At 73.0% G+C, this 56,017-nt stretch carries 52 protein-coding genes; 25 read left to right on the forward strand and 27 right to left on the reverse strand.

The genetic code is table 11. From position 1 onward, the window contains the following. The coding region (locus PYR91_RS27615) for an AAA family ATPase (RefSeq protein WP_279784359.1) at window positions 1–653 on the forward strand (653 nt) is incomplete at its 5' end. Window positions 654–1,035: 382 nt separating this feature from the next. After that, the gene (locus tag PYR91_RS27620) at window positions 1,036–1,980 is read left to right on the forward strand and encodes a TIM barrel protein (protein WP_279784361.1); all 945 of its coding nucleotides are present in this window, start codon (window positions 1,036–1,038) and stop codon (window positions 1,978–1,980) included. Between the two features lie 863 nt (window positions 1,981–2,843). Here the strand turns inward: PYR91_RS27620 and PYR91_RS27625 are convergent. Then, the gene (locus tag PYR91_RS27625) at window positions 2,844–3,683 is read right to left on the reverse strand and encodes an A/G-specific adenine glycosylase (RefSeq protein WP_279784449.1); all 840 of its coding nucleotides are present in this window, start codon (window positions 3,681–3,683) and stop codon (window positions 2,844–2,846) included. Between the two features lie 551 nt (window positions 3,684–4,234). Between PYR91_RS27625 and PYR91_RS27630 the strand changes: the two genes are divergently transcribed. Further along, window positions 4,235–4,936, forward strand: coding sequence for a hypothetical protein (locus PYR91_RS27630; protein WP_279784363.1), 702 nt, complete (start codon window positions 4,235–4,237; stop codon window positions 4,934–4,936). A gap of 208 nt (window positions 4,937–5,144) precedes the next feature. Here the strand turns inward: PYR91_RS27630 and disA are convergent, their stop codons facing one another. From disA to PYR91_RS27655, 5 genes are all read right to left on the reverse strand, one after another. Continuing rightward, complete coding sequence (disA, locus tag PYR91_RS27635) at window positions 5,145–6,236, reverse strand: DNA integrity scanning diadenylate cyclase DisA (protein WP_279784365.1); 1,092 nt, start codon at window positions 6,234–6,236, stop codon at window positions 5,145–5,147. A gap of 75 nt (window positions 6,237–6,311) precedes the next feature. Beyond that, window positions 6,312–7,733 carry a DNA repair protein RadA gene (gene radA / locus PYR91_RS27640; protein WP_279784366.1) on the reverse strand — a complete coding sequence of 474 codons (1,422 nt, stop codon included), beginning with the start codon at window positions 7,731–7,733 and terminating at the stop codon, window positions 6,312–6,314. Between the two features lie 81 nt (window positions 7,734–7,814). Then, entirely contained in the window at window positions 7,815–8,129 is a 315-nt protein-coding gene (gene trxA, locus PYR91_RS27645; protein WP_279784368.1) for a thioredoxin, read from the reverse strand. Next, window positions 8,126–8,506 (reverse strand): MerR family transcriptional regulator, encoded by a 381-nt coding sequence (locus PYR91_RS27650; RefSeq protein WP_279784370.1) that lies wholly within the window; start codon window positions 8,504–8,506, stop codon window positions 8,126–8,128. Before PYR91_RS27650 ends, trxA begins: the two co-directional genes overlap by 4 nt. An 84-nt stretch (window positions 8,507–8,590) precedes the next feature. After that, window positions 8,591–9,289, reverse strand: a complete 699-nt coding sequence (locus tag PYR91_RS27655; protein ID WP_279784372.1) for a class I SAM-dependent methyltransferase — start codon at window positions 9,287–9,289, stop codon at window positions 8,591–8,593. A gap of 105 nt (window positions 9,290–9,394) precedes the next feature. Here PYR91_RS27655 and PYR91_RS27660 point away from each other — a divergent pair, with 105 nt between their 5' ends. The 6 genes from PYR91_RS27660 (at window position 9,395) to PYR91_RS27685 (ending at window position 15,706) form a co-directional block, all read left to right on the forward strand. After that, complete coding sequence (locus tag PYR91_RS27660; RefSeq protein WP_279784373.1) at window positions 9,395–10,210, forward strand: sugar phosphate isomerase/epimerase; 816 nt, start codon at window positions 9,395–9,397, stop codon at window positions 10,208–10,210. Between the two features lie 40 nt (window positions 10,211–10,250). After that, entirely contained in the window at window positions 10,251–10,871 is a 621-nt protein-coding gene (locus PYR91_RS27665) for a TetR family transcriptional regulator (protein ID WP_279784374.1), read from the forward strand. Between the two features lie 201 nt (window positions 10,872–11,072). Then, a complete protein-coding gene (locus PYR91_RS27670; protein WP_279784375.1) occupies window positions 11,073–13,220 on the forward strand; it encodes a (Fe-S)-binding protein in 2,148 nt (715 codons plus the stop codon). 284 nt (window positions 13,221–13,504) lie between these two features. Continuing rightward, on the forward strand, window positions 13,505–14,323 hold the full coding sequence (locus PYR91_RS27675) for a hypothetical protein (RefSeq protein WP_279784377.1): 819 nt from the start codon (window positions 13,505–13,507) through the stop codon (window positions 14,321–14,323). Then, the gene (locus PYR91_RS27680; protein ID WP_279784378.1) at window positions 14,320–15,396 is read left to right on the forward strand and encodes a glycosyltransferase; all 1,077 of its coding nucleotides are present in this window, start codon (window positions 14,320–14,322) and stop codon (window positions 15,394–15,396) included. The genes PYR91_RS27675 and PYR91_RS27680 overlap by 4 nt, the downstream gene beginning before the upstream one ends. 28 nt (window positions 15,397–15,424) lie before the next feature. Further along, complete coding sequence (locus PYR91_RS27685) at window positions 15,425–15,706, forward strand: metal-sensitive transcriptional regulator (protein ID WP_279784380.1); 282 nt, start codon at window positions 15,425–15,427, stop codon at window positions 15,704–15,706. 557 nt (window positions 15,707–16,263) lie between these two features. Here PYR91_RS27685 and PYR91_RS27690 read toward each other — a convergent pair. Continuing rightward, the gene (locus PYR91_RS27690; RefSeq protein ID WP_279784382.1) at window positions 16,264–17,610 is read right to left on the reverse strand and encodes a hypothetical protein; all 1,347 of its coding nucleotides are present in this window, start codon (window positions 17,608–17,610) and stop codon (window positions 16,264–16,266) included. A 48-nt stretch (window positions 17,611–17,658) separates the two neighbouring features. Next, complete coding sequence (locus PYR91_RS27695) at window positions 17,659–18,222, reverse strand: gamma carbonic anhydrase family protein (protein ID WP_279784383.1); 564 nt, start codon at window positions 18,220–18,222, stop codon at window positions 17,659–17,661. A gap of 186 nt (window positions 18,223–18,408) precedes the next feature. Here PYR91_RS27695 and PYR91_RS27700 point away from each other — a divergent pair, with 186 nt between their 5' ends. Further along, complete coding sequence (locus tag PYR91_RS27700) at window positions 18,409–19,869, forward strand: hypothetical protein (protein WP_279784384.1); 1,461 nt, start codon at window positions 18,409–18,411, stop codon at window positions 19,867–19,869. 66 nt (window positions 19,870–19,935) lie between these two features. Here PYR91_RS27700 and PYR91_RS27705 read toward each other — a convergent pair whose 3' ends face one another. Together PYR91_RS27705 and PYR91_RS27710 are read right to left on the reverse strand one after the other, a co-directional pair. Further along, a complete protein-coding gene (locus PYR91_RS27705; RefSeq protein WP_279784385.1) occupies window positions 19,936–20,160 on the reverse strand; it encodes a hypothetical protein in 225 nt (74 codons plus the stop codon). Window positions 20,161–20,291: 131 nt separating this feature from the next. Then, window positions 20,292–21,041: a GntR family transcriptional regulator gene (locus tag PYR91_RS27710; RefSeq protein WP_279784387.1), complete on the reverse strand. Its 750-nt coding sequence runs from the start codon at window positions 21,039–21,041 to the stop codon at window positions 20,292–20,294. A gap of 669 nt (window positions 21,042–21,710) precedes the next feature. On the opposite strand from PYR91_RS27710, the gene PYR91_RS27715 reads away from it, so the two are divergent. Further along, window positions 21,711–22,070 (forward strand): bifunctional 3-phenylpropionate/cinnamic acid dioxygenase ferredoxin subunit, encoded by a 360-nt coding sequence (locus PYR91_RS27715; RefSeq protein ID WP_279784389.1) that lies wholly within the window; start codon window positions 21,711–21,713, stop codon window positions 22,068–22,070. Further along, on the forward strand, window positions 22,067–23,182 hold the full coding sequence (locus PYR91_RS27720) for an aromatic ring-hydroxylating dioxygenase subunit alpha (RefSeq protein ID WP_279784391.1): 1,116 nt from the start codon (window positions 22,067–22,069) through the stop codon (window positions 23,180–23,182). The genes PYR91_RS27715 and PYR91_RS27720 overlap by 4 nt, the downstream gene beginning before the upstream one ends. 57 nt (window positions 23,183–23,239) lie before the next feature. Here the strand turns inward: PYR91_RS27720 and PYR91_RS27725 are convergent, their stop codons facing one another. After that, the gene (locus PYR91_RS27725; RefSeq protein WP_279784393.1) at window positions 23,240–24,010 is read right to left on the reverse strand and encodes an IclR family transcriptional regulator; all 771 of its coding nucleotides are present in this window, start codon (window positions 24,008–24,010) and stop codon (window positions 23,240–23,242) included. Between the two features lie 138 nt (window positions 24,011–24,148). Between PYR91_RS27725 and betA the strand changes: the two genes are divergently transcribed. From betA to PYR91_RS27765, 7 genes are all read left to right on the forward strand, one after another. Continuing rightward, on the forward strand, window positions 24,149–25,798 hold the full coding sequence (betA, locus tag PYR91_RS27730; protein WP_279784395.1) for a choline dehydrogenase: 1,650 nt from the start codon (window positions 24,149–24,151) through the stop codon (window positions 25,796–25,798). Window positions 25,799–26,022: 224 nt separating this feature from the next. After that, window positions 26,023–27,084 carry a glycine betaine/L-proline ABC transporter ATP-binding protein gene (locus PYR91_RS27735; RefSeq protein ID WP_279784397.1) on the forward strand — a complete coding sequence of 354 codons (1,062 nt, stop codon included), beginning with the start codon at window positions 26,023–26,025 and terminating at the stop codon, window positions 27,082–27,084. Next, on the forward strand, window positions 27,081–29,060 hold the full coding sequence (locus PYR91_RS27740; RefSeq protein ID WP_279784399.1) for an ABC transporter permease subunit: 1,980 nt from the start codon (window positions 27,081–27,083) through the stop codon (window positions 29,058–29,060). The genes PYR91_RS27735 and PYR91_RS27740 overlap by 4 nt, the downstream gene beginning before the upstream one ends. Before the next feature lie 64 nt (window positions 29,061–29,124). Beyond that, a complete protein-coding gene (locus PYR91_RS27745) occupies window positions 29,125–30,111 on the forward strand; it encodes an ABC transporter substrate-binding protein (RefSeq protein WP_279784401.1) in 987 nt (328 codons plus the stop codon). Between the two features lie 23 nt (window positions 30,112–30,134). Then, the gene (locus PYR91_RS27750) at window positions 30,135–32,558 is read left to right on the forward strand and encodes an FAD-dependent oxidoreductase (protein ID WP_279784403.1); all 2,424 of its coding nucleotides are present in this window, start codon (window positions 30,135–30,137) and stop codon (window positions 32,556–32,558) included. Then, window positions 32,555–33,754 (forward strand): sarcosine oxidase subunit beta family protein, encoded by a 1,200-nt coding sequence (locus PYR91_RS27755; RefSeq protein WP_279784405.1) that lies wholly within the window; start codon window positions 32,555–32,557, stop codon window positions 33,752–33,754. The genes PYR91_RS27750 and PYR91_RS27755 overlap by 4 nt, the downstream gene beginning before the upstream one ends. A gap of 14 nt (window positions 33,755–33,768) precedes the next feature. After that, complete coding sequence (locus tag PYR91_RS27765; protein ID WP_347943539.1) at window positions 33,769–37,689, forward strand: sarcosine oxidase subunit delta; 3,921 nt, start codon at window positions 33,769–33,771, stop codon at window positions 37,687–37,689. Window positions 37,690–37,822: 133 nt separating this feature from the next. On the opposite strand, the gene PYR91_RS27775 is transcribed toward PYR91_RS27765, so the two are convergent. Continuing rightward, window positions 37,823–38,194: an MmcQ/YjbR family DNA-binding protein gene (locus PYR91_RS27775; RefSeq protein WP_279784407.1), complete on the reverse strand. Its 372-nt coding sequence runs from the start codon at window positions 38,192–38,194 to the stop codon at window positions 37,823–37,825. A 26-nt stretch (window positions 38,195–38,220) separates the two neighbouring features. Next, window positions 38,221–38,853 (reverse strand): hypothetical protein, encoded by a 633-nt coding sequence (locus PYR91_RS27780; RefSeq protein WP_279784409.1) that lies wholly within the window; start codon window positions 38,851–38,853, stop codon window positions 38,221–38,223. Between the two features lie 145 nt (window positions 38,854–38,998). Here PYR91_RS27780 and PYR91_RS27785 point away from each other — a divergent pair, with 145 nt between their 5' ends. From PYR91_RS27785 to PYR91_RS27795, 3 genes are all read left to right on the forward strand, one after another. After that, window positions 38,999–39,286, forward strand: coding sequence for a hypothetical protein (locus tag PYR91_RS27785; RefSeq protein ID WP_279784411.1), 288 nt, complete (start codon window positions 38,999–39,001; stop codon window positions 39,284–39,286). Window positions 39,287–39,502: 216 nt separating this feature from the next. Next, entirely contained in the window at window positions 39,503–40,576 is a 1,074-nt protein-coding gene (locus tag PYR91_RS27790) for a glycoside hydrolase family 19 protein (RefSeq protein ID WP_279784412.1), read from the forward strand. Window positions 40,577–40,766: 190 nt separating this feature from the next. Continuing rightward, window positions 40,767–41,039 carry an Atu4866 domain-containing protein gene (locus tag PYR91_RS27795; protein ID WP_279784414.1) on the forward strand — a complete coding sequence of 91 codons (273 nt, stop codon included), beginning with the start codon at window positions 40,767–40,769 and terminating at the stop codon, window positions 41,037–41,039. Between the two features lie 134 nt (window positions 41,040–41,173). On the opposite strand, the gene PYR91_RS27800 is transcribed toward PYR91_RS27795, so the two are convergent. From PYR91_RS27800 to PYR91_RS27850, 11 genes are all read right to left on the reverse strand, one after another. Further along, window positions 41,174–41,455 carry a hypothetical protein gene (locus PYR91_RS27800; protein ID WP_279784416.1) on the reverse strand — a complete coding sequence of 94 codons (282 nt, stop codon included), beginning with the start codon at window positions 41,453–41,455 and terminating at the stop codon, window positions 41,174–41,176. A gap of 291 nt (window positions 41,456–41,746) precedes the next feature. Continuing rightward, a complete protein-coding gene (locus tag PYR91_RS27805; RefSeq protein WP_279784418.1) occupies window positions 41,747–42,208 on the reverse strand; it encodes a protein tyrosine phosphatase in 462 nt (153 codons plus the stop codon). Window positions 42,209–42,252: 44 nt separating this feature from the next. Next, window positions 42,253–42,774, reverse strand: a complete 522-nt coding sequence (locus PYR91_RS27810; protein WP_279784420.1) for a cytochrome P450 — start codon at window positions 42,772–42,774, stop codon at window positions 42,253–42,255. A 161-nt stretch (window positions 42,775–42,935) separates the two neighbouring features. After that, window positions 42,936–43,373 carry a hypothetical protein gene (locus PYR91_RS27815; RefSeq protein WP_279784422.1) on the reverse strand — a complete coding sequence of 146 codons (438 nt, stop codon included), beginning with the start codon at window positions 43,371–43,373 and terminating at the stop codon, window positions 42,936–42,938. Beyond that, window positions 43,370–43,846 (reverse strand): SgcJ/EcaC family oxidoreductase, encoded by a 477-nt coding sequence (locus PYR91_RS27820; protein ID WP_279784424.1) that lies wholly within the window; start codon window positions 43,844–43,846, stop codon window positions 43,370–43,372. The genes PYR91_RS27815 and PYR91_RS27820 overlap by 4 nt, the downstream gene beginning before the upstream one ends. Window positions 43,847–44,003: 157 nt before the next feature. Continuing rightward, a complete protein-coding gene (locus PYR91_RS27825) occupies window positions 44,004–44,627 on the reverse strand; it encodes a PadR family transcriptional regulator (protein ID WP_279784426.1) in 624 nt (207 codons plus the stop codon). Window positions 44,628–44,722: 95 nt separating this feature from the next. Further along, complete coding sequence (locus PYR91_RS27830; RefSeq protein ID WP_279784428.1) at window positions 44,723–45,673, reverse strand: hypothetical protein; 951 nt, start codon at window positions 45,671–45,673, stop codon at window positions 44,723–44,725. A gap of 3 nt (window positions 45,674–45,676) precedes the next feature. Further along, entirely contained in the window at window positions 45,677–46,456 is a 780-nt protein-coding gene (locus PYR91_RS27835; protein ID WP_279784430.1) for a hypothetical protein, read from the reverse strand. Between the two features lie 429 nt (window positions 46,457–46,885). Beyond that, a complete protein-coding gene (locus tag PYR91_RS27840; RefSeq protein WP_279784431.1) occupies window positions 46,886–48,370 on the reverse strand; it encodes a tripartite tricarboxylate transporter permease in 1,485 nt (494 codons plus the stop codon). Continuing rightward, window positions 48,371–48,889 (reverse strand): tripartite tricarboxylate transporter TctB family protein, encoded by a 519-nt coding sequence (locus tag PYR91_RS27845; RefSeq protein ID WP_279784433.1) that lies wholly within the window; start codon window positions 48,887–48,889, stop codon window positions 48,371–48,373. Continuing rightward, complete coding sequence (locus PYR91_RS27850) at window positions 48,886–49,860, reverse strand: tripartite tricarboxylate transporter substrate binding protein (protein WP_279784435.1); 975 nt, start codon at window positions 49,858–49,860, stop codon at window positions 48,886–48,888. Before PYR91_RS27850 ends, PYR91_RS27845 begins: the two co-directional genes overlap by 4 nt. A 173-nt stretch (window positions 49,861–50,033) precedes the next feature. Here PYR91_RS27850 and PYR91_RS27855 point away from each other — a divergent pair, with 173 nt between their 5' ends. Beyond that, complete coding sequence (locus tag PYR91_RS27855) at window positions 50,034–51,596, forward strand: sensor histidine kinase (protein ID WP_279784437.1); 1,563 nt, start codon at window positions 50,034–50,036, stop codon at window positions 51,594–51,596. Beyond that, a complete protein-coding gene (locus tag PYR91_RS27860; RefSeq protein ID WP_279784439.1) occupies window positions 51,593–52,264 on the forward strand; it encodes a response regulator in 672 nt (223 codons plus the stop codon). Before PYR91_RS27855 ends, PYR91_RS27860 begins: the two co-directional genes overlap by 4 nt. Window positions 52,265–52,310: 46 nt before the next feature. Here the strand turns inward: PYR91_RS27860 and PYR91_RS27865 are convergent, their stop codons facing one another. From PYR91_RS27865 to PYR91_RS27875, 3 genes are all read right to left on the reverse strand, one after another. Continuing rightward, window positions 52,311–53,135, reverse strand: a complete 825-nt coding sequence (locus PYR91_RS27865) for an alpha/beta hydrolase (RefSeq protein ID WP_279784441.1) — start codon at window positions 53,133–53,135, stop codon at window positions 52,311–52,313. Between the two features lie 331 nt (window positions 53,136–53,466). Beyond that, window positions 53,467–54,777: a PHB depolymerase family esterase gene (locus PYR91_RS27870; protein WP_279784443.1), complete on the reverse strand. Its 1,311-nt coding sequence runs from the start codon at window positions 54,775–54,777 to the stop codon at window positions 53,467–53,469. Between the two features lie 312 nt (window positions 54,778–55,089). Further along, window positions 55,090–55,215 carry a hypothetical protein gene (locus PYR91_RS27875; protein WP_279784445.1) on the reverse strand — a complete coding sequence of 42 codons (126 nt, stop codon included), beginning with the start codon at window positions 55,213–55,215 and terminating at the stop codon, window positions 55,090–55,092. A gap of 32 nt (window positions 55,216–55,247) precedes the next feature. Between PYR91_RS27875 and PYR91_RS27880 the strand changes: the two genes are divergently transcribed. Beyond that, window positions 55,248–55,796, forward strand: coding sequence for an AAA family ATPase (locus PYR91_RS27880; protein WP_279784447.1), 549 nt, complete (start codon window positions 55,248–55,250; stop codon window positions 55,794–55,796). Window positions 55,797–56,017 lie beyond the last annotated feature (221 nt).

Genomic DNA, 56,017 nt, shown 5'->3' on the forward strand with positions numbered 1-56,017 from the left:
ACTCGCTGCTGCAGATCCTGGAGGACGGTCGCCTGACCGACGCCCAGGGCCGCGTGGTCGACTTCAAGAACACCGTCATCATCATGACCACCAACCTCGGCACCCGGGACATCTCCAAGGGCATCGGGGTCGGGTTCGCGAAGTCGAACGACGTCGAGGGCAACTACGACCGCATGAAGTCGAAGGTGCAGGAGGAGCTCAAGCAGCACTTCCGGCCCGAGTTCCTCAACCGCGTCGACGACACCGTGGTCTTCCACCAGCTCACGCCGGCCGAGATCATCAAGATCGTCGACCTGATGCTGGCCCAGGTGGACCAGCGCCTGAAGGACCGCGACATGGGCCTGGAGCTCACGCCGGAGGCCAAGCAGGTGCTGGCCGAGCGCGGGTACGACCCGGTGCTCGGCGCCCGCCCGCTCCGCCGCACCATCCAGCGCGAGCTGGAGGACACGCTGTCGGAGAAGATCCTCTACGGTGACCTGCGCCCCGGCCAGGTCGTCAAGGTCGCGATCGAGGGCGAGGGCGACACGGCCACGTTCACCTTCGTCGGCGAGCAGAAGGCGCAGCCGGAGATTCCGGACTCCGCGGCGGCCATCACGGAGCCCGCGAGCAGCCGCGCCGGCGCGGGCACCGCACCGGCCGACCGCCGCCCGTAGGGCGACGAAGGCCTCCGGTCACGCACGGAGATCGGCGAAAGACCCCCTGTGAGGAGACTCACGGGGGGTCTTTCTCTTTTGGTGAGATCGTTATGCGCTGATTCGCTGGACACCACCGAAGGTAGTACTACACTGCGTAGAGCGGATCGGGCCAAGTCTCGACCAGGTGGCGTGGGAGTGCACCGGTCACGGGGACGGCCGCCGAGATGCGCCGTCCGACGTAGCGGGATATGCGCTGCGGGGATGACGCGGAGGGCGGGACGCACCGGGCACACTCGGGCGGGCCGGATTCCCGGCAGGGAGGGGACCTCTGCCTCGCGCGACCCCTCGGGTCGTGCGCGGGGGAAGGTCGAACGCGTAGTACGCCTGGGAGGCACCCGATATGCGCCTGTGTCACGAGGACGGCACGCTCGTTCACCTGTCCTACAACGCGGGCGTGCATCCCGCGGAGGACCTGGAGAACCTGATCGCCCACCTGACCCGCTACGCCGTTCCCGTACGCAGGAGGCTCGGCGTCGACCGGCTCGGCATCGGCCTCTGGCTGGCGCCCGCGGTGGCCGACCACCTCATCGCCGACCGCATCGAGCTGGTCCGGCTGCGCCGGTCGCTGCTGGAGCGCGGCCTGGAGGTCTGCAGCCTCAACGGCGCGGGCGGCCGCGGCATGGGGCAGGACAGTCCGGGCCCCGACTGGGCCAAGCCCGAGCGCTACCGCTACACCATGGCGCTGGCGAAGATCCTCGCCTTCCTGCTGCCGGACGACGTCCGCTTCGGCAGCATCTCGACCATCCCCATCGGCTGGCGGCGCGACTGGCCGGCCGACCTGCACTCGATCGCCTCCCGGCGGCTCGACCGGCTCTCCCGGGAGCTGCGCGGCCTGCACAGCGCCACCGGCAAGACCATCAGGGTCGGGTTCCAGCCGTGGCCGGGCTGCGTGCTGGAGACCACCGAGCAGGCGGTGGAGCGCGTGTGCGGCATCGACTCGGAGTATCTCGGCGTCTGCCTGGACGCCTGCCACCTGACCTGCGGCGTGGAGGAGCCCGGCGCCGCCCTGGCCGGCGTCGCGGCGGCGGGCGCCTCGGTGGTCAAGCTCGGGCACGTGCACAACCACAGCGGCGAGGCGCCGGCCACCGAGTCCATCCTGGAGAACACCCTGGCGGCAATCCTGTCCGGCCCGGGCGTCGGCGGAGCCCACATCGAGGTCGAGGCCCACGGCCTGGCCCTCCCCGCCAAGGGCAAGGGCCCCGCGGCCCTGGTGGCCGCCCTCGCCGACGAGCTCGACTGGACCCGCCGCAACCTCACCGCCCTGGGCCTGAAACTCGCCGCCTGACCGAGCCCACCCTGCGCTGACCAACGCGGGGTCCTGGCCACGCCCACCGGCCCCGCGACGCGACGGCGACGGCGCCTCCCCAGCACCGGCCCGGGCGCGCGCGGAACGCCGCCCGCCCGGCCCTGAACGCCCCACCCGCCAACACGCCCCCAGCGCCTTCGCGTCATCGGCCCGGCACCCACTCGGAGTGACGCCCGCCGCCCGCCCGGCCCTTGAAAGCTCCGCTCGCCACACGCCCGCAGCACCTCCACCGCCACCCGCGCCCAACGGATCGCCTTCCCCTGAAGATCAACTAGCCGCCGCCCCGCGGAGATCGACCGGTCGCCGTCGAAGTGGTGCCTTCGGCGCATCCTTCTCAGGGCGACCCTCACCCATCCCGCACCCCCCGGTCCCGCTGGCAACCTCGCTCAGCCGCCGAAAAGACCCGACGTGGAGCAGGGCAGGGGACAACCAGGGGGCGGTCGCCCGCGCGACGCCAGGAGCGTGCTCGGCGAGGGTCGCCTTGAGCGGGCGTGCCGAAGGCGCCATTTCCGGGGCGCCGGTGCCCGGGGGGTCGCCCCAAGAGGCGAGGACGCCACAGGGCCGATCACCGGTCTTGCCCTACCGGTGTCACTGACGCGCCGGACGTGGGCGCCTCTCGTCCACACAGGAGGTGCTCGTCCCGTGTGGAGGGGAGGCCGCCCGGTTTCCGGGGGCGGCGGTGCTCGGGTGGTCGCCGAACGGGCGAGGACGCCACAAGGCCGATCACCGATCTGCCGTACGGCTCGACACCCGCGCGCCGGGGTGTGGGACCTGACTCCCGCACGGGTGCCCGCGTCTCGTGCGGGAATGCGGTGAATGCGGTGAATGCGGTGAACGGGGGCTCAGGTAGGGAGGCGGTAGGTGCCGTCGGGGAGGGGTTCGGCAAGGCCGTCGGTGATGAGGCCGTCGAGTGCGCGTTCGCGTTGCTGGTCGTCGGACCACACGACGTCGAGGGCGGCCTTGGGGACGGGGCCGTGGGCGTCCCTGAGGATCGCCAGCAGGCGCCCCCGGCACTGGCGGTCGGTGCCCGCGTACGTCTGCCCACGGCGTTCTGGGCCGTCGTAGGCGGGGCGACCGGCCAGGCGCCACGCGCACGCGTCGGCGACGGGGCAGTCGGCGCAGCGGGGGGCGCGGGCCGTGCAGACCAGCGCGCCGAGCTCCATGACCGCGACCGCCCAGCGCGGGGCGTCCACGGCGGGGATCAGGGACTCGGCCAGCCGTCGCTCCGTGGACGTGGTGGCCTTGGGCGGGTACTCCTCGGCCCGTACGGCACGCGCGAGCACCCGCCGCACGTTGGTGTCCAGCACGGCGTGGCTGTGGCCGTAGGCGAAGCTGGCGACCGCGGCGGCGGTGTAGTCGCCGATGCCCGGCAGGCCGCGCAGCTCGTCGTAGGACGAGGGGACGCGCCCGCCGTGCTCGGCGGTGATCGCGCGGGCGCACGCGTGCAGGTTGAGCGCCCGCCGCGGGTACCCGAGCCGCCCCCAGTGGCGCACGGCCTCTCCCGGCGCCTCGGCGGCGAGCGCGGCCGGGGTGGGCCAGCGCTCCATCCATTCGGCCCAGACCGGCAGCACCCGGATCACCGGGGTCTGCTGGAGCATGATCTCGCTGACCAGGATGCCCCAGGGACCGGCGTCGCTCCGCCGCCAGGGAAGGTCGCGGGCGTTCTCGGCGTACCAGTCCATGATCGGCGCATGCAGTCCCGTTCCCACCCCCCGAGCCTAGTGCCGCACCACGAACCCCTCCCCGCGTTCACCGCCGAACAACACCGCCCCTTTCCACCCGCGCTCCGTACCGGCCACCCCCTCCAGAGCGGCCAAGTCGTACCACGAGGCCCTCCCCGCGTTCGCCGCCGCGCGCCCCGTCCGCTTCGCCCCAAGGCCCCGTACCGGCCGCCCACTTCAGGGCGGGCCGGAGCCGTACCCATGAAGCACTCCTCTGCTGGTGAACGACAGCGCTGTCTCATTCCATTGCCCCACACCGTCCGTCCACCCCGTGCCGGGTCGGGCCGTACTGCGGAACCCTCCCGGCTTCGCTTGGCGAACGGCGGCGTCCGCTCCGCGCCCGCCCGGTCTGGGGGCAGGTCGCGCCGCTTCGCCCCGGCTTGGAGGACACGGGTCGTCCGGTGGTGGGGGTGGGGGATGTATGGGGATCTGTCTGGTCTGGGGGCGGCGGGGGGTGTCGGAATCGGCGGGTCGACACCTCTCCGGGGGGCACGACTCTCCATACTATGAGTATGGATCCGGACACGTTCCGTGGTGACGTGGGTGTCGAGGGGCCGGAGGTCTACTGGCGCCGCAGGGTCGCGGTGCTGACCGGCGCGCTCGTGGTGGTCGCCGTCGTGGCGTGGGCCTGCACCAGCGCCACCGGCGGGTCGGGCGACAAGCCGCCCGGCCGATCGGGGAAGGACCCCGCCGTGCGGCCGGGTGCCGCGCCGCCGCAGGCCTCCGCGAGCGCCGCCCCGTCCCCGGCTTCCCCGCGGCCCGAGGCCGGACGCGGCGCCGGCCCGAAGCCGTCACCGTCGTCGCCCGGCCGTCCCCGGCGCCCCGGCGACCCGTGCCGGCGGCCCGACCTCGTGGTCAGCCTCCAGGGCGAGGCACGGGTGTACGCCGGGAAGCGGACGCCGCGGTTCCTGCTCACCGTCGTCAACACCGGCCGGCTGCCCTGCACCGTGGACCTCGGGCCGACGGCGGTGGAGACGCGCATCACCTCCGGCGCCGACCGCGTGTGGTCGACCGCCGACTGCCTGAGCGGCGAGCGCGAGGAGATCAAACGGCTGCGGCGCGGTGTGCCGCACGTGAGCACCGTCGCCTGGGACCGCCGCCGCTCGGCGCCGCACTGCGGTGCCCCGCGCACGAAGGCCCGCAAGGGCACCTACGTCGCCATGGCGCGCCTGGGCGCCGCGAAGAGCCACAAGGTGGTCTTCCACCTGCACTGACCCTTCCGGCCGGTCAGACGCCCCAGGAGGGAGGCTTCGGCCCGGCGGGGACGGGCTCTCGCGGGCGTCGTCGGGGGGCCTCGCCGGCTGGTCGGGCCGGGTCGCTCCGGCGGTCAGACGTAGCGCTGCGGGGTGGAGACTTCGGCCTGGTGGGACGGGCCTCGTCGGGGTGTCGCGGGGCATGGTCGGGGTTGTGTCGCTCCGGGGGTTAGACGTAGCGCTCCAGGATGGAGGCCTCGGCCAGGCGGGACAGGCCCTCGCGGACGCTGCGGGCGCGGGACTCGCCTACGCCGCCCACCGACTGGAGGTCGTCGGTGCTGGCGGCCAGGAGCTTCTGCAGGCTGCCGAAGTGGTCGACCAGGCGGTCGACCACGCTGGCGGGGAGGCGCGGGACCTTCGCCAGCAGGCGGAACCCCTTGGGGCTGACCGGGCCGTCGAGGGCGTCGGAGCCGGCGTGGCCGAGGACGTCGGCGACGGCCGGGAGGTCGAGGAGATCGGCCGGGGACAGCCGGTCGAGCGCCGCGAGCGACTCGGCCACCCGGCGCGGGCGGCGCTCGGTGGCGCCGGTGGGGAGGTAGTCGCGGATGATGAGGTCGCGGTCCTCCTCGACCCCGGCGACGAGCTCGGCGAGCTGCAGCGACAGCAGGCGCCCGTCGGTGCCCAGCTCGACGACGTACCCCTCGATCTCGCCCGCGATGCGCCGCACCATCTCGAGCCGCTGCACCACCACGGCGACGTCGCGGGCGGTCACCAGGTCTTCGATCTCCAGCGCCGACAGCGTGCCCGACACCTCGTCGAGCCGCAGCTTGTAGCGTTCGAGCGTGGCGAGCGCCTGGTTGGCCTTGGAGAGGATCACCGCGGACTCCTCCAGGACGTACCGGACGCCGTCGAGGTAGAGCGCGATGATGCGCATCGACTTGCTGATCGAGATCACCGGGAAGCCGGTCTGCCGGGCCACCCGCTGGGCGGTGCGGTGGCGCGTGCCGGACTCGTTGGTGGGGATCGTGGAGTCGGGGACGAGATGGACGGCCGCCCGCACGATCTTGTTGGCGGCGCGGTCGAGCACGATCGCGCCGTCCATCTTGGCCAGCTCACGCAGGCGCGTCGCGGAGAACTCGACGTCGAGCGTGAACCCGCCGGTGCAGACGCCCTCGACCGTGGCGTCCGAGCCGAGCACGATGAGACCCCCGGTGTGCCCGCGTAGGATGCGCTCAAGGCCGTCGCGCAGATCGGTGCCCGGAGCGAGCTTCGCAAGGATGGAACGTCTGCGCTCGTCGATCCCCTTGTCGTTGTTTGCCACATGGCCCCCGCTGGTCGCTGACGCCCCCCAGTTTACCGGCGCGGGCGCGCCGTGGGCCTGTGTCGGGCGCGCCGATCAGGTGACATGCGTGAGCGCGTCCCACACGTTCTCGGCTTCTGTGACCTCGAAGCCGGGGGAGAAACCCGTCGTGCGGATCGACGGCCTGTCGACCGGGACCGGGCGCAGAGCGTCCTTGGCGGGGTCCGCGGCGTTCTGCTCCAGCGATCCGGTGGGCACCAGGGCGTGGGTGAACCCCAGGCGCGCCGCCTCGGCCACACGCCGCCGGACGTCGCGCACCGGGCGCAGCTCGCCGGCCAGGCCCACCTCGCCCAGCACGATCAGCCCGGAGGGCAGGGGACGGTCGCCGGCCGCGCTGGCCACCGCCAGCATGACGGCGAGATCGACCGCGGGGTCGTTGAGCCGGATGCCGCCCACGGTGGCGGTGAAGACGTCGCAGCCGCTCAGCCGGGCGTTCAGGCGGCGTTCGAGCACCGCGAGGATCATCGTCACGCGGAAGGGGTCGAGGCCGGAGGACGAGCGGCGCGGCTGCTGGGCGTCGGTGGGCCCCACCAGGGCCTGCACCTCGGCCGGCAGCGGGCGGGTGCCCTCGACGGTGACCGTGACGCACGTGCCGGGAACGGGCTCGGAGCGGCGGGAGACGAACAGGCCGCTGGGATCGGGCAGGCCCTGGATGCCGCGCTCGTTGAGGTCGAAGCAGCCGACCTCCTCGGTGGGGCCGAAGCGGTTCTTGATGCACCTGACCATGCGCAGCCGCGAGTTGCGGTCGCCCTCGAAGTGCAGCACGACGTCGACGAGGTGCTCCAGCGTGCGCGGGCCGGCGATCGAGCCGTCCTTGGTGACGTGGCCGACCAGCACGGTCGCCATGCCGCGCTCCTTGGCCAGGCGCACGAGGTTGCCGGTGACCTCGCGCACCTGGGTCACCCCGCCGGGAACGCCCGTGGCCGCGGCGGAGCCGATGGTCTGCACGGAGTCGACGATGAGCAGCCGCGGCTGGACCTTCTCGACGTGGCTGACCAGCGCCGCCATCTCGGTCTCCGCGGCGAGGTAGAGCTCGTCCTGGATGGCGCCGATGCGGTCGGCGCGCATGCGCACCTGGGCGGTGGACTCCTCGCCGGTGACGTAGAGCACGGTCTCGTGGCGCGCGATGCTGGCGGCGGCCTCCAGCAGCAGCGTGGACTTGCCGATGCCGGGCTCGCCGGCCAGCAGCACGACGGCCCCGGGCACCAGCCCGCCGCCGAGCACGCGGTCGAGCTCGCCTATGCCGGTGGTGCGCGCGCGGGCGAACTCGGCCTTGACCTGGCCGATCGGCAGCGCCGGAGCCGTCACCGCGCCGCCCTGGACGACGTGCACGCCCGAGCGGGCGCCCTCCTCGTCGACGGTGCCCCACGCCTGGCACTCGCCGCAGCGGCCCACCCACTTGGTGGCCCGCCACCCGCACTCGGCGCACCGGTAGCCGGGCTTCTGCGTCTTGGTCATGCGGGCACGCTATCCGCCTTCCCCGACAAACGGCGCCGCCCCGCTCCCCGGGGTCGCGGACGGCCCGGCGGGCCCGGCGGGCTAGAAGCCGCCTTCGAGCTCGGCGAGCAGGAGGCGCTTGGGCTTGGCGCCGATGATCTGCCGGGTCATCTCGCCGTTCTGGTACAGGGCCAGGGTGGGGAAGCCGAGCACGCCGTACCTCGCGGCGATCTCGGGGTGGTCCTCGGCGTTCAGCTTGGCCACGGTCAGGCGGTCGCGGTACTCGTCGGCGATCTCCTGGAGGATGGGGGCGACCATGCGGCAGGGCGGGCACCATTCGGTCCAGAAGTCCACCAGGACGGGCTTGCTGCTTCGCAGCACCTGTTCGGTGAAGTTCTCACCGGTCAGCGTGATCATGTGATTTCCCCTCTTGTGAGCGCGCATCCCGGGCACGCGCCGGCGAGCTGCGCCGCCACCTCGGCCCGGCGCAGGAGCAGGGTGCGGATCCCGTCGTCGATCTCGGCCAGCTTGCGCCGGTAGACCTCGACCGACTCCGGGCAGGCGTTCCCGGCGTGGTTGCCCGCGCGCAGGCAGTCGACGAACGGCCGGGCGTCCTCCAGGGTGAAGCCCACGGTGAGCAGGGAGCGGATCTCGGCGACGAGCTTCACGTCGAACTCGTCGTACTCCCGGTAGCCGTTGGACGTCCTGCGCGAGGCGAGCAGCCCCTGCTGCTCGTAGTAGCGCAGCGCCCGGGTGCTCACCCCGGCCCGCCTGGCCAGCTCTCCGATCCGCATCGGTCCTCCCCTGATCCGCGCTCACGCTAACCCTTGACGTCAACGTCAAGGTCAAGCCGTCGCGTCCCGCGGGGGGAGTGAACCTCAGAAGTGGCGCCAGCGCAGGACGTTGGGGTACTCGACCTCCAGCCCGGGGGTCCGCGCGATGGCCTCCTCGGCCACGGCGGGGGTGAACTCGATGCGCAGCACGGCCTCCAGGTCGGCCCGGGAGGAGAACGTCATCCGCAGGTCGAGCTCGCGACGCTGCCACCCCTGCCGCGACCAGAACGCCTCGACGTCGCCGGCGCGGTAGCTGGGCACGGTCCGCGAGAACCAGTCGCCGAACGCGCCCCGGCTCGCGTCGAGGTCGACGACGAAGGCCGCGCCGCCGCGCCGGACCACCCGGGACAGCTCGCGCAACCCCGGCTCGCAGCCGGGGCCGAAGAAGTAGGCCCAGCGCGCCACCGCGACGTCAACGGAGGCGTCCGCCAGCGGGAGCGCCTGGGCGGTGGCCGTGCGGACCGAGACGCCTGCCAGCCCCCGGCAGCGCTCGGCGGCGAGCGCCGCCAGCCCCGAGTGCGGCTCGACGCCGACGACCGTGCTCGCCGTGGCGGCGTACGCGGGCAGGTGGTAGCCGGTGCCGCAGCCGATGTCCAGCACGACGGCGCCCGTCCAGGGCCGGATCGCGGCCATCGCCGCGTCCACGACGCCGTCGGGGTCGACGGCCCGGTTCTCCAGCTCGTAGACCGCCGGGGTGTTCCAGATGTTCGGGCTGGGGATGGCCCCGTTCACGATCCGCGCCATGCCCACACGCTAGCGGCGGCGGGGGAGGACGCGTGGGCCGCCTATCTTGGCGGCATCCGGGTTGCGGAGCGCCACCTGGCCACGCCCCGGCTTAGGCTGGCAGTTGTGACCGACGTCATCCGAGTGCCGAGCGCCAAGATCGCCTTGTCCACCGCGTCGGTGTATCCGGAGCGCACCCCGGACGCCTTCGAGCTGGCGGCGCGCCTTGGCTACGACGGCGTCGAGGTCATGGTGGGCGCCGACCCGGTGAGCCAGGACATCGACGTGCTGGAGCGGCTCTCCGACCACTACCAGATCCCTGTGCTGGCGGTGCACGCCCCGTGCCTGCTGGTGACCCAGCGGGTGTGGGGCCGCGACCCGTGGGCCAAGCTCGTGCGGGCGCAGAAGGCCGCCGAGCGGCTGGGCGCGCGCACCGTCGTGGTGCACCCGCCGTTCCGCTGGCAGCGCGACTACGCCCGCGACTTCGAGGTCGGCCTCGCCCGCATGCGCGAGGAGACCGACGTCGTGTTCGCGGTGGAGAACATGTTCCCGCTGCGCGCCCGCGGCACCGAGGTGGTCCCCTACTCCCCGGGGTGGGATCCCGTCGACCAGGACTACCCGCAGGTGACCCTCGACCTGTCGCACACGGCCGTCTCGGGCTCCGACGCCCTGGAGATGGCCGAGAAGCTGGGCGACCGGCTGGCCCACCTGCACCTCGCCGACGGCGTCGGCACCACCAACAAGGACGAGCATTTGGTGCCCGGCCGGGGAAGCCAGCCGTGCGCCCGCATCCTGGAGCGGCTCGCCACCGCCGGGTACGGCGGCCTCATCGTGCTGGAGATCAACACGCGCAAGGCCACCGGGCGCAGCGAGCGCATCGACGACCTCGCCGAGGGGCTGGCCTTCGCCAGGCTGCACTTCGCCGCCTCCTCCACGACGTGATCTACTCCGACGGTGCGGCTGGTACGGGCGGGGGCGGCCGATGACTGAGCGGGAAGGCGCGGAGACCGCGCGGGTGTCGACGCGCGGGCGTCGTCCCGGGCGCCGGCCGGGGGCGGCCGACACGCGCGGCGAGATCGTCACCGCCGCCCGCAGGATCTTCGCCGACAAGGGCTTCGACAAGGCGACGATCCGCGGCATCGCCCGCGAGGCGGGGGTCGATCCCGCGCTGGTGCACCACTACTTCGACACCAAGGAGGGCATCTTCGTCGCCGCGCTGCGGTTGCCGCTCGATCCCGCCAAGGCGCTCCCCCTCGTCCTGCAGGGGCCGCGCGAGGAGATCGGCGAGCGCGTGGTCAGGTTCGTGCTGACGATGACCGCCGATCCGCTGGCCCGCGAGCCGGTGCTGGCCCTGGTGCGCAGCGCCACGACCAACGAGAAGATCGTGGCGATGATGCGCGAGTTCCTGACCCAGGCCGTGGTGACCCGGGTGGCGCAGGGCCTCGACATCCCCCCGATCCGCATGGAGGTGGCCTTCGCGCAGATGTTCGGCGTGGTCCTCCTGCGGTACGTGCTGGCCGTGGAGCCGCTGGCGTCGGTCGGCATCGACGAGCTGGTGGAGCTGCTGGCGCCGACGGTCCAGCGGTATCTGGGCGAGGCCTGAGCGGGCCCTCGGACGCCGTTTCGGACCACTTGATCAGCCTGCGAGCTTTTGCCAGAGCATTGTTCTAGTATCGACCCGACAAGGGGACCACCCCTGTCCGGTCATAAGTTACTGACGGGTATCATTCGGAGTGGTCTCGCTGTCAAGGTGGATGACCGTCGTGTCTACGCTGGGCAGCCAACGCCGTACTTTGGAGGACTCGTGCTCCTTGTCGCGATCATCGGGCTCGTGATGACCGCTGTGGCCGTCGCGCTCGCCGGTCGCCGCGCGAAGTGGCTCTACAGCCTCGCGACGAGCGGCCAGCCCGCCCCCGAGCGGGCGCAGTACGCCAAGGAGAACATCGGCGCGGAGCTGAAGGCGCAGCTAGTCGAGGTGTTCGCCCAGAAGAAGCTGCTGAAGTGGACCCCCTCGGGCGTGGCGCACTTCCTGGTCTTCTGGGCGTTCGTGATCCTCGCGAGCGTCTACCTGGAGGCGTACGGCGCGCTGATCCAGGGCGCGGTCACCGGCACGCCCGACTTCCACATCCCGCTGATCGGCACCTGGCCGGTCCTCGGGTTCCTCCAGGACCTCATCGCGGTGGCCTGCCTGGGCGGCCTGGCGGCCTTCGCGGCCATCCGCGTCGCGAACTCGCCCAAGAAGCTGGGACGCCGGTCGCGCTTCGCCGGCTCCCACCTCGGCGGCGCGTGGCTGATCCTCTTCATGATCTTCAACGTGATCTGGTCGCTGTTCCTCTTCCGCGGCGCCGCGATCAACACCGGGAACTTCCCGTACGCCTCCGGGGCCTTCGGCTCCGAGGCGGTCGCCGCGCTGCTGCGCAACCTCGGCTCCTCGGCCAACCACGCGCTGGAGCCGATCGGCCTGCTGCTGCACATCGGCGTCATGCTGGTGTTCCTCGTGATCGTGGTGAACAGCAAGCACCTGCACATCTTCACCGCGCCGCTGAACGTGCTGTTCTCCCGCCGTCCCGACGGCATGGGCGCGGTGCCTGAGATGCGCAGCAACGGCAAGGTGCTCGACTTCGAGGAGGCCGACCCCGACACCGACGTCTTCGGCCGGGGCAAGATCGAGGACACCACGTGGAAGGGCTTCCTCGACTTCTACACCTGCACCGAGTGCGGCAGGTGCCAGTCGCAGTGCCCGGCGTGGAACACCGACAAGCCGCTGTCGCCGAAGATGCTCATCCTCGACCAGCGCGACCACGCCTTCGCCATCGCCCCCTACCTGATGGCGAGCGAGGAGGAGCGGGCCAAGCTGCCGGAGGACGTGCTGGCGCTGGCGGGCAAGCCCCTGGTCGGCGTGGACGGCGTCATCCACCCCGACGTGCTGTGGTCGTGCACCAACTGCGGAGCGTGCGTCGAGCAGTGCCCGGTCGACATCGAGCACATCGACCACATCATCGACATGCGGCGCTACCAGGTCATGATCGAGTCGAGCTTCCCCTCCGAGGCCGGCGTCATGCTCAAGAACCTGGAGAACAAGGGCAACCCGTGGGGGATGTCCGAGATGAAGCGCGCCGAGTGGATCGAGGAGCTCGCCTCCCGCGAGGTCGACCCCATCGAGGTCCAGGTCATCGAGGACAAGGTGCCCGACGACCTGGAGTACCTCTTCTGGGTCGGCTGCGCGGGCGCCCTGGAGGACAGGGCCAAGAAGACCACCAAGGCCGTCGCCGAGCTGCTGGACGTCGCCGGCGTGAAGTTCGGCGTGCTCGGCCCGATGGAGGCCTGCTCCGGCGACCCGGCGCGACGGCTGGGCATGGAGTTCCTGTTCAACATGCTGGCCCAGCAGAACATCGAGACGCTGAACGAGGCCGGCGTCAAGAAGATCGTCGCCACCTGCCCGCACTGCTTCAACACTTTGGCGAACGAGTACCCGCAGCTCGGCGGCACCTACGAGGTGGTGCACCACACCCAGCTCCTGGCCAAGCTGGTGGAGGAGGGCAGGCTCACGCCGGTCACGCCGATCGAGCAGAGGATCACCTACCACGACCCGTGCTTCCTCGGGCGCCACAACAAGGTGTACTCCCAGCCGCGCGACATCATGGCCAAGGTGCCCGGCGTCCAGACCCAGGAGATGCACCGCTGCAAGGACCGCGGCTTCTGCTGCGGGGCGGGCGGCGCGCGCATGTGGATGGAGGAGCGCATCGGCAAGCGCATCAACACCGAGCGGGTGGACGAGGCGCTGACCACCGATCCGGACACCGTGTCGACGGCCTGCCCGTTCTGCCTCGTCATGCTGGGCGACGCGATCAACGAGAAGAAGAACAGCGGCGCGGCCAAGGAGTCGCTGGAGGTCGTGGACGTGGCCCAGCTCCTGGTGACCTCGGTGAAGGGCCGCCCGGTCAAGGCCTGAGGCCGCGACCACGGCCCTCGGGCCAGCTGGTCAAGGCCGCTGGCCCGGCCGGTCAAGGCGCGCGGGGCGGCCGGCCACGGTCGTGGGGCCGGACGATCATGGTTGTGGTGCCGTCCCGTCAAGGCCGCGCGGCCGGCCCGTCATGGCCTGGGCGGGGGTCCGTCGAGCCGCCGTCACCACCTCCGCTACCCTCGGCGAGCGGTCACCGGAAGAACGTTCTCCACATAACGTCCATATCACGGTAACCTCAACGTTGCGGCTCGATCGACGGGGAGGAGGCGCCGGTGCGCGTTGTCGTTACCGATGCCGAGGTCACGTTGGCGGACGTCCTCTCCCTGCGTCTTTCCGTGCAGGAGCCCCTGGCCGAAGGGACGAGCCTCGTCCTCCGGCAGCGCGGCACGGGCACCGAGAGCAAGGTGGTGCTCGGCCCGTCGGGCGAGGCCGCGCGTGACGTCTCGGTGGCGGTCTCGCTGGCGCCCCTGGGCCTGAGCCCGGGCCGCTGGGACGCCTACCTCGAACAGGGCGGGCCCGGGCGCAAGGGTTCGAACGGGCGCACCCGGGTGCAGTCCGTCGACCCCGGCTTCTCCCTCGACCGGCTGGACGCCTACGCGCTGAGCCGCCGCACGCTCGCCTACCGGGCCTACCGCACGCTCAACGGCCACCTCGCGGTCAAGATCAGCGCCGCCGAGCCGGTGGCCGACGTCCGCGCCGTCTGGTTCCGCGAGGGGCGCTTCGAGGTGACCGGCCTGCTCGCCTACACCGGCTTCGACGACGACGACGCCCACCACACGGCCCGGCTGGCGCTGCGCCGCGCCTCCGAGCCCGGCACCGCCGTGACCGCGGCCGCCACCGTCAAGGGCGTGCGGTTCCACGCCGCGCTCTCGCTGTGCGACGTGATCGCCGCGGCGCCCGGCTACGAGGGCTCGTGGCGGCCGTCGCTGGAGGTCGAGGGGCTGGACGCGCCGCTGGCGCTCGGCGGGCGCATCGACGACGTCGACGGCAAGCGGCGCCGGGTGCACTACCCCGACACCGAGGTGGACGGCGTCCCGGTGCGCCCCTCCTACACCGCCGACGACGAGCTCCGCCTGGAGGTCGGGGGATGAGGCTCGTCTTCCTGGTCCCCTCCGCGTACGGAATGCGCGGCGACACCCGGGCCGTGCTCAACCTCGCCACCGAGCTGGCGTCCAGGCACGAGGTCGAGATCGTCAGCGTCCGCAGGGTGCGCGAGGCGCCGTTCTTCCCCGTGGACCCGGCGATCTCACTGCGCTGGCTCGTCGACGCGCGCCCCGGGGTGCGCCACCTGCTGCCCCCGGGCCAGATGCGCACGGAGATGGCACTGTGGCGCACGCTGCGGAGCATGCGCTGCGACGTGCTGGTCACCACCAGGCCGGGCCTCAGTGTGCAGGCGGTTCGGCACGTTCCACGCGACACCGTGCGCATCGCGCGCGAGTGGAGCCGCCCGGCGGTCCCGGGGCCGGTCCGCCGGTTCTACCCCAAGCTGGACGCCGTCGTCGCGTCCACCGAGACGGCGGGCGAGGAGTACACCCGGTTCCTGGACGGCGGCGGCCCGCCGGTCCACGTCATACCGGACGCGCTCGCGCCCGAGCCGTGGCCGCGCTCCCGCATGGACAACCGCGTCGTGTCGGCCGGCGGGCGCTGGCTGCCGGGCAAGGCGTTCGACGTGCTCATCCAGGCGTTCGCCGTCGTGGCGGACAAACGTCCCGACTGGCGGCTGCGCCTGTACGGCGGCGGGCCCGAGGAGAAGCGGCTGCGGGCGCTGGTCGGACGGCTCAGCCTGCACAACAACGTGTACTTCATGGGCACCACGCCCGACCTGCCGGGCGAGTTCGCCAAGGCGTCCATCGTCGCCGTCACCTCCCACGCCGAGACGCCGGGCATGACGGTGATCGAGGCGCTGGGGTGCGGGGTGCCGGTGGTCGGCTTCGAGGGGTCGCGTGGTCCGGGGGAGTACGTGACCGCCGGGCGCGACAGCGTGCTGGTCCCCCGGGGCGAGGGCGAGGTGGAGGCGTTCGCCGCGGCGCTGCTCGCGCTGATCGACGACGAGCGCCGCCGCGTGGTGCTGGGCGCGGGGGCCCGGGAGTCGGCCGCGGGGCACGCGGCCCCCGCCGTCGCCGGCCGCTGGGAGGAGCTCGTGGCCGCTCTTCGCCCCCGGTGAGATACCCCGACGAGGTATCGTGGACGTTATGCACGGGTACAGCGGAGACAAGCAGGCCTACCTGACCAGGCTGCGGCGTATCGAGGGGCAGATCCGCGGGCTCCAGCGCATGGTCGAGGAGGATGCTTACTGCATCGACGTCCTGACCCAGGTGTCGGCCGCGACGCGCGCCTTGCAGGCGGTCGCGCTGGGGCTGCTGGAGGACCACATCGGCCACTGCGTCACCGACGCGATCAGCGCGGGCGGCCCCGAGGCGGAGGCGAAGGTGAAGGAGGCCTCGGCGGCGATAGCGAGGCTAGTGCGGTCTTAGGGGCTTTTGGGGTTTCCCCACCCTTATGTGACTAGTCCGTGGGGTGCACCCGGAGGTCTTTCACAAAACCGTCCCGAACCCCGAGGAGTCCGGGACCAGTTCTGTGAGATCTCTCAGTGGCTCACCGTAGTCCGCAAGCCAAGCGCGTTGTCGAGCTCATCCATCGTCAGCTCTCGCTCGCTGACGGCGACGGCGCTGAGCACCTCCGCGTAGAGCGCGATCTCGTCCAACGCGACACGGTCATGGACTCGTGAGTCCAGGTTGTCGTGCCCCACCGCGTCGTCCTTCCTTCCGCAGCCCACACCCTCTTCGAGGTTACGACCGGGCGGGTTTGGACGACATGGCCCATCGGGACCATTCGCCAACCCCACCCGAGTCCCTGTGGAGACCATTTCCCGGTTCGGAGATCACAATTCAGCCAAAGCCGCAGATAAGGGGCCCGGGAATGATATACGCCAAGTAAGCATGAAATAACCGTATAAACCGTTTGGGTCACCGCCCTGTGGTCACGAGTGACGAATCCATTCCGCAGAGGTGCCTGTGACTCCGCCCGGCGCTCAGCGGCGCGAGGGGTCGCCGGATGCGGCCGGAGCGGGGAGCGGATCGTCGCGGTGGGCGATCAGGCAGCTCACCGTCGCCGCGGACGCGGGGAAGCCGCGCTCGGGCGGCTCGGTGGCCGTCAGCCGGCACCACGCCAGCCCCGTCGCGTACGCGGCCCCCAGCAGCGCCGCCGCCGACGCGCGGTCGGGCGGACGCAGGACGGCGGAGGGCTCGCCGTCCCTCGGCCAGCAGTCGCGCAGCGCGTGGCCCGGCTCAGACAGCGCGACGATGTACTTCCGGCGCAACTCGGCGTCCAGCAACGGGTAGAGCTGTGGTGCGACGTCCGGCGCCACCGCGTCGACGTCGGCGGCGAGCAGCGACGCGGCCGTCGCGCGAGGATCGCCCCCCTGCGCGGTCACGAACCCCAGCGCCCGAACCATGTCGTACAGGCAGTGCTGGAAGTGCCGCTCAGGGGCGGTCTCGGCCAGGAGGGCCCCCCGCAGGCCCGCCGGGCAGCGCGCCAGCCAGGCGGCGCGCACCTTCTCGGCGTCCCTGGCGGAGTGGTCGAGCCAGGGACGCGCGCGCAGCGGCTCCACCATGGCCAGCAGGGCGGTGGCGCGGGGCGCGAAGCGGGGGTCGGACGCCAGCAGGCGCGCCGTCTCGGCCATCAGCCCCGCCAGCCCCAGCGCCGCGCCCTGCGCGCCCCGGGCCAGCCGCTCGGCGTACGGCGCGACCAGCGCCTCCAGCGGCACCGGGGGCAGCCACCGCACCCACTCGTCGCCCGGCAGCGGGCGGGCGAGGAACTCGCCGAACATCGACAGCAGCACCTCGTTGCCGTCGAACGCGGGCGCGTAGGCGCACCACATGACCGTGCCCCACACCGTGGCCACCGTCGCGGGCACGTCGGCGAAGAAGGTGCCGCTCAGCGGCCCCACGACGAACGGCGGCTCCTCGCGCAGGCCGCGCCGGGCGCCGAGCAGCAGGCGCAGGCCCTCGGTGATGGGGCCGGGCACGTCGGGGCCGACGAAGCCCTGGGTGGAGCCGCGGTCGAACTCCAGGTCGCTCGCCGCGGGCAGCAGCTCCACCGGGATCACCGGCGCCGGGTGCGCGGGCAGGGCGCTCGCGCGCACGCGGGGGTCCAGCGGGGGCGCCGACAGGTGCCACCGCCCGTCGGAGCGGTCGTGGCGGTGCCAGCGCGCGTGCCGGCCGAACAGCCAGCAGGAGTCGTCCTGGGCCCGCAGGACGCGGGCCGTCATCGCCTGGACCTGGGTGGCGTCCGGGACGCCGGCCCACCGGGAATCGGCGACCATCGCGCGGACGTCGCGCTCGATCGCCTCGAATGGATCCCAGTGCACGGCCGCCATGCTACTGGCGTGAGCGGCCAGGCTCCCGGGCCCGCGACGGGCCTTCGGTCAGGACAGGGGGCGTGCCGCGCGGTGGCGGGCGGCCTTGGCGACGTAGTTGGCGGGCGTGCGGGCGAAGGAGGCGCGGTCGGCGTCGGTCAGCTCCCGGACGACCCTGCCCGGGACCCCGGCCACCAGCACGCCGGCCGGCACCGTGGTGCCCGGCGTGACCACGCAGCCGGCCGCCACGAGCGAACCGGCGCCGACACGCGCGCCGTTCAGCACGACGGCGCCGATGCCGACCAGCGCGCCGGACTCCACCCGCGCCCCGTGCACCACCGCGCGGTGCCCGACGCTGACGCGGTCGTCCAGCACGGCGGGGAAGCCGGGGTCGGCGTGCAGGCAGCACAGGTCCTGGAGGTTGCACTCCTCGCCGACGTCGATCGCCTCGTCGTCGCCGCGCAGCACCGAGCCGTACCACACGCTGGTGGCCCGCCCGAGACGCACCCTGCCCACGACCACGGCGGTCGGGGCCACATAGGCTTCGGGGTGGACGGACGGCACGCCCTCGTCGAGCGCGGCGATGTACGGCGAGGGGGGCTCCCCCCGGCCGGGAAGGATGCGCTCGCTCATGCCCTCGATGATCTCACGGACGGCCCGGCACCCCCGCGCCGGGTCGCGCCCCCGGCGCGGGCTCAATCGTTCCCAAGAGGTCGGGCGTTCGGGTTGCGGACTCGGGCCGATGGCAGGAAAGTCGTGTCCTGACGTCTCCGCACCGGACGAAACCCCCACTCGAATCAGGACCCCCAGGGCTCAGCCATGACGAACCAGCACGACAGCTTCCCGGACATGATGCACGAGGACCTCGGCTTCGAGGTCGTGATGCGCGGATACAGCCGCCGCCAGGTCCACGACCACATGGGCCGAATGCGCAACCAGATCCGCGACCTGGAGGAACGGCTGGCCCGGTCCATCGACCAGTCCGAGCAGGGGCGAATCGAGCTCGCGGAGGCCCGCCGCCGCCTGGCGGAGGCCCCCCAGGACTACGACGAGCTCGGCCAGCGGCTGAGCGCGATCCTCAAGCTCGGCGAGGAGGAGGCGCTCGCCAAGCGCCAGAGCGCCGACACCGACGCCGCCAAGGTGCGCGAGGAGGCCACGGCCGAGGTCGAGCGCATGCTCGCCGCCGCGCAGGCGGAGGCCGAGCGCCGGGTGCACGAGGCCACCGCCGCGGCCGAGCGCCTGCTGGCGCAGGCCGGCGCCGACGCCGAGGAGGCTCTGGGCGCGGCGCGTTCGGAGTCCGAGGAGACCCTGCGCGACGCCCGCGCCGAGGCCGACAGGGCCTTGACCACCGCGCAGCACGAGGCCGAGCGGCTGGTGTCCGAGGCGAGCGCCGAGGCCGAGTCCACGCTCGGCGCCGCCAGGGCGGAGGCCGAGGCCACGCTGAAGGCGGCCAGGGCCGACGCCGGCGACATGCTGGCGTCCGCGCAGCGGCGCGCCGCCTCACTCGACGAGCACACCGGCCGCAGGGTCACCTACCTGACCGACACCCACGGGGAGGTCATGCGCCGCCTCGGCGAGATGGGCTCGGTGCTCAGCGACCTCCTGCAGCGCGAGAAGGGGGCCGGGCCGCTGGTCGACGAGGCGGCGGTGCTGCCCCCGGCGCCCCCGATCGGCACGGTCGACGACGTCCCCGCCGGCGGTCCGGCGGCCGACGAGCTCGACTCCGTGCGGGTCGTGCTCGACGACTCGCCCCGCGACGCGGTCGTGGGCGAGCCCGGCGAGCGGCGGGAGGCCGACGCCCCGTCCGGCCCGGACGGCGTCTTCGACGACCCCGACGTCCCGGGTCGTCAGGCTGACGCGTTCCACCCCGGCGAGCTGCGCCGGGGTGCCGACGAGGCCGCCCTGCACCTCGACGAGCCCTCGCCCGGCGACGCCGTCCGCCCGGCGGCCGTCGCGCCGTTCGGCGACGCGCCCCAGCCCGGGTTCGGGCCCGGCTTCGGCGCGGCGCCCCAGGACGCCGGGCCGGCCCCCGAGGCCGAGGCGCGGGCCGCCGCCGACGCTCCCGGCGAGGGCGAGCCCGACTCCCGTGGCCTGTTCGACGCCCGCGTGCCGCACGGCGAGCAGCCGTCCGGCGCCGAGTCGGGTGACACCGGTCACGTCAGCGGGGAGGACGAGCCGGTCAAGGGGCGCATCAGGGGCTTCTTCGAGCACTCCGACGTCCACCTGTCCAAGGTGCCGGGCCGTCCCGACGACGACGAGACGCCCACGCACCGGCCGTGAGCCGCCGGCGGGAAACCTCCGCCCCCGATAGGGTCGGAGGTTTCCACGCCCTCGCCTCACCGGCGATCAGGTCTCGCGATCGATCGAGGCCTTGAGCTCCTGCTGTGCCACGAGTGTCCGGCGCAGCCCCTCGGGGTCGTCGGCGTCGATCGTCATGGCGCACCCCGCATCGCGTTGCCGCTCGGTGAGCGGGTGGTGCCGGGTGGCCCACCACCGTCCGGCGTCACTTCTCCAGATGGTCCAGTCGGGGAATTCCCGGGCGATTTCGGCGAGGTGCCGGTCAAACGACATCCCGTCCACCCTTCCCGTCCCGCGATGCGGGCCTGTTTTGTACCGTTCCCCCCTCACGTTGAGGGACATCTCTAGAGAAATCAAGGTTCGGGGTGGACAGGTCAACCTAACGCTTGACGATCCGCCTTGACTCAGGCGTCGAAGTCGTACTGAAGTACATACGAGGCCGCGTCCATGATCATCTTGTTGAGCTCGACCGCGCCGCCCCCGGCCGCGTACGCCGAGCGGAACACCACGATGACCGGGGTGCCGGCGGGCAGGCCCAGCTTGGCGCTCTCCTCCGGGGTGGGCATCCGGGCGCGCACCTCCTCGGTGAAGTGCACGGGAGCGTGGCCGAGGTCGTGCAGGCGGGCGTACACCCCGCCGGGGCCGGTGTCGGCGTCGGTGATGGGCGTGCCGGTCACCAGCTCCGAGGGAAAGTGCGACGCCGCGAGCTGCACCGGACGGCCGTCCACGGAGTAGCGCCGCCGCCGCACCCACACCTGCTCGCACCCGAGCACCCGCGCGGCGTCGTCCGCCGCCGCCTCCAGGGTGACGGTCAGGTCGTCCACCGAGTACGGGCGCCCGCTGGTGTCGGAGTCCCAGATGGCGCGTCCCGTGCCCCACTGCTCGCGCGACAGGCGGCGCGAGCCGTGCCGGCGGATGGGCCGGAACTGGCGCACGTAGACGCCCGAGCCTCGTTTCGGCACGGCCATGCCCTCGTTGATCAGGACGGCGAGCGCCTGGCGTGCGGTCGCCCTGGCGATGCCGTACTCCGACATCAGGGCGTTCTCCCCCGGTAGCCGGTCCCCGTCGCGCAGCTCGCCGGCCAGGATCGCCTGGCGGAGCTGGTCCGCTATCCGGCGATAGATGGGGGGTTCGTGCGGTACCGGGGATTCCATCACGCTCTATCACCCTCAGTCACCAACGCGGTCTGGCGTCTCCAGAGAACTTGCCCCGCCTTGTCCACGATCGCACAGATACACAGGTTGGTCGCGTGCTTCTTTTGAGTGAATCGTGCCCCTGTGGTGATCTACGGGGTGTTTGATGCCCCCTGACTGTGGACCGGTCCCAGGCGGTCAAGGGGGCCGCGCGCGGCGGCCGCGAAACCGAGGGCGCGAGGGCGCCGGCGTCGCCCGTCCCGCCCCCGCGCGGGGATCGCCCACGGCCCGGGGCGGTGCCGCCCGCTCCGGGAACCCCGTCCACGCCGGGGATCGGGCCGCGAGCGGCGCCCTTGACGCCCCTGGCGGCCCGTCGCGCGGGGCGGTGGTGAGTCACAACAATGTGGCCGCCCCGACATACGTCCGGAGGCGCCGCCCGGCGCCCGCGACCGTCGTCCGCCGGGGACGCCGGTGCCCCGGCGGGGCGGCCCGGCCGGCTCGCGCGGCACGGCCCGGTAACGGAAGGCTGGCCGCCCGGGAAGGCCCGGGAGCGGCCGCGCGCGCACCGCGGGCGCCCGGCGCCGTCTACGGGGTGTATTGACAGGCACCCGGCCGGAACGCAGTCTGTTGCGCGTGACGACTCCTGTTTCGTCCTCCACAACCGAACCCCACGACTGAAGGGTGGTCGCGGTGATCCCCGTGTGTCCGCTCGCGGCGCTGCCGCGGGGCGAGGCCCGCCGGCTCGGCCTCGACCCGCCGGTGGCGGTCTTCCACACCGACGACGGCGAGGTGTACGCCGTCGACGACACCTGCACCCACCAGGACGCCTCGCTGGCCGACGGCTGGCTGGAGGGCCGCGAGATCGAGTGCCCGCTGCACGCCAGCCGCTTCGACCTGCGCACCGGCCGGGTGGACGCGCCGCCCGCCAAGCGGCCGGTGCGCACCCACGGCGTCGTGGTGCGGGACGGGATGATCTACGTGGTGCCCTCGGAGGCGCCGCCCGAGCCGCCGCCGGGCGTCGCCGCCGGACGCTCAGGCAGCGGCACGTGAGCGCGCCCAGCCTGCTCGCCACCCTGCCCGGCCGCTTCTACACCGACCCGGAGGTGTTCGCGCTCGAACAGCGCCGCGTCTTCGAGTCGATGTGGTTCTGCGCGGTCCGGGCCGCCGACCTGGCCCGACCGGGCGCCTTCAGAACGGTGCAGGTCGGCGGCGAGAGCGTCATCGTCAGCCGCGCCAAGGACGGCTCGGCGCGCGCGTTCCTCAACGTCTGCCGGCACCGCGGCGCGCGCCTGTGCGAGGAGGAGGCCGGGGAGGTGCGGCGCGCCTTCCAGTGCGTGTACCACGCCTGGACCTACGACCTGGACGGGAAGCTCGTCGCCGCCCCGAACCTCACCAAGATGCCCGACGTCGACCGCGTGGAGTACGGCCTGGTGCGCGCGCACGTGCGCGAGTGGCTCGGGTACGTCTGGGTGTGCCTGGCGGACGAGCCCCCGTCCTTCGAGCAGGACGTGCTCGGCGCCGTGGTCACCCGCCTCGGCGACCTGAGCGCGATCGAGAACTACGGCGTCGAGGCCCTGGAGGTCGGCCGCCGGATCACCTACGACGTGAAGGCCAACTGGAAGCTCATCGTCGAGAACTTCATGGAGTGCTACCACTGCGCGACGATCCACCCAGAGCTCACCGAGGTGCTGCCGGAGTTCGCCGACGGGTACGCCGCGCAGTACTTCGTCGGCCACGGCGCGGCGTTCGGGCAGGACGTCCAGGGGTTCACGGTCGACGGGTCGCCGGGCGTCGACCGCATCCCGGGCGTCGGCGCCGAGCAGGACCGGCGCTACTACGCGATCACCATCAGGCCGCAGGTGTTCGTCAACCTGGTGCCCGACCACGCCATCGTGCACCGCATGTACCCGCTGGCGGCCGACCGCACGGTGGTGGAGTGCGACTGGCTGTTCCTGCCCGAGGCGGTCGGCGGCGGCAGGGACCTCGGCCCGTCGGTCGAGCTCTTCCACCGGGTCAACGCGCAGGACTTCGCGGCGTGCGAGCGGTGCCAGCCGGCCATGGCCTCCCGGGCGTACGCCCGCGGCGGCGTGCTGGTGCCGAGCGAGCACCACATCGCGCAGTTCCACGAGTGGGTCGCGGACAGGCTCGGCCTGCCACGCTGACGTCCGCCGCGCTGAGGGGCGCCGCACCGAGGGCGCCGCACCGAGGGGTGCCGCGCCTCAGCCGGAGAACCCGAGGCGGCGGCTGAAGTCGGCCGCCCCCTCGACCAGCACGGGGGCCAGCTCGCGCATGCGCTCCTCGCTGAACCGGTAGGCCGGCCCGGACGCGCTGACGGCCGCCACGACCTCCCCGTCGTAGGAGCGCACGGCGGCGGCCATGGCGTTCAGCCCGATCTCGTACTCCTCCAGCGTGACCGCGTACCCCCGGGCCCGCGCCTCGTCGAGCTGCGGCTCCAGCTCGGCGGCGGAGGTGACGGTCGCCGGGGTGAAGCGCGGCAGGCCGGAGGCGGCGAGCAGCCGCTCGCGGTGCGGGCCGTCGAGGTGGGCGAGCAGCACCTTGCCGCTGGAGGTGGCGTGCAGCGGCGTCAGCTCGCCGACCCAGTTGTGCGCCGTGACGGCCGACGCGCCGCGCACCTGGTCGAGGTTGACGGCGTAGTGCGCGCGCACCACGGCGATGTTGACGGTCTCGCCGATCAGCTCGGCCAGGCGGCGGCAGACAGGCCGGCCCTGCTGGGTGAGGTCGAGCCGGGAGGCGACGCCGCCCGCGAGGCGGACGACGCCGTAGCTGAGCCGGTACTTGCCGCGGTCCTCGGCCTGCTCGACCATGCTCCGGGCCTCCAGGGCGCCGAGCAGCCGGAACGCCGTCGACTTGTGGACCCCGATCTCCGCCGCGATCTCGCTGACGCCGGCCTCGCCGCGCCGGGAGAGGATCTCCAGCACGCTGATCGCCCGGTCGACCGACTGCACGCCGGCCGAGGATTCGTTGCCCATAGCGGGGACTGTAGGCGGTGCTCGTGGACGGCGTCCATTTGCCCGGAGGCCGGGGAATGGTTGCGCGTGCCGCAACCTTGTGCGTCAATCGCTACAAACGATCACACGCCATCCCTCCGCGTGAACGAGGCGAGCACAATGTACGACTTCGTCATCGTCGGTGGTGGATCGGCCGGGAGCGCCCTGGCGAACCGGCTGTCCGCCGACCCCTCCACCCGGGTGCTGGTCCTGGAGGCCGGCCGCTCCGACTTCCGGTGGGACGTGTTCATCCACATGCCCGCCGCGCTGATGTTCCCGATCGGCAGCCGCTTCTACGACTGGAAGTACGAGTCGGAGCCCGAGCCCCACATGGACGGCCGCCGTGTCTACCACGCGCGCGGCAAGGTGCTGGGCGGGTCGTCCAGCATCAACGGGATGATCTTCCAGCGCGGCAACCCGCTCGACTACGAGCGGTGGGCCGCCGACCCGGGCATGCGGACGTGGGACTACGCCCACTGCCTGCCCTATTTCAAGCGGATGGAGAACTGCACCGCCGACCCCGGCACCGCCTTCCGCGGTCACGACGGGCCGCTGGAGCTGGAGCGCGGCCCGGCGCGGGGCCCGCTGTACTCGGCCTTCTTCGAGGCCGTCCAGCAGGCGGGGTATCCGCTCACCGACGACGTGAACGGCTACCGCCAGGAGGGGTTCGCGCCGTTCGACCGGAACATCCGCCGCGGGCGGCGCCTGTCGGCGGCCCGCGCGTACCTGCACCCGGTGATGCGGCGTCCCAACCTGGAGGTCAGGACGCGGGCGTTCGTCACGCGTGTCCTCATCGAGGGCAGGCGGGCCGTCGGCGTCGAGTACAACGGGCGCACGGTGCGCGCGGGCGAGGTGATCCTGTGCGGCGGCGCGATCAACACGCCGCAGCTCCTGCAGCTCTCGGGGGTGGGCGGGGCCGAGACGCTGAAGGCCGCCGGCGTCACGCCCGTCCACGACCTGCCGGGCGTGGGGGAGAACCTCCAGGACCACCTGGAGGTCTACGTGCAGCACGCCTGCCGGCGGCCGGTGTCGATGCAGCCCGCGATGCGGTGGCGCGCCCGTCCGTGGATCGGCGCGCGCTGGCTGTTCCTGCGCGGCGGGCCGGGGGCGACCAACCACTTCGAGGCGGGCGGGTTCGTGCGCGGCGACGAGGACGTCGCCTACCCCAACCTCATGTTCCACTTCCTGCCCCTGGCGGTGCGCTACGACGGCTCGGCGCCGGCGGGCGGGCACGGCTACCAGGTGCACGTCGGGCCGATGTACTCCGACGCGCGCGGCTCGGTGCGCATCCGCGACGCCGACCCGCGGCGGCGGCCCGCGCTGCGCTTCAACTACCTGTCGACCGAGCAGGACCGCCGCGAGTGGGTCGAGGCGGTCCGCGTCGCCCGCCGCATCCTGGAGCAGCCCGCCATGGAGGACCTCGACGGGGGCGAGCTGTCGCCGGGGCCGGACGTGCGGACCGACGAGGAGATCCTGCGGTGGGTGGCGCGCGACGCCGAGACGGCGCTGCACCCCTCGTGCACGGCCCGCATGGGCGTCGGCGAGGGCAGCGTGGTCGACCCGCTCACGATGCGCGTCCACGGCATGGAAGGGCTGCGGGTGGTCGACGCGTCCGTGATGCCGTACGTGACGAACGGCAACATCTACGCGCCCGTGATGATGGTGGCCGAGAAGGCGGCCGACCTCATCCTCGGCGCGACCCCGCTGCCGCCGGAACCCGTCGAGTTCTACCGTCACCCCGGCCGGCCCGCCGCGCCGCCCGGGGGATGATCGCCGGTCCTCACCGTCCGGGACACGCGCCGGTGCGTGTTTCGGTCGGGAAGGGAAACCCGGCGGGCCTTGACGGCATCTCCGGAACGCACAATTCTGTTCCTCGTTGAGCATTTCGATGCGTCATACGCAACCGGTGTGCAACGTGAGGGGCCCGTTCGATCGCCGTCGCGCCGTGACCGTGAGGTCCCGGTGAGGGCCTCCCCCTCCGACCCGAGGTGACCATGACCGCGACGTCGCCGGCAGAGCTCTCGGGGCCCGCCACGGGCGGGGAGCCGGTGGTCCTCGACGTGCGGGGCCTGTGGAAGGTCTTCGGGCCGCGCGCCGCCCGGGTCGCGGGGACGCCGCTGGCCGACCTGCCGCGCGCCGAGCTCAGGGAGCGCACCGGCTGCGTCGTCGCCGTGCGGGACGCCTCGTTCGCCGTGCGGCGGGGCGAGGTCTTCGTCGTCATGGGCCTGTCGGGCTCGGGCAAGTCCACCCTGGTCCGCTGCCTGACCCGGCTGGTGGAGCCCACCGCCGGCGAGGTCCTGCTCGACGGCCAGGACATCCGCCGGGCCGGCGAGAAGGAGCTGCGCGAGATCCGCCGCCGCCGCTTCGCGATGGTGTTCCAGCACTTCGGCCTGCTGCCGCACCGGCAGGTGCTCGACAACATCGCCTACGGCCTGGAGATCCGGGGCGTGCGCAAGGACGCCCGGTACGCGCGGGCCAACGAGATGCTCGACCTCGTGGGGCTCGCCGGGCACGGCGCCTCCTACCCCGACCAGCTCTCCGGCGGCATGCAGCAGCGGGTGGGGCTGGCCCGCGCGCTCGCGGCCGACCCCGAGGTGCTGTTCTTCGACGAGCCCTTCTCCGCGCTCGACCCGCTGATCCGCCGTGACATGCAAGGCGAGATCGTCCGGCTGCACCGCGAGGTCGGCAAGACCATGATCTTCATCACGCACGACCTGGACGAGGCGCTCAAGCTGGGCGACCGCATCATGGTCATGCGCGACGGCGGCGTCGTCCAGACCGGCACCCCCGACCAGGTGGTGGGCGCGCCCGCCGACGACTACGTGCGCGAGTTCGTCGGCGAGGTCGACCGCTCGCGGGTGCTCACCCTGCGCTGGATCATGCGGCCGGCCGCCGACGGCGAGCGGGACGACGGCCCGGAGCTGGGCCCGGACGTCGTCATCAGGGACGCCGCGCGCACCGTCCTGCGGGCCGACCGGCCGGTGCGCGTCGTCGAGGACGGCAGGCTGCTCGGCGTCGTCGGCGGCGCCGAGATCCTTGAGGTGATCGCGGAGTGACCGCGGTCGCGTCGCCTCGCCGGCCGGCGCGCTCGCGCGCCTACCTGACCGGGGCGGTGCTGGCCGCGTGGGTGCTGCTGTGGGCCCTCTTCGGCGGCCAGGGCACGCTGCCGCTCGGCGGGGCCGAGCTGACGCCGTTGCACGAGCGGATCGGCCAGGCCGCCGACGCCGTGGACGCCGGCCGGAACTCCAACCCGTTCTTCCTCTACTTCGTCAACTACATCCGGCTGGTCATCGACGCTTTCGTCACCTTCGTCCAGGCGCTGATCAGCAGCCCCTCGTTCGGCCGCCCGGTGCCGGCCGTCGGCTGGCTCGGCGTAACCGCCGTCGCCTCCGCCGTCGCCCTGCTGTACGGCAACGTCAGGGTGGCGCTGCTGACCGCGGCGGGGTTCGTCTCCTTCGGGCTGCTCGGCCTGTGGCAGGAGAGCATGGACACGCTGGCGCTGACCTTCACCGCGGTCGTGCTGTCGCTGGCCGTCGGCCTGCCGCTGGGCGTGCTGGCCGGGCTGAACGACCGGTTCGACCGGCTGGTGAGCCCGGTGCTCGACTTCATGCAGACGATGCCGACGTTCGTCTACCTGGCGCCGCTCACGCTGTTCTTCCTCATCGGCCCGGCCAGCGCCACCGTCGCGACCATGGTGTACGCGATCCCGCCGGCGATCCGCGTGACCTCGCACGCCATCAGGCAGGTGCCGCCGGAGACCGTGGAGGCGGGCGCGTCGCTCGGGTCGACCCCCTGGCAGCTGCTCAGGAAGGTGCGGTTGCCGCTGGCGAAGCGGACCGTCATCGTCGGCGTCAACCAGACCATCATGGCCGCGCTGTCCATGGTCACGATCGCCGCGCTCATCGACGCGCCCGGGCTCGGCAAGACCGTGCTCAAGGCGCTGGAGACGCTGGACGTGGGCACGTCTTTCAACGCCGGCCTGGCCATCGTGATCATGGCGATCGTGCTCGACCGAGCGACGTCCGCCGCGGGCCGCCGCGTCGAGACCGCACACCGCGCCGGGCGCGCCCGTAGCCCGCTGTGGCGGCGCGCGCAGGTCGCCGTCGTGCTCGCGGTCACCGCCGTGCTCGTCTACCTGTCGCACGTCTACGTCTGGGCCTCGGAGTTCCCGGCGGGCGTGGACGCCGGCTCGTTCGTGCGCAGCGGCGTCGACGCCGCCGCCCAGTGGTCGCAGACCCACCTTTACGCCACCACCGACGCCGTCAGGAACCTCGTCACCTACGGCCTGCTCAACCCGTTCGAGGCGCTGTTCACCGGCTCCCCGTGGTGGGTGGTGCTGCCGGCCGTCACCGCGGCGGTGCTGGCGCTGACCACCGCGCGCGTGGCGCTGGTCTGCGCGGCGTGCCTGGCCCTGCTGATCGCCCTCGGCCTGTGGCAGGACGGCATGGTGACGCTGGCCTCGACCCTCGTGGCGACCGTGCTGGTCATGGCGCTGGGGCTCGCCGCCGGGGTGTGGATGGGGCGCGACGACCGCGCCGACCGGGTGATCCGGCCGGTGCTGGACGCCGGGCAGACCATGCCCGCCTTCGTGTACCTGGTGCCCATCCTCGGCCTGTTCGGCGCCACCCGGTTCACCGCCATCCTCGCCGCCGTCGTCTACGCCGCCCCGGTGGCGGTGAAGCTGGTCGCCGACGGCGTCCGCGGCGTCGCGCCCAGCGCGGTGGAGGCGGCCACCGCGGCGGGGTCCAGCCGGTGGCAGATCATCTCCAAGGTGCAGGTGCCGATGGCGCGCCGGTCCATCGCCCTGGCCGCGGGCCAGGGCCTGTGTTACGTGCTGGCCATGGTGGTGGTGGGCGGCCTGGTGGGCGCGGGCGCGCTCGGCTACGACGTCGTCTCGGGCTTCTCCCAGCTCCAGCTGCGCGGCAAGGGGCTCGCCGCCGGCCTCGCCATCGTGGTGCTCGGCATCATGCTGGGCGCGATCACCAAGGCCGTGGCCCGGCGCGCCGGCGCCGCGGCCCGCGGACGGCGCTGATGGGCACCGCACCGGCAAACGCTTCGGCACATCCGGCACAGGCTTCGACCCACGGAGGTTCCCGGTGACAGGTACACAGTTCGCGCGACCAGGGGCGGTCGCGCTCGCGGCGGCCGTCGGCCTCCTGATCTCCGGCTGCGGCGGCGCGAAGGTGGGGGAGAGCGCGGCCCCCTCGGGGGCGGCCTCCTCCGGCGCCAAGGCGTGCGGGGCGTTCAACATCGCGATCAACCCCTGGGTCGGCTACGAGGCGAACGCCGCGGTGATCGCGCACGTGGCCGAGAAGTCGCTCGGCTGCCAGGTCACCAAGAAGGACCTCAAGGAGGAGGTGGCCTGGCAGGGCTTCGCCACCGGCGAGGTCGACGCGGTCGTGGAGAACTGGGGCCACGACGACCTGAAGAAGAAGTACATCGAGGACCAGAAGACCGCCGTCGAGGCGGGCCCCACCGGCAACAAGGGCGTCATCGGCTGGTACGTGCCGCCGTGGATGGCCGAGAAGTACCCCGACATCACCGACTACAAGAACCTCGACAAGTACGCGGACCTGCTCAAGACGTCCGAGTCCGGCGGCAAGGGACAGCTCCTGGACGGCGACCCCTCGTTCGTCACCAACGACGCCGCCCTGGTGGAGAACCTCGACCTGGACTACAAGGTCGTCTACGCCGGGAGCGAGGCGGCGCTGATCACCGGCTTCCGGCAGGCCGAGGCCCAGAAGAAGCCCATGCTCGGCTACTTCTACGAGCCGCAGTGGTTCCTGTCGGAGGTCAAGCTCGTCAAGGTGAACCTGCCCCCGTACACCGAGGGCTGCGACGCCGACGCCGCCAAGGTCGCGTGCGACTACCCGCCGTACGAGCTGGACAAGATCGTCAGTAGGCGGTTCGCCGAGTCGGGCAGCCCGGCCTACCAGCTCGTCAAGAACTTCACCTGGACCAACGAGGACCAGAACCTCGTCGCCAGGTACATCGCGCAGGACAAGATGTCACCGGAGGACGCGGCCGCCAAGTGGGTCGCCGACAACCCCGACAAGATCAAGGCCTGGCTCCCCGCGAGCTGACCGTCGTTCCATGGAGGTGGCGTATGGCGGGCCCCCGGGTTGTCGTCATCGGGGCGGGTGTGGTCGGGGCGGCGCTCGCCGACGAGCTGTCGTTGCGCGGCTGGGACGAGATCACCGTGGTCGACCAGGGCTCACTGCCCTCGCCCGGCGGCTCCTCCAGCCACGCCCCCGGGCTGGTCTTCCAGACCAACCCCTCCAAGGCCATGACCCAGATGGCCCGCTACACCGTCGAGAAGCTGCTCGGCCTCGGGTGCTTCCTGCAGGTGGGCGGGCTGGAGGTGGCCACCACCCCCGCGCGCCTTGCCGAGCTGCGCAGGCGGCACGGCTGGGCCACCTCCTGGGGCGTCGAGGCGCGCCTGCTCACCGCCGGCGAGACGGTGGAGACGCACTCGCTGCTGGGCCCCGCGCGGGTGCTCGGCGGGCTGTACGTGCCCACCGACGGCATCGCCAAGGCGGTCGGCGCCGTCGAGGCGCAGCTCCGGCTCGCCCGGGGGCGCGGGGTGCGCGTGCTGGAGCGGCACGAGGTGGTCGGCGTGGACGTCCGGGACGGACGGGTGACCAGCGTGCTGACCGACCAGGGCGAGATCCCCGCCGACGTCGTCGTCTGCTGCGCGGGCATCTGGGGCCCCAAGGTCGCGGCCATGGCGGGCGTGACGCTCCCGCTCACGCCGCTCGCCCACCAGCTCGCCTGGACCGGCCCCGTCCCCGCCCTCGCCGGGCAGGCCGAGGAGGCCGTCCGGCCGATCCTGCGCCACCAGGACGCCGACCTGTACTACCGCGAGCGGTACGACCGGCTGGCCGTCGGCTACTACGGCCACCGCCCGATGCCGGTGCGGCCGGGCGACATCGCCTCGGTCGGCGAGGCCGAGGTGATGCCCTCGGTCCTGCCGTTCACCCCCGGCGACTTCACCGCCGCCTGGGAGGAGACCCGGTCACTGCTGCCGGCCGCCAAGGACGCCAAGGTCGAGGAGGGCTTCAACGGCCTGTTCTCCTTCACCTCCGACAACATGCCGCTGCTCGGCCCCGCGCCGGGCGTGGAGGGCTTCTGGGTGGCCGAGGCCGTGTGGGTGACCCACTCGGCGGGCGCCGCCCGGGCCGTGGCCGAGTGGCTGGTCGACGGCCACTGCTCGTCGTTCGCCCTGCACGAGTGCGACGTCAACCGGTTCGAGGCCCACCAGCTCGCCCCCGAGCACGTGCTGGCGCGCGGCAGCCGCAACTTCGCCGAGGTGTACGACATCATCCACCCGCGGCAGCCGCCGGAGGACCTTCGCCCGCTGCGCGTCAGCCCGTTCCACGTGCGCCAGCGCGAGCTGGGCGCGGTGTTCGGCGAGGCCGCGGGGTGGGAGCGCCCGCAGTGGCACGAGGCCAACGCCCGGCTGCTCGACGGCCGGCACGTCCCGGTGCCGGGCGAGTGGGCGGCGCGCCACTGGTCGCCGATCGCGGGCGCCGAGGCGCAGGCGTCCCGCGAGGCGGTCGCGCTGTACGACATGACGCCGCTGAAGCGCCTGGAGGTCGCGGGCCCCGGCGCCGCGGCCTACCTCGACCGCATGACCACCGGCGACGTCGCCAGGCCGCCCGGCGCGGTGACGTACTGCCTGCTGCTCGGCGACGACGGCGGCATCCGCGGCGACGTCACGGTGGCCAGGCTCGGCCCCGAGCTGTTCCAGGTCGGCGCCAACGGCAACCTCGACCTCGACCGGCTGGAGCGCCACCGCCCCCGGGACGGCTCGGTGACGGTCAGAGACGTCACGGCCGGCACCTGCTGCGTCGGCGTCTGGGGGCCGCTCGCCCGCGACCTGGTCGCCCCGCTCACCGAGGCCGACTTCTCCGCCGAGGGGTTCCGCTACTTCCGCGCCAAGCGGGCCTACGTCGGCGCGGTGCCGGTGACCGCGCTGCGGCTGTCGTACATCGGCGAGCTGGGCTGGGAGCTGTACACGACGGCCGACATGGGCCTGAAGCTGTGGGACACGCTGTGGGAGGCCGGTCGGGAGCACGGGGTGGTCGCCGGCGGGCGCATCGCGTTCGACAGCCTGCGCCTGGAGAAGGGCTACCGGTCCTTCGGCACCGACATGACCCCCGAGCACGACCCGTACGAGGCGGGCCTCGGCTTCGCCGTCAAGCCGGGCAAGGGCGACTTCGCCGGCCGCCGCGCCCTGCTGGAGCGGCGCGAGTCGGTGCGCCGCCGCCTGACCTGCCTGACCGTCGACGACCCCGCGGGCGTGGTGATGGGCAAGGAGCCGGTGTACGACGGCGAGGCCCGCGTCGGGTACGTCACCAGCGCCGCCTACGGCTACACGATCGGCAGGGCGATCGCCTACGCCTGGCTGCCGGCCGAGCTGTGGGTGCCCGGCCGGGCCGTCGACATCGGCTACTTCGGCGAGCGGGTGCCCGCCGTGGTCGCCGCGGAACCGCTCTTCGACCCCGAGATGAAGAGGTTGCGCGCGTGAGCGTCCCCGACCGGCTGTGGGAGAGCCGCGAGCCCAGGAGCTCCTACGACGTCGTCATCGTGGGCGGCGGCGGGCACGGCATCGCCACCGCCTACTACCTGGCGAGGAACCACGGCATCACCGATGTCGCGGTGCTGGAGAAAGGCTGGCTGGCCGGGGGCAACATGGCCCGCAACACCACGATCATCCGGTCCAACTACCTGTGGGACGAGAGCGCGGGCATCTACGAGCACGCGCTGAAGCTGTGGGAGGGGCTGGAGGAGGAGATCGGGGACGTCGAGTTCCGCCAGAAGGGCGTGCTCAACCTGGCCCACTCCCCGCAGGACGTGCGCGACGGCGTCCGCAGGGTCAACGCCAACCGGCTCAACGGCGTGGACGCCGAATGGCTCGACCCGGCGCAGGTGCGGGAAATCTGCCCGATCCTCGACGTCAGGCCGGACGCCCGCTACCCGGTGCTCGGCGCCACGTACCAGCCCCGGGCCGGCACCGCCAAGCACGACCGCGTCGCCTGGGGGTACGCCCGGGAGGCCTCGCGGCTCGGGGTGGACTTCATCGAGAACTGCGCCGTGACCGGCGTCGAGGTGGCCGGCGGGCGGGTGCGCGCCGTCCGGACCACCCGCGGTCGCGTCGCGGCCGGCCGGGTCGCCCTGTCGGCGGCCGGGCACTCCTCGGTCGTCGCGGCGACGGCCGGCCTGCGGCTGCCGGTGCAGAGCCACACGCTGCAGGCGCTGGTCTCGGAGCTGCTGGAGCCCGTGCACCCTGCCGTCGTCATGTCCAACGCCGTGCACGTCTACGTCAGCCAGGCCGCCAAGGGCGAGCTGGTCATGGGCGCCGGCATCGACGCCCGAAACTCCTACCGGCGGCGCGGGGCCTTCCACGTCGTCGAGCGGCAGATGGCGGCGGCGCTGGAGCTGTTCCCGATCTTCGCCGGGGCCCGGGTGCTGCGCACCTGGGGTGGCGTGGTGGACGTCACGCCCGACGCCTCGCCGATCGTCGGCCTCACCCCCGTGGAGAACCTGTACCTCAACTGCGGGTGGGGCACCGGCGGGTTCAAGGCCACGCCGGGCGTCGGCTGGTGCTTCGCGCACACCGTCGCCCACGGCGAGCCGCACCCGTTGAACGCCCCCTTCACCCTCGAACGCTTCACCACGGGGGCGCTCGTGGACGAGCACGGCGCCGCCGCCGTCGCGCACTAAGGAGAGCCCGGCCGATGCTGCTGATCCCCTGCCCCTGGTGCGGGCCGCGGGAGGAGACCGAGTTCGGGTACGGGGGGCAGGCGGGTGTCGCCTACCCCGCCGACCCGGCCGCCCTCACCGACGACGAGTGGGCGCGCTACCTGTTCTTCCGCGACAACCCCGAGGGGCCCTTCGAGGAGCGGTGGGTGCACACCTCCGGCTGCCGCCGGTGGTTCGCCCTCACCCGGGACACCGCCACCGATCGGATCCTGCCCCCGGCGGCCGGCGCGGCCGCGCCGGCCTCCGCGGGCGAAGCCGTCGCGGGCCGGAGAACACCGGCCGCCCCCGGCGGGGGCGCGGCCTTCCAGGGGGCGGCCAGCGCGGTGCGGGGGACACCCCCGGTCGCGGGCACGCCGGCCGCGGTGCGGCCCCCGGGCGGGCGCGAGGCCGCCGCGCCGGCCGTCCGCGCCGGACGCCGGGGCAGGGTGGTGCGGTTCGCCTTCGACGGGCGCGAGTACGAGGGCCGCGAGGGCGACACCCTCGCGGCCGCTCTGCTGGCCAACGGCGTGCGGCGGGTCGGCACGAGCGTGCTGCTCGGCCGCCCGCGCGGCGTCTTCGGCGCGTGGACCGAGGAGCCGAACGCCCTGGTGCGCGTCGAGCGGCCCTTCCCCCAGGCCATGACGCAGGCCACCACGCTCGCGCTGACCGAGGGCCTGACCGCCTTCGGCCTGGCCGGACGGGGCGCCCTGGCTCCCGAGCCGGTCGACGCGCGCTACGACGGCACGCACGCGCACTGCGACGTCCTGGTGGTCGGGGCCGGCCCGGCCGGGCTCGCCGCCGCCCTCGCCGCCGCGCGCACGGGCGCGCGGGTCGTGCTCGCCGACGACCGGCCCGAGGCGGGCGGCAGCCTGCCCGACACCGGCGAGACCGTGAACGGGCTGCCGGGCGCCGAGTGGGCGCGTGCCGTGGCGGGGGAGCTGCGCGCCCTGCCCGGCGTCCGGGTGCTGCGCGACACGAGCGTGGTCGGCCTCTACGAGGACAACCTCGTGGTCGCAGTGGAACGCCGGGGCGAGCGCGCGGTCACCCGGGAACGCGTGTGGCGCGTCCGGGCCGGCCGGGTGGTGCTCGCCACCGGTGCGCACGAGCGGCCGATCGCGTTCGCCGGCAACGACCTGCCCGGCGTCATGCTGGCGTCGGCCGCCCGGGCGTACGCCAACAGGTACGGAGTGCGGCCCGGCCGCCGCGCGGTGGTCTTCACCACCGGCGACGCCGCCTACGACGCCGCGCGCGACCTCGCGGCCGCGGGGGTGGAGATCGCCGAGATCGTCGACGCCCGCGCGGGCGGCCTGGTCGCCGGCGTGCGAGCGGGCGCCGACGAGGGGGTGGCGGCCGTCCTGGTGACCACCCGCGCCCCCGGCCAGGCCTCGGGTCACGGCGTCGCCGACCCCGCCACCGGTCATGGGACGGCCCGCCGGGCCGAGCCGTCGTCCGGCGTCGGTGAGCGGCCGGGCACGCCCGGTGTCCGGGAGGCCGAGTCCGAGCCGTCGTCCGGAGCCGGTGGGCGGCCCGGCCCGCCGCCCGGCGTCCGGGAGGTCGAGGCCGACCTGCTGCTCGTCTCCGGTGGCTGGAACCCCGTCGTGCACCTGTACTGCCAGGCCGGCGGGAAGGCGCGGTACGACGAGGGGCTCGCGGCCTTCGTCCCTGACGAGCCGGTTCCCGGCGTGGAGGTGGCCGGTTCCGCCCGCGGGGTCTACACCACGACCGGCTGCCTCGCCGACGGCGAGGCGGCGGGCGCCGGCGCCCCGCCGCCCCCGCTCGCGCCCTCCGTCGCGGCGCCGGCCGCAGGGGAGGCGCCGTTGTGGCTGGTGCCGGCCGGCGACTACGGGAGCCACTTCGCCGACCTGCAGCGTGACGTCACCGTGGCCGACCTCGCGGGCGCGGTGGGGGCGGGGCTGCGGTCGGTCGAGCACGTCAAGCGCTACACCACGGCCGGCACGGCGCACGACCAGGGGAAGACGTCCGGCGTGCTCACCTCGGCCGTCGTCGCCGGGCTGATCGGCGCCGACGTCGGCGAGGTCGGGACGACCACCTTCCGCGCCCCGTACGTCCCGGTGTCGTTCGCGACCCTCGCCGGCCGCGACCGGGGGGCCCTGCACGACCCGGTGCGGGTGACGCCGACACACGACTGGGCGGCGGCGCGCGGCGCCGTGTTCGAGGACGTCGGGCAGTGGAAGCGCACCCGATACCTGCCCCTGCCCGGCGAGGACATGGAGGCCGCCGTGCTGCGCGAGTGCGCGGCCGTGCGGCGGGCCGCCGGGGCCATGGACGCCTCCACGCTGGGCAAGATCGACGTCCGGGGGCCCGACGCCGCCGAGCTGCTGGACCGCCTCTACACCAACCTGATGAGCACCCTGAAGGTCGGCGCGATCCGCTACGGCGTCATGTGCCGCGCCGACGGCATGGTGTTCGACGACGGCACCGTCACCCGGCTGGCCCCCGGCCACTTCCTGGTGACCACCACCACGGGCAACGCCGCCGCCGTCCTCGACTGGATGGAGGAGTGGCTGCAGACCGAGTGGCCCGGCCTGCGGGCGCACTGCACGTCCGTCACCGAGCAGTGGGCCACGGTGGCGCTCGCCGGGCCGGGCTCGCGCGCCGTGCTCGCCGGGCTGGCCCCCGGCCTGGCCGTGGACGCCGACTCCTTCCCCTTCATGACCTGGCGGGACGCCGAGGTGGCCGGGATCGCCGCCCGGGTGTGCCGCATCAGCTTCTCCGGCGAGCTGGCCTACGAGATCAGCGTCGCCTGGTGGCACGGTCGGGCGCTGTGGGAGGCGGTCACGGCCACCGGCGCCGTGACCCCGTACGGCACCGAGGCCATGCACGTGCTGCGCGCCGAGAAGGGCTACCCCATCGTCGGCCAGGACACCGACGGGACCGTCACGCCCGCCGACCTCGGCATGGAGTGGCTGGTGTCGAAGAAGAAGCCCGACTTCGTCGGCAGGCGGTCCTTCGCCCGCGCCGACACCGCGCGCCCCGGCCGCCGCCAGCTGGTGGGGCTGCTGCCGGAGGACCCCGGCACGCCGCTGCCCGAGGGCGCCCAGCTCGTCGCGCGCGACCCGCTTCCGGAGCCGCCCGTCCCCATGCTCGGCCACGTGACGTCCAGCTACCGCAGCGCCGCCCTGGGCCGCACCTTCGCCCTCGCCCTGGTGAGCGGCGGCAGGGAGCGCATCGGCGAGCGCCTGTACGCCGCCTCCGCCCGCGGCGCCGAGATCGACCTCGTCCCCGTCACCGTCACCCACCCCGTCCTTTACGATCCCGAGGGCGCCCGCCGCGACGGCCCCCCGCTCGCCGCGCCTTCCGGCGGGCCCTCGGCGGACGCCGCCGGTCCCGGCGGCCCGCCCGGCGGCGCACCGGTCGCCGAAGCCGGCCTCCTGGACGCGGCCGGGTGGGGGATCGCGCGGCGGGAGAGCCCGCTGGAGGGTTACGTGTGGCCGGCCACCCCCAGGCTGCGGGTGCGGGAGGTGCCGTTCCTGCGGCAGACCGCCCTTCGGGCCGACCCCCGCGGGCCGGCGCCGTCCGGCCTCCGGCTGCCCGAGGAGCCGGGGACGTGGCTGCGCTCCGGCGGCGCCGACGTGCTGTGGCTGGGGCCGGGCGAATGGCTCGCGGTCGGCGACGCCGGCCACCCGTTGTCGGGGTACGCCGCCGTCACCGACGTCTCCGCGCAGCGCACGATCCTCGCGGTGGCCGGCCCCGGCGCCCGCGACCTGCTCGCCCACGGCTGCGCGCTCGACCTGCACCCGTCGGCCTTCCGCCCCGGACGCTGCGCCCAGACGACCCTGGCCCGCGCCCAGGTGGTCCTGGCGGCCCGCGAGGACGACGAGTTCTGGATCCTCGTGCGCGCCTCCTACGCCCGCTACCTCGCGAACTGGATCACCGACGCCGCCGTGGACCTGTGACCCCCGCCGCGCGGCCGCACGCGTGGACCTGCGCCCCGCCGCGGCCGCACCGTGGACCTGTCCCCCCGCCGCGGGCGCACCGTGGACGGGTGGCCCGCCGGCCCCCGGTGCGCGCCGAGGCGTCGGCACTCGACTAGGAGGGCGGGGCGTCGATCAGGGCGGCCAGGCGTCTGGGGGCGACGATGCGGTAGCTCTCCTCCACCCAGTCGCACAGCACCTCGGCGTCGGGCGCCTCGCCCTTGAAGGGGACCGAGACCCACCCCGCCCTGCCCAGGCCGTGGCTGGTGGGCTCGGCCCCCGGCAGGCTCAGCGCGTGCCCGTGGGACTCGCGCAGCTTCACCGAGAAGCGCGGCGTCCACTTCGCGTCGTCCTCCATGCCGAGGAAGACGAACACCTTCTTGTTTACCTTGATCACGCTCTCGCCCCAGGGGAACTCCTCGTAGGCCTCGGGCAGCCCCAGGGCGAACTCCCGCACCTGGTCGCGGCGCGACCGCCACTCGCTCACGCCCTCCTCCCGGTCGTGCGCCGGCCTCACGCCCCGGCCTCCGGGGCGGCCTCGGCCAGCCGGCGGCCCTCGGCGAAGAACCCGGCGACGTCGTCCAGCTCGCGCAGCGGGCGCGCGGCGCCGAAGGGGGCGTTCCAGAACGGGCCGGTGCGCGGCTTCCAGGGGCCGGTGTAGGCGTACGGCTCGGGCAGGTAGCCGTCGCCGAGCGAGACGCCGTAGTTCACCTCGTCGAGGGTGATGCCGAGGTCGAAGTGCTCTGGCCACAGCACCGGCGTCGCGCCGGGGGCGAACGCGCGCAGCGCCTCGTCGCCGAGGGCGAGGCTCGACGCCAGCAGGTCGGCGGCGGCCGGGTTCACGCGCAGCACGTCGCTCGCCGAGGCGCCCGAGCCGTCGGTGTAGAGGTTCTCGGGCGGGCCCGCGCCCTCGCCGGTCGCGCTGCCCAGATCGCGCAGGGAGACGCCGTCCAGCGGCAGCCGCAGGTCTCCGGCCACCAGCTCACGGCCCTCCACGCGCAGGTCGGGCTCGGTGGTCGTGCCGAACCCGCCGGGGGTGACCCGCAGGCGTATGGTGCCGGTCCGCCGGTGCTGGGGGCCCGCCATGATCAGTTCCGCGACCGCGTGCAGGGATCTGCGCGTGGAGGTCAGCTCGTTCGCGTTCATACCCCCAGCCTGCTGGAGTCCGCGGTGGTCCGCCACAGCAGGCCCCCACGAGATTCCTGACTACGATCAGTCATTGTCCCGTACTAGGAGTGTCATCTACCCTTTACCCGTGCCCCTTCCTTCGATCCGGTCCCCGCATGTCCCCGTGACACTCGCCGAGCTCACCGCCAAGTACGGCAGGCGCTGGCAGGTGTCCGACGCCGTGGGCGGCGGCTGGTACGCCGTCCGCCGCAACGGCCTGTCCCCCGGCCTCATCCAGCGAGGCCTGTCCAACGTGCGCTGCGCCGCCACGCTGGAGGAGCTCGCAGGCCACCTCATGTCCGAGGCCCAGCTGGAGGCCCTCCTCGCGCACGACCTCGAGTACGCCGGCGTCCTCCCACCGGGGGGCGGTGCCCCCGGCGCGTCGTCGAAACGGCCGGCCGCCCCGGCCTGACCCAACGGCTCGGCTCCGCACCGCCGAGCACGCGGCCGTACCGGCGGCCGTCGAGGAACCCTGGGCAATTCGTCGGAAAATCTTGACTGTCGTCATGCCGATCCTGTTGATTTCTTTTCAAGTCCCGTAGTGGCTACCTCAAAGGAGGTTCTGGGGGGGCGTGGCACGGGTCGGTCCTGTCCGGTGACAGGGCCTGCCGTACACAGGAGTGATCAAGTGTCGAGACTTCGCATCGTCGCGTCAGCCGCCGTCCTGGCGGTCGCGGGAGCGCTGGCGGTGATCCTGCCGACCTCGCCCGCGTCCGCGGCCGCCTGCGCGACCGCGTGGAACTCCTCGGCGGTTTACACCGGAGGCATGGTCGCCTCCCACAACGGCCGCAACTGGTCCGCCAAGTGGTGGACCCAGGGTGAGACGCCCAGCACCGGCGGCACCGGTGTGTGGGCCGACCAGGGAGCCTGCACGGGCGGCGGCACGACACCTCCGCCCTCCGGCTGCGACCACCCCGCCTGGGTGGCGGGCAGGGCGTACGTCGCGGGCGACATCGTCCGGTACACCGACGGCCGCTACTACCGCGCCGAGCACGACAACCCCGGCTACGACCCGGTGATCAGCACCTGGTACTGGGAGCCGTACACCTGCGGCGGCACCACGCCGCCGCCCACCAACCCCGGCGGGTTCGTGGTGACCCAGGGCCAGTTCGACCAGATGTTCCCGAGCCGCAACTCCTTCTACACCTACAACGGCCTGGTGGCGGCGCTGAGCGCGTACCCGGCCTTCGCCGGCACGGGCAGCGACACCGTCAGGAGGCAGGAGGCCGCCGCCTTCCTCGCGAACGTCAACCACGAGACCGGCGGCCTGGTCCACGTCGTCGAGCAGAACACCGCCAACTACCCGCACTACTGCGACCAGAGCCAGTCCTACGGCTGCCCCGCCGGGCAGGCGGCCTACTACGGGCGCGGCCCGATCCAGCTCAGCTGGAACTTCAACTACAAGGCCGCGGGCGACGCTCTCGGCCTGCCCCTGCTCACCAACCCCTACCTGGTGCAGAACGACGCGTCGGTGGCCTGGAAGACCGGCATCTGGTACTGGATGACGCAGAACGGCCCCGGCACGATGACCCCGCACAACGCGATGGTCAACGGCCGCGGGTTCGGTGAGACGATCCGCAGCATCAACGGCTCGCTGGAGTGCGGCGGCAGGAACCCGGCGCAGGTGCAGAGCCGGGTCGCGGCCTACCAGCGGTTCACCCAGATCCTCGGCGTGGCCACGGGCGGCAACCTGACCTGCTGACCGGGCCGCGGATGACATGAGTGGGAGGGCGCGGCATCCCCGCCGCGCCCTTCTCCGTGTCCGTGTTGCCTGGCCCTGCGAGTCCCAGGGTGAGCGCGGCCTGTCCCCGCCGGACGCCCGGCGTGAGACTGATGGCCGGACGCGGCGCGCGAGGGCGCGCCGCACGCGATCGACAGAGGGGAACCGTGCCATGAGGGCTCGAACGGAACAGTCCTCCGAGGTGGACGTCGTGGGCACGTGGGTGACGGCCGACGGCCACATCCGCCAGGAGCTGCTGCCCAACGGCCGCTACGACGAGGCCCGCGGCGCCCGCCGGAGCGCCTACACCGGGCGGTACTCGGTCACCGGCAGCCACATCGACTACGTCGACGACACCGGCTTCACCGCCACCGGCGACATCCGCGGCGGCGTGCTCTACCACGAGCACCTCGTCCTCTACCGCGAGACGTCCCACCACCCCTGACCTCGGCGGCCCGGCGGCCCGGCGCCTCTGACCCCGGCGGGCCGCCGCCCCTGGTGCGGCGGGTGGTTCCCGCGCGGCGGCCGGTGCGACCTTCCGGCCGGGGCCGGCCGGGACGGCATCCGTCCCGGCTTCCGTCAGGCGTGGGCTTCGTGCAGGCCGGCCCGCACCGGGGTGTTGTCGTCGTCTCCAACGCCGTCGTCACCGGTTCCGCTTCCGGTCCCGATTCCGATTCCGCCCAGCAGGTCGCCGAAGCCGCCCTCGTCTCCGCCCTCGTCGTCCTCGTCGTCCCCGCCCCAGCCCCAGCCGGCGGTGGACGCGTCGGCACTCGCGGCGGCGATGGCGCCGAGCGTGGCGAAGCCACCGGTGAGCGCTACGGCCACGGCCAGCAGCGCGGCGTATTTCTTGAAGTCCGGCATTACGCTTTCCCCCTTGACGCATCGGTTCACCCAGACGGTTTTATCCGTATTAACGGAGACGTCCGGCTGACCCATGAGAATCTGCCCACTTGTCATTTTTCCTGGCAGCCTGATACGACAAACGAGGATTGCTGGATCTTGGTAGCCATTTAGCGTCTACTGGCCTGTTTAATCATGAAATTCCTCACAAAGCGCCCACATCGTCCGCCGGAGCCTCCCGCCAACCCGGAGACGGCAGACCACGACCGCGGGCGACCGGCCGGGTCGCGGCGGCGGCACCCTGCCGGCCGGTCACCCGGAAGAACCGGCGACCAGGCGCAGGAACCGATGCTGAGCCCGTGACTCGACCGCCTTGGCGTCGTAGGCCTCGCGCACCCAGCTCACCGCCTCCTCCGGCGAACGCCCCTGAAGAACGGCCAGCGCCGCCAGCGCGGTACCCGTGCGCCCACGACCCCCGCCGCAGGCGACCTCGACCCGCTCACCCCGCCGGATGCGCGAAAGCACCCCGCGCAACTGCCCGACCGCCTCGCCGGGCCGGCGCGGCCCGGAGAAGTCGGGCCAGTCGATGCGCTCATACGGCCAGGAAGGCGTCCACGCCCGCAGCCCGACCAGATACCGCCCATAAAGATTGGGCCGGTCGAGAGCGTGCCCCAGCAGATAGACCCCGAACTCCGGAGCCGGTTCGGGCACCACCCCACCCCGCAGTCCCCGAGCCAGCACCGCACCACCGTCCGGAAGCTCAAGCGATCTCATGGACCCATATTGCCCACCGCCGGGTCAATGGGGCGGCGGAACCGTCAGCTCGGCAGCGACCACAGTGATTCCGGCGTCTTGAACTGGTTGAACGCCTTGTACCGTACCGGCTCGCCGGCCAGGCGCAGGCGGGGATAACGACGTGCGAGGAGTTCCAGCGAGATCCGCATCTCGACCCTGGCCAGCGGGGCGCCCGCGCAGTTGTGGATGCCGTGGCCGAAGTCGAGAAACGTCGCCGAGGTCACACGGCTGACGTCGTAATCGTCCGGCGGCGGGAACTTCGCCGGATCGTGGTTGGCGGCCGCGTACGACAGGAACACCCGCTCCCCCTGGCGGATGCCGACACCACCGACCTCGGTGTCCCGGGTCGCCGTCCGGAAGAACCCGATTCGGACGTGTCGTGACGGAGCCCTTCGGTGGCGGCTTCCTCCGGGTCCAGCTCGCCGTTCGCCAGGGCGGTCCAGAGCCGCTTCGTGCGCGACCCGGCGGACCCGCTCGTGCTCGGGCGGGTCCTGGATGGTGAGGATGGGCACGTTGCGGGGCGAGCACTCTCGACAGCACGACATCGCCTTCCGGCGCCCGGCGCATCAGGGGTTCCTGCCTGACGGCGCCCCCCAATATCAGCCGGTGGCTTCGCCGTCCCGGCGAGCCGGCTTGGAGCCGGCTCGCCGGGACGCCGGCCTCGGTCACGTCTCCGGCGCGTCACCGGGTGTCCGGCGGTGCTCGTTCACTCCAGGTGGGTGGCGCAGCCGAAGTGGGTGCCGGCTCTGGCGAGAAGGGCGCGCGTGGTGGTTCTGAGGTTGTCGCCGTAGCCGATGAAGAGGCGGTTGGCCAGCGGTACGGACCAGCGGCCCCGGCGCGCCACGTTGAAGACGCGGTGGACGAGGCGGGTGCCCCGGGGATGCGGCTGGAGCAGGTACTCGCCGCGATACCACCAGCCGCCCTGCACGGCGACGAACCCCTCGCGCGCCTCGACCGTCATCGTGTGTCCCTCCGAGCGGACGGTGAACCGCTCGGGGCCGCCGTGCACGGTGCCCTGGTAGGAGCCGTCCAGCAGCCACAGGGTGCGCGGACCGACCGGGCCAGGGCGTACGGCCAGCAGCTCGGCCACCTGGCCGACCGGGGCCTCGATCACGCCGGTGACCTCGTAGAGCGGGGACCTCATCGGCCCTCCCGGCCGCCGGGGCGGCCCGGGGCCCCGAGGGACTCCATGCTCACCTTCCGGGTGTTCTGGAACGACGCGAACCGCCACGCGTCGGGCTCCCGGACCGCGGTCAGGGTGATGATGGAGTCGCGTTCGGGGCTCTGCTCGCCGCCGACGGACGAGCCGCCGTTCATGACGACGACGGCCACGTCCGGCCGGAGGAACCGGATCGCCGGGGCCTGCTCCCCGCCCGTGCCGCCCGTGAGGCGCGACCCGCGCAGCGGGCCCTCGAAGAGGGCGCGGTGCGACTCCTCGATGGCCCGCCGTCCGGTGAGGTGCATGCCGAAGAACGTGACGTAGTCGGCGTCCTCGGTGAACTGCCCGGCGTACGCGGTGGCGTCCCCGGCGTTCCAGGCTTCGGTCATGCGGCCCAGCAGGTCGTCGATCTCCTGCGCCGGCGCCGACTCGGGCGTCCGGTGAACCTGTCCACTCATGGCGATCTCCTTCGGAGAAGGGCCCGTAAGGGCTCTGTTCGGAACCGGTCCACGAGGCGGCCCTATCCTTGGAGACTGCGAGTCCTGGACGGCCGCCACGCGGATCGGTTCGGGTACGTCCGCCGGCCGGGTGTTGGCGCACCCGGCCGGCGGTCTTTCACTCCCGCGGCGGCTCCTGCGCCAGCAGGTCGGTCATCAGACCGGTCTTGAGGGAGTTCGACCAGGCCAGCTCGCCCGACTGCAGGCGCGTGAGGGTCTCGCGCACCCAGGCCAGCTCGGCCGTGCGCAGGGCGCGGTCGCACTCCAGCTCCAGCACGAGAATCGGCGGAAGCCCGGTCTCCGCCAGCCCGCTGATGTGGGCGTCGAAGGACACGACCATGCCCTCCAGCGTCGCCGCCCTGGTGCGCAGCGACCGGACGGCCTCCTCGGGCGACAGGCACCCCATGAGCGAGAGGGCCGCGAGGAAGGCGCGCGTGCCGGGATCCGGCGTCTCCAGGAGATGCCGCAGCCGGCTGCCCAGCTCCGCCGCCCCCTCGGGCGTGATCTCGTAGACCGTGCGCTCGGGCCGCCGGCCCTCACGTGTCGTCTCGGCCGGGCTGATCAGCTCGTCCTTGGCCAGCCGGTCGACCGCGTGGTAGAGGCTGCGCGGCAGGCCGGTGACGTAGTCCTTGTGGGTGCCGACGATGAACCGGTGCATCTCGTAGGGATGGCTGGGCCGGACGGACAGCATCGCGAGCACGGTGAGCCCCACCAGGTCGTGGTCCATCCGCCGCCGCGCCATCGTCCCGCCCTCATCAGTGCGAACTTCCTTATGGCAGTCTGCACTATAGCCAAGCGCCACAAGGCCGTCCAGGCGGGGGATGCTCCTGGAACCGCTCAGGGGGGGTGGTTCTGGAACTGGAACTGGACCCGGGCCCCCTCGCCGATCGGCACGACCAGCGTCGAGTTGCTCGCCGACCACGTCTCCGGGACGAGGAACATGCGGTCGCCGCCGACGATGAGCAGCCGGAGGCGCCGGTAGCGGTAGCGGAACGTCTGGCCCTCCGACGGCGGCAGGACGGTCTCCTCCACGCCCGGCGACCTGAGGTACAGGCGTTCCCTGGTGTCGAGGATGACCCGCGGCAGCCGGTCGAGGTGCCGCGCCTGGTCCTCGGCCAGGCCGCGGCCCGACCACTGCGCGACGGTGGCCGTCGCCCAGAAGACGCCCACCGCGAACAGCACGTAGAGCAGGACGGTGACGGTCCGGCGCGGGAACGCCGCGACGTCGGCGGCCGGAGGCGGCTCGCCCGGCGGCGTGGCCGGTGCCCGTCGTGTCAGCGCGCCGTCCAGGAGGTCGCGGACCCGCCACGCGTACACGGTGAGGCCGGCGCCGGTGGTGAACAGGAGCGGCGTCACCAGGGTGTACGCCGCCCAGTCGCGGACCACGGAGTACACCAGCAGCAGGACGACGCCGGCGCCGATCAGCGCGAGGCCGGTGAACAACGTGACGCGTGCCGCCGTCCGGACGCGCGCGGCGGACCGGTCGCCGGCGTCCACCGAGACGGCGATCCTCCTGCGGACCGCGACGTGCGCGGTCAGCAGGCCGGCGCCGAGCAGGGTGAACACCAGCAGGGGCGTCAGAAGGGGCTCCGGGCTGCGCATGATGTAGTCCTGCGTGCCCAGCCCCACCGTGTCGACGTCGATGCCGAAGTACTCGTACTTCACCCGGGAGGAGGCGTAGCCGAAGTAGAACAGGAGCGCGCTGAGAATGCTCGCCGGCGTGATGACGCTCGCCCATGAGACGACCCACGCGGGCAACTGGCCGTCGGCTCGCTCCTCTTCGGCCACCGGTCAGACGGCGGGGGCGGACGACGTGCCGGCCTCCGTGGGGAGCGGCTCGGGCTCGGTGGGCACGTCCGCGGGCTCGCTCTCGTCCTCGGCGGGGGCTGACCGCTCGGAGTTCGACTCGGGCTCGGTGGGGGGCGGCTCGGTGTCCGAGGACGGCGGCGGCGCGGGTTCGTCGCTGGTGGGCGGGTCGGACTCTTCGGGGCTCGGCCGGTTGGGAGCCAGAATGGTGATCGAGCCGCTCCTGTCGACCATCCGGGCGGCGAACTCCTCACACGCCGCCCGCTCCGCCCCCGGGCAGACGGCCTTGCCGACCAGGGTGAGGTTCGCCTGCGGCGCGGTCTGGTCGTCCCAGTACACCAGCGGGATGACCGGCACGTAACACGCGCCGGAGCCCGCGCGGAAGACGTAGCCGTCGCACGAGGGGGACGAGCATCCACCGGAACCCTTCTTGATCACGCCGTCAGGGTTGATCCCCGCACCGGTGGTCACCACGGAGAAGCCGCTCGGGATGGGGTCCGTCAGCCAGCTGATCCGCACGCAGTAGGGCACTCCCAACGTGTCGGGAGTGGTCGTACGGCTCCCCACCGGCAGCGACGGCATCTGGACGGTGGTCTGGCCGGCCCCCGGCGGGGCCGGCTTCTCCGGGCCCGCGCCTTCGGTGGCCGGGCCCCCGCCCGAACCTCCCCCGCCGGTGCCGGTGCCGCCGGTGCCCTCGGTGGCGGAGGCCTCGGGATAGGCGCCGTCGGACTCCATCGGCGCCGGGGTTCCGGCGCCTTCGGTCACGGGGTCGCCTCCCCCGCACGCGCCCGCCCCCACGAGGAGCGCGACAAGCAGTAGAGTGCGGAAAATAGCCAGAAATGCCCGATTCGATAAGGCTGGGTTCGTGTTCACGAATGCCACTACCTAGGTCGGCGTCTCAGCGTTTTTTGCTGGACAAGGCATGACTGCCGCCAGCGAGTAGCGCCTGCCGGGGTGGTCGCCTGGAAGGCGTCCGCGCAGCCGGGAGCGCGATAGAAAATCCCCTGGCAAGAGAGTAAGGAGACGGCTACTCGAAGTCAACAGGATTAATAAGGGTCATTTGTTATCCGGTATAACGCGACGGAGGGCGGTCCCGAACCGGATATTCGGACGCGGTCGAATGGGCGTCACCGAAGGATCCGCGATGACAGGCCGGCCATCCCACGGCGGCGGCCCCCGCCGCCGTGGGGCAGGTCACGCGCGCGAGGAGAACCGGCGCCGGGCGAGCGGCGCGAGCAGGGCGACCGCCGACAGGCCGAGCAACGCGGCGGCGATCGGGCTGGTCACCAGCACCGTAACGTCACCCCCGCCGATGGCCAGCGCCCGCCGAAGCTGGATCTCGGCCATCGGGCCGAGGATCACGCCGATGACGGCGGGGGCGATCGGCAGCCCGAAACGGCGCATGGCGAAGCCGAGCAGGCCCAGCGCGAACAGGATGACCAGGTCCACCCACGAGTTGTTGACGGCGTAGCACCCGAGGGCGGCGAACAGCACGATGCCGGCGTACAGGTAGGGCCGGGGGATGCGCAGCAGCCGGGCCCAGGTGGAGGCCAGCGGCAGGTTGAGTATCAGCAGCATCAGGTTGCCGACGAACAGCGACGCCACCATTCCCCACACCAGGGCCGGGTTGTGGTCGAACAGCTGCGGCCCGGGCTGCAGGCCGTACTGCTGGAAGGCCGCCAGCATGATGGCGGCGGTGGCCGAGGTCGGCAGCCCGAGCGAGAGCAGCGGCACCAGGGTCCCCGCCGCGGAGGCGTTGTTGGCGGCCTCCGGCCCGGCGACCCCCTCGATGGCGCCCTTCCCGAACTCGTCCTTGTGCCGGGTCAGCCGCTTCTCCACCGCGTACGACAGGAAGGTGGGGATCTCGGCGCCGCCGCCGGGCAGGGCGCCGATCGGGAAGCCCAGGGCCGTCCCGCGCAGCCACGGCCGCCACGACCGCGACCAGTCGGCCCGGCCCATCCAGGCCCGGCCCACCGGCACCACGTCCGGGGTCGAGTGCCCGAGCCGGGACGCCACGTACAGCGCCTCGCCCACCGCGAACAGGCCCACGGCGATGATCACCACGTCGATGCCGTCGAGCAGTTGCGGAATGCCCAGCGTGAGCCGGGCCTGGCCGGTCTGCTGGTCGATGCCCACCAGGCCGATGGCCAGGCCAAGCCCCAGCGACGCGAGCCCCCGCACCAGCGAGCGCGACAGCACGGCCGAGCACATGGTGAAGGCGAGGACGGCCAGGGCGAAGTAGTCCTCGGGGCCGAAGGAGATGGCGAGGTCGACGACCGCGGGGGCCGCGACGACCAGCAGGGCGGTGGCGATCGTGCCCGCGACGAACGAGCCGATCGCGGCGGTCGCCAGGGCCTGCGCGGCGCGCCCGCGCCTGGCCATCTTGTTGCCCTCCAGCGCGGTGATCATGGAGGAGCTCTCGCCGGGCGTGTTCAGCAGGATCGACGTGGTCGAGCCGCCGTACATGCCGCCGTAGTAGATGCCGGCGAACATGATGAACGCGCTGGCCGGGGGGACGGTGAAGGTGATCGGCAGCAGCAGCGCGACCGTCATCGCCGGCCCGATGCCCGGCAGGACGCCGACCAGGGTGCCCAGCGTGACGCCGAGCAGGGCGTAGAGCAGGTTCTGCGGGGTCAGCGCGGTGGCGAACCCGTCCATGAGCAGCCCGAAGGAGTCCATTCAGATCACTCCCTCCAGGAGGCCGCCCGGCAGCGTCACGCCGAGCCCCTTCACGAAGATCAGGTAGGTGGAGATCGAGAGCACGACGGCCACCGCGGCCGTCCGCGCCGGCCGCCGCGCGCCGAGCGCCCAGGCGACGCCGCCGAACAGCAGCGCCCCGGCGATGATCCAGCCCAGCAGGTCCACCAGCACGGCGAAGGCCAGGAAGATCCCGCCGACCAGCACGACCGCGCGCCAGTCGGACGGGACCGAGGTGTCGATGTCCTCGGACTCCTCGGGGTCGCCGCGGCCGCCGCGCAGCACGTCGACGACGTAGCACACGCCGATGACGATCAGCGCGGCGCCGACCAGCAGCGGGAAGAACCGCGGGCCCAGCCCCACGGTGGAGCCGGCGGCCGCGACGTCCGCGGTCCCGGCGATGACGAACACGCCGAGGCCGAGGACGAGCGCGGCCAGCACCAGCTCCGGCCTGCGGTCCGGCGGCGCGGGGGCGGCGTCGCCCGGATCCGCCTCGGTCACGACACCAGGCCCATCTCGGCGATGATCGCCTTGACGCGGGTCTGCTCCTCGGCCAGGTAACCGGCGAACTGCGGGCCGGTCTGGAAGGAGTCGACCCAGCCCTTGGTCTTGAGCGCGTCCTTCCACGCCTGCGAGTCGTGCATCTTGGTGACCAGGTCGGTGAGCGCCTTCGCGTCCGCGTCGCTCAGGCCGGGCGGGGCGACGAAGCCGCGCCAGTTGGCCAGCTCCACGTCCAGGCCGCTCTCCTTGATCGTCGGGGCGTCGACGTTCGGGTCGCGCTCGGGACCGGACACCGCCAGCGCGCGGAGCTTGCCCGACTTCACGTGCTCGGCGAACTCCCCGATGCCGGAGATGCCCGCGGCCACCTTGCCGCCCAGCAGCGCGTTCAGCGCCTCGCCGCCGCCCGAGTGGGCGATGTAGTTGATCTGCCTGGGGTCCACGCCGCCGGCCTTGGCGATCAGCCCGGCGAGGATGTGGTCGGTGCCGCCGGCCGAGCCGCCCGCGATGGCGACCTTGGTGGGGTCGGTCTTCCACGCGGCCACGAGATCCTGAAGCGTCTTGTGCGGCGAGGAGGCCGGCACCACGACGATCTCGTACTCCTCGGTCAGCTTGGCGATCGGGGTGGTCTCCGCGAGGGTCACCTGCGACTTGTTCTGCTCGATCGCGCCGACCATGACCAGGCCCATGGTCATCAGCAGGTCGCCGTTGCCCTTCTCGCCGGCGAGCCGCGCCAGGCCGATGGTGCCGCCCGCGCCGGGGACGTTGAACACCTCGACCTTGCGCCCGGGGTCGGCCGCCTTGAAGGCCTGCTCCGCCGTCCGGGAGGTGGTGTCCCAGCCGCCGCCGGGGGCCGCCGGCGCCATGATCCGCAGGGCGCGGGCGCCGCCGCCGCCGTCCTGCTGGCCGGCGGCACCGCACCCGGACGCCGCGAGGGCGAGCGCGGCGAGCCCGGCGAGGATTCCGATGCGCATGACATCACTCCCACTTCTTCTGATGTGACGTGGTGAGGATGGTGGGCGCTGAGGATGCCCGCGTCGAGGCTTTGGAAGGTTGGCGTCGTTTTGGTCATATTGATCGCCGGGCCCGTCATCGATCTGTTATTCGGCGATGCGACGCTGGGGCCTTGACCTGCGGAGATGGGATCATGAGGCGACTGTCGCTGGGCACGCAGATGTTCGTGCTGCTGATGGTCATCGTGCTGCTCGCGGTCGGCGGCACGGCCGCGGTGTGGGTGCAGCACACCAGGCGGCAGTTCGACGTCCGCAACCAGCACCGCGCGCTCGCGATCGCCCAGTCGGTCGCCGGCATGCCGGCGGTCCGCGAGGCGTTCGCCTCCCCCCGGCCGCAGGACCTGCTGCAGCCGATCGCGCTCGGCGTGCAGCGGCAGACCGGCGCCGACTACGTGGTCATCGCCAACCGCGACCAGATCCGCTACGCCCACCCGAACGCCTTCCTCATCGGCAGGCGGCTGTCCACCGACGGCTCCGCCGTCCTGGCCGGGCGTGCGTGGATCGGCACCGAGACCGGCACGCTCGGACGGTCGGTCCGCGGCAAGGCGCCCGTCCTGGACGCCTCCGGGCGGGTCATCGGCCTCGTCTCGGTCGGCGTGCTGGAGGAGGCGGTCGCCGGTCAGTTCGGCTCGGCGCTGCCGCCGCTGATCTGGACGGTGCTGGCCGTGCTGGTCGCCGGGGCCGGGGCCGCGGCGCTGCTGGCCCGGCGGCTGCGCCGCCAGACGTTCGGCCTGGAGCCGCACGAGATCGCCACCCTGTTCGAGCAGCGTGAGGCGGTGCTGCACGGCATCAAGGAGGGCGTGCTCGCGTTCGACCCCGACGGCCGTGTCACCGTCGTCAACGACGGCGCGCGCCGCCTCCTCGGCCTGCCCGCGACGGTCGGCACGCTGGACGACCTGCCGATCTCCGGGCGGCTGCGCGACGTGCTGGCGGGGGAGGACGCCGGGGAGGACCGCATCGTGCTGCACGACGACCGCGTCCTCGTGCTCAACCGCATGCCCGTGGCCGCCGGCGACCGCGACCTCGGCTGGGTCGTCACCCTGCGCGACCGCACCGAGCAGGTGCGCCTCACCCAGGACCTCGACCGCGCCTCCAGCGCCACCGACGCCCTGCGCGCGCAGGCGCACGAGTTCGCCAACCGCATGCACACCGTGGTCGGCCTGCTCTCCCTGAAGGAGTTCGACGAGGCCGTCCGGTACATCACCGAGACCACCGAGGCGCACCAGCGCCTCGCCGGGACGTTCGGCGAGCGCGTGCCCGAGCCCACCCTGGCCGCGCTGCTGCTGGCCAAGTCCGCCGAGGCCGCCGAGCGGGGCGTCGCGCTGACCGTCTCCCCGCGGTCCCAGGTGGATCCCGCCCTCATCGGCGACCCGCACGACGCCGTGCTGGTGATCGGCAACCTCGTCGACAACGCGGTCGACGCCCTCGACGGCGAGCCTGGCGGCGTGGAGGTCGTCCTGGCCACGGGCGAGGACGGGCTGCGCATCCAGGTGCGCGACTCCGGCCCGGGCATCGCGCCCGAGCTGGCCGAAGAGGTGTTCCGGCGCGGGTTCACCACCAAGGCCGCGCAGGCGGGCTCGCGCGGGCTCGGGCTCGCGCTCACCCGCCTGACGTGCCAGCGGCGCGGCGGCTGGGTACGCCTGCACAACGACTCCGGGGCGGTGTTCACCGCCCTGCTGCCGACGGAGGCCCGATGATCCGCGTGCTGGTCGTCGACGACGACTTCATGGTGGCCCGCGTCCACACCGGCTACGTGACGAACACGCCCGGTTTCCAGGTCACCGGCACGGCGCACACCGGGGAGGCCGCGCTGGCCGCGGTCGCCGCCCACCGCCCCGACCTGGTGCTGCTCGACATCTACCTGCCCGACATGTCGGGGCTGGAGGTGCTCGGCCGGCTCCGCGGCTCCGCCGCGCCGGTGGACGTGCTCGTCATCACCGCGGCCCGCGACCTGACCACCGTCCGCACGGCGATGCGTGGCGGGGCCGTCCACTACCTGATCAAGCCGTTCACGCCGGCGGCGCTGACCGAGCGCCTCGAACGCTACTCCGAGTCGCGGCGGCGCCTGGCAGCCCTCGGCTCCACGGCCGACCAGCGCGAGGTCGACCGCCTGTTCGGCGGCGCCCGCGTCCCCGTGCTGCCCAAGGGCCTGTCCGCCGCCACCTGCGCCCTGGTCGCCGAGGCCCTGCGCACCGCCGGCTCCGACCTGTCCGCAGCCGAGGCCGCCGAGCTCACCGGCCTGTCCCGGGTGAGCGCCCGGCGTTACCTGGAGTACCTGTGCGAGTCCCGAAGAGCCGCCCTCCAGCCCCGCTACGGCACCACGGGCCGCCCCGAACACCGCTACCTGTGGACGGGGGGCCGCTGACCCCCGGCCACGAGACCACCCGGGATCTCCCGCGCCTCGTGCGATCTCAGGAGTCGAGGAACTCCAACAGGTCGGCGCCGAGCCGCTCTTTGTGGGTCTCGGTGAGGCCGTGCGGCGCGCCCTCGTACACCTTGAGCGTCGCGTCTTTGATCCGCGCGGCCGACGCCTTGCCGCCGACCTCGAACGGCACCACCTGGTCGTCGTCGCCGTGGATGACGAGCGTGGGCACGTCGAAGGCGTCCAGGTCGGGGCGGAAGTCGGTGGCCGAGAACGCCGCGATGGACTCGTAGGCGTTGCGGTGCCCCGCCTGCATCCCCTGCAGCCAGAACGCGTCACGCATGCCCCGCGACGGTTCGGCGCCGGGCCGGTTGCCGCCGAAGAAAGGACCGTCCGCGAGGTCGTGATAGAGCTGTGACCGGTCGGCCGCCGACCCGGCGCGCAGCTCGTCGAACACCTCGATCGGCACCCCGCCGGGGTTGTCGCCGGTCCGCAGCATGAACGGCGGCACCGCCGAAACCAGCGCGATCTGCCGCACCCGCCCCGTCCCGTGCCGCCCGACGTACCGCGCGACCTCCCCGCCACCGGTGGAGAACCCGATCAGGGTGACGTCCCGCAGATCGAGCGTCTCGACGAGCGTGGCCAGGTCGTCGGCGTAGGTGTCCATCTCGTTGCCGTCCCACGTCTGCGTGGACCTGCCGTGCCCCCGGCGATCGTGGGCGACGACCCGGTACCCGTTGGACGCCAGAAAGAGCATCTGCGCCTCCCAGCTGTCAGCGCTCAACGGCCACCCATGACTCAGCACGACGGCCCGCCCCACCCCCCAGTCCTTGTAGTAGATCTGCGCGCCGTCAGAGACGGTGACGAATGGCATGGCCCACCCCCCGTTCCAGGCCGGCCCGGTGGGCACGCCCCCAGGTCATCCCTACCCCTAGCTCCCCACCGAATCCCGTACGACACGTGGTCCCCACCCGCGCGTCGTGGCGGTCCCGCCAGAACGCGCAGGAGCGCGCGGCCGGCGACCCGACCGCTCCCCGGCTCGCCTTTCCGCTGCCGTGGGGGGGGGGGGGGGGGGGCGGGCGCGGCCCGCGGCGGGGGGGGGGCGCCCCCCCCCCCCCCCGCCCCGGGGCCCCCCCCCCCCCCCACGGTTCCGCCCGGCCGGGCCTCGCCGCGTCCTCGGGCGGACGAGGCCGGGCCGGTGCCGATCACTGGACGGTGCAGGTCGCGCCGTTCAGCGTGAAGGAGGTGGGCTTCGCGGTGTTGCCCGAGTGGTTGGCCTGGAAGCCGAAGGACGTGGAGCCGTTCGGCGGGATGCTCGCGTTGTAGTTCACGTTCCTCGCCGTCACGGCGCCGCTCGCAGGGGTGACCGTGGCGTTCCAGGCCGAGGTGACGGTCTGGCCGGAGGGGAGGGTGAAGCCCAGCGTCCAGCCGTTGACGGCGGTCGTCCCGGTGTTCGCGATCGTCACCGCGGCGGTCAGGCCGGTGTTCCAGGCGTTGGTCGCGTAGGTCACGCGGCACGGTCCGGTCCCCGGAGTGGGCGTGGGGGTCGGTGTGGGCGTCGGCGTCGGCGACGGCGTCGGGGACGGAGTGGGAGTGGGCGTCGGCGTGGGGGAGGGCGTGCCGCTGCCGTCCAGGCCGAAGAACGCGATCGCCATCGCCGCCTGGCCGCCCAGCGGCAGGTTGTGCCCCACTCCCTGGAGGCTGATCGCCTCGACGGCGGTGCCGTACCGGGTGCGGGTCCACGTGGGCTGCGGGCGGTCGGTCGAGGTCGGCGTCTGGCTCAGGCCGTGGACGTTGGTCCACTGCTTGATCGCCTCGTTGAAGTTGGGGTAGCGCAGCGTCGAGTCCTCGGTGCCGTGCCACAGCTGCATGCGCGGCCGGGGCCCGGTGTACCCCGGGTAGGCGTTGCGCACCAGGTCGCCCCACTGCTGCGGCGTCTTGGTCACCTGGCCGTTGGCGCAGGCGCTGTTCCACGTGGAACCATCCGTGGTCGCGAAGCATCCGAACGGGACGCCCATGAAGGACGCGCCCGCCTTGAACACGTCGGGATAGTCGCCGAGCAGGACGTTGGTCATCATCCCGCCCGACGAGGCGCCGGTGACGAAGACCCGGTCGCGGTCGACGTTGTACCGCGAGGCCACGTGATTGACCATGGAGACGATGCCTACGGGGTCGCTGTTGCCGTTCCGGGTGAGCGCGCCGGGGGAGTAGACGTCGAAGCAGTTGCCGCTGCGCGTCGCCGACGGATAGATGACGATGAAGCCGTACCTGTCCGCCAGCGAGGCGAACTCGGTACCCGAGTAGAAGGCCGGCCCCGAACCCGTGCAGTAATGCACGGCCACCAGCACGCCCGGCCGCGCCGCCACGTTGTTCGGCACGTACAGATGCATGCGCAGGTTGGTCGGGTTGGTGCCGAACCCGGTCACCTCCACCAGCGAGGCGGCCGTGGCCGAAGGCGCCACGACCACCCCGACCGCCACGAGGACGGCCATCAGAACACCCAGGATCGTTCTCATCAGCTCTCCTTGCTCCGAAACATTCCGAGCATCACCAGAAACATTTCGGTACGCAAGCAGGATGTCAGCCAGCCAAAGCCGACCAGGCTCTGCGCCCTCCCGCCCTTGAAACTTTCGCCGGCCATCCGGGCGTTCGGCGTCTCGTGCGTCCAGCCGCCAGCCCGGCGGTAGAGCGGACGGCCCTCCCAGCCGCGATTCGTGATCAAGACATTTGCCGGCTGACCCGGACTGCGGACGGCATACTCGACATGTTCTCCCGTGATGCCGAAGAGTGACCGCCGGGCCGGGATACGGGTCGAAGCATCCAGATCATCACCGCGGGATGTCGATGTCGATGTCGAAACCGGTGACCAGCGGCTCCCACACGGCAGAGAACTGCCCGCCGCGCCGGGCGAGCCGGCCGCCGCCGGCGTCATCTCCGGCCTGGCCCGGCCACACGCGGCCTCCCTTCGTTCTGGATCGGATGACTGATGCGCTACATCCTCACCGGCACCCCGGGCGCCGGTAAGACCACCATCCTTCGACGCCTGTCCGCCCTCGGGTACGCGACGGTCGAGGAGGCGGCCACGGCCGTCATCGCCGACGAGCACGCGCGCGGTGACACCGAGCCGTGGACCCGGCCGTCCTTCATCGACAAGATCGTGGCCCTGCAACGCCGGCGTCAGATGCAGTCGGTCGCCGCCGCCCCCCTCGTGCAGTTCTTCGACCGCTCACCCATCTGCACCCACGTTCTCAGCACCTTCGTCGGCCACCCGATCCCCGCGACCCTGTCCACCGAGATCGAACGCATCACCCGAGACGAGATCTACGACCGGCACGTGTTCTTCATCCGCAACCTGGGCTTCTGCGAGCCGACCGAAGCCCGCCGAATCACCTTCGAAGACTCCCTGGACTTCGAACGCCTCCACGAGCAGACCTACCGCGCCTTCGGCTACCACCTGATAGACATCCCCGCCGCCCCCCTCCCCGACCGAGTGACGGCGATCCGCACCGCCCTCTCCCAGCTCACGACCCCCTGAACCCACACACCCGCGCCCCACAAAGCCAAGCCCCCACCAGCGCAGCAACCAACCACCTCCCCCGACCCCCCGCCCTTCGCGCCCGGCCCTCGCCGTCCCTCCCGCCCGGCCCCTCGCCGTCCCCGCCCCGGCTCCGTGCTCCTCAACCGGCGCCGCGTCGGCGCGGGGTGGTACGGCGATTTCGGCGCCTACTACGGCGGGAACTCGCCAGGTCGCCGCTC

The sequence above is a fragment of the Sphaerisporangium sp. TRM90804 genome, from assembly GCF_029846175.1.
In the GTDB taxonomy this organism is placed as follows: Bacteria; Actinomycetota; Actinomycetes; order Streptosporangiales; family Streptosporangiaceae; genus Sphaerisporangium.

Coding starts and splice junctions, on each gene's coding strand:
- PYR91_RS27620 (WP_279784361.1), top strand. CDS start 1,036: ATGCGCCTGTGTCACGAGGACGGCACGCTCGTTCACCTGTCCTACAAC.
- PYR91_RS27625 (WP_279784449.1), bottom strand. CDS start 3,683: ATGGACTGGTACGCCGAGAACGCCCGCGACCTTCCCTGGCGGCGGAGC.
- PYR91_RS27630 (WP_279784363.1), top strand. CDS start 4,235: ATGGATCCGGACACGTTCCGTGGTGACGTGGGTGTCGAGGGGCCGGAG.
- radA (WP_279784366.1), bottom strand. CDS start 7,733: ATGACCAAGACGCAGAAGCCCGGCTACCGGTGCGCCGAGTGCGGGTGG.
- trxA (WP_279784368.1), bottom strand. CDS start 8,129: ATGATCACGCTGACCGGTGAGAACTTCACCGAACAGGTGCTGCGAAGC.
- PYR91_RS27650 (WP_279784370.1), bottom strand. CDS start 8,506: ATGCGGATCGGAGAGCTGGCCAGGCGGGCCGGGGTGAGCACCCGGGCG.
- PYR91_RS27655 (WP_279784372.1), bottom strand. CDS start 9,289: ATGGCGCGGATCGTGAACGGGGCCATCCCCAGCCCGAACATCTGGAAC.
- PYR91_RS27665 (WP_279784374.1), top strand. CDS start 10,251: ATGACTGAGCGGGAAGGCGCGGAGACCGCGCGGGTGTCGACGCGCGGG.
- PYR91_RS27680 (WP_279784378.1), top strand. CDS start 14,320: ATGAGGCTCGTCTTCCTGGTCCCCTCCGCGTACGGAATGCGCGGCGAC.
- PYR91_RS27685 (WP_279784380.1), top strand. CDS start 15,425: ATGCACGGGTACAGCGGAGACAAGCAGGCCTACCTGACCAGGCTGCGG.
- PYR91_RS27690 (WP_279784382.1), bottom strand. CDS start 17,610: ATGGCGGCCGTGCACTGGGATCCATTCGAGGCGATCGAGCGCGACGTC.
- PYR91_RS27695 (WP_279784383.1), bottom strand. CDS start 18,222: ATGAGCGAGCGCATCCTTCCCGGCCGGGGGGAGCCCCCCTCGCCGTAC.
- PYR91_RS27700 (WP_279784384.1), top strand. CDS start 18,409: ATGACGAACCAGCACGACAGCTTCCCGGACATGATGCACGAGGACCTC.
- PYR91_RS27705 (WP_279784385.1), bottom strand. CDS start 20,160: ATGTCGTTTGACCGGCACCTCGCCGAAATCGCCCGGGAATTCCCCGAC.
- PYR91_RS27710 (WP_279784387.1), bottom strand. CDS start 21,041: ATGGAATCCCCGGTACCGCACGAACCCCCCATCTATCGCCGGATAGCG.
- PYR91_RS27725 (WP_279784393.1), bottom strand. CDS start 24,010: ATGGGCAACGAATCCTCGGCCGGCGTGCAGTCGGTCGACCGGGCGATC.
- betA (WP_279784395.1), top strand. CDS start 24,149: ATGTACGACTTCGTCATCGTCGGTGGTGGATCGGCCGGGAGCGCCCTG.
- PYR91_RS27735 (WP_279784397.1), top strand. CDS start 26,023: ATGACCGCGACGTCGCCGGCAGAGCTCTCGGGGCCCGCCACGGGCGGG.
- PYR91_RS27750 (WP_279784403.1), top strand. CDS start 30,135: ATGGCGGGCCCCCGGGTTGTCGTCATCGGGGCGGGTGTGGTCGGGGCG.
- PYR91_RS27765 (WP_347943539.1), top strand. CDS start 33,769: ATGCTGCTGATCCCCTGCCCCTGGTGCGGGCCGCGGGAGGAGACCGAG.
- PYR91_RS27780 (WP_279784409.1), bottom strand. CDS start 38,853: ATGAACGCGAACGAGCTGACCTCCACGCGCAGATCCCTGCACGCGGTC.
- PYR91_RS27795 (WP_279784414.1), top strand. CDS start 40,767: ATGAGGGCTCGAACGGAACAGTCCTCCGAGGTGGACGTCGTGGGCACG.
- PYR91_RS27800 (WP_279784416.1), bottom strand. CDS start 41,455: ATGCCGGACTTCAAGAAATACGCCGCGCTGCTGGCCGTGGCCGTAGCG.
- PYR91_RS27805 (WP_279784418.1), bottom strand. CDS start 42,208: ATGAGATCGCTTGAGCTTCCGGACGGTGGTGCGGTGCTGGCTCGGGGA.
- PYR91_RS27810 (WP_279784420.1), bottom strand. CDS start 42,774: ATGTCGTGCTGTCGAGAGTGCTCGCCCCGCAACGTGCCCATCCTCACC.
- PYR91_RS27815 (WP_279784422.1), bottom strand. CDS start 43,373: ATGAGGTCCCCGCTCTACGAGGTCACCGGCGTGATCGAGGCCCCGGTC.
- PYR91_RS27820 (WP_279784424.1), bottom strand. CDS start 43,846: ATGAGTGGACAGGTTCACCGGACGCCCGAGTCGGCGCCGGCGCAGGAG.
- PYR91_RS27825 (WP_279784426.1), bottom strand. CDS start 44,627: ATGGCGCGGCGGCGGATGGACCACGACCTGGTGGGGCTCACCGTGCTC.
- PYR91_RS27840 (WP_279784431.1), bottom strand. CDS start 48,370: ATGGACTCCTTCGGGCTGCTCATGGACGGGTTCGCCACCGCGCTGACC.
- PYR91_RS27850 (WP_279784435.1), bottom strand. CDS start 49,860: ATGCGCATCGGAATCCTCGCCGGGCTCGCCGCGCTCGCCCTCGCGGCG.
- PYR91_RS27855 (WP_279784437.1), top strand. CDS start 50,034: ATGAGGCGACTGTCGCTGGGCACGCAGATGTTCGTGCTGCTGATGGTC.
- PYR91_RS27860 (WP_279784439.1), top strand. CDS start 51,593: ATGATCCGCGTGCTGGTCGTCGACGACGACTTCATGGTGGCCCGCGTC.
- PYR91_RS27865 (WP_279784441.1), bottom strand. CDS start 53,135: ATGCCATTCGTCACCGTCTCTGACGGCGCGCAGATCTACTACAAGGAC.
- PYR91_RS27870 (WP_279784443.1), bottom strand. CDS start 54,777: ATGAGAACGATCCTGGGTGTTCTGATGGCCGTCCTCGTGGCGGTCGGG.
- PYR91_RS27880 (WP_279784447.1), top strand. CDS start 55,248: ATGCGCTACATCCTCACCGGCACCCCGGGCGCCGGTAAGACCACCATC.